The following is a 57,671-nucleotide window of genomic DNA, read 5'->3' on the forward strand; positions in this document are numbered from 1 at the left end:
CAGATTTGCCATCTATCGCAGCGACATAGGTGGAGTCGTCCGACAGTTTTAACGTATGGCCTTTGGCGGTATGTTCATAGTGATAATGCCATCCCAAATCTTCCCAGCGTCGATGCAAAAAATTAGCCGGGGATTCGTTGAACATTATTCTTTCGGTGACGCTCGGGTCATCATGGTGTACCGCACAATCCCAGGTCGCGAGTGCGCCGTAATCGGCAAACACTTTCGCTGTCAATTCTTGCAGGGACAGTTGATGAAACACTTGGCTGTCCTTCCCCGCTTTGAGGTAGGCTAACCATGGCACGAGATGGGCTTCATAAAATGCAACCGCTCCATCTGTACGTTTCAATCTGAAGCTGTCGATGAACCCAGTGAAGTACCTGGGTGTGCCGTCACTGCGAATCAGCTCTACGCAGAGCTGCTTGCCCATCATGAGTTTTAAGGGGATGTGTGCGTCGTTGCTCAGTAATTCGACGGTGTAAGAAAAGTCCCGGCTTAGCGCCTCGCTGGCATCCAGGCGATTGATTAACAACTCGGCCTTCGGACCGTCCTTATTGATGAACGAGACACGCAAAATCCTATTGTGCTGACGGTCCTGGATCAAGCTCTGTAGTGTTTTTGCGGCGTCACTCATGCGATCTTTCAATAAGATATAAAAAATTACCCTGCGGAATTATATATACAGCTTTGTCTATTTGATACATTACACCGAAATCTGCATAACGAATTGCAAATTATTGTGTCATAGCATGATTGTCTAATCATTAATAATAACATTATTTAGACCGGCGCGGCGCAGTCATCCCCACTCCACGCCTGGCCGCTAAATGGGGCGCTTTCGACTCAAATTTTTAAAATAGATGCACATAGGGGGAACCCACCGTAGAAGGGCTAAAACATGTCGACGAATCGCGACGCAAAATGACGCACCTGGAGGGGGGAAACGGTTATGTCAGCTAAACTCGGAGAATTCCCAAACTATTAGCCATTGACTCCGATGATTTTCTACCAAGAATACGTTCCTAGCCAAGCTTTAAAGGCCTACGTTACCTGTTTGTGGACTTGTCACGTCAGCACGCTAACTGCTCCGTATTCACATCAGGTGTTGCCTGACAATGGCATCGATATTTTATGGCAAGACCAAAAGGACGCAAGCTTTGCCGTTGGTATGATGACCGCACCGATCAACGTCCCTTCGGTGGGCCTCGTGAAAACCTACGCTGTGCGATTCAAACCTGGTGCAGCGGGCTATTTTTTTGATTTACCCTTAGACGAATTGACGAATCAACGTGCAAACCTGCGCGAACTGTGGGGTCATGACTCCACCGAGCACATTGCAGATAATCTGTGGACACATCAGTTGTCGGACAGGGAGCGCCTAGATAGGCTGGAGCAGCACTTACTTCTCCGCTTACACACGAAACAAAAGAGGTCTACCTGGGACATTGTGGAAAGTGCAATCGCAGCCATCGAAAATTCAAATGGCTTACTCAAAGTGGAATCTCTAGCGCTTTCCCTCTGTGTATCACGTCAACATCTAGCGGCACAATTTCGCGCCCGTGTTGGCATCTCTCCCAAAGTATTTGCCAGAGTTTGCCGTTTCCGCAGTGCCGCACAGCAGATTAAGTCGGCTCGTCAGAAGCAGATTGACTGGTCGCAATTGGCGCTAGATCTTGGTTATTTCGACCAGTCCCATCTCATCCATGAATTCCAGGAATTTTCGGGCAGTTCGCCGGATGCCTTCGCTACCCGGTTTCATAGATAACATAGCTTCCATTTTTACAATCCGATTGCTGTGCATGATGGCATCATGAGAACTTCATCTATCTACAAGGAGAATAATCGTGATTCACGGACTTCGCACCGTCAAGTATCCAGTACCTGATCTTATGAGTGCCAAGGCATGGTTTAGCCAAGTGTTCGGATGCGCCCCGTATTTTGACGAGCCATTTTACGTTGGCTTCTCAATTGGCGGCTTTGAACTAGGGTTGGTTCCAGATGGCGAACCTGGAACTAACGGTTGCTCGGCGTATTGGGGGGTAGACAATCTCGACGATGAAGTAGTGCGCATCGTTGCTCTCGGCGCGACCATCCACGAACCGATCCAAGACGTTGGCGAGGCGATCCGTGTTGTGGAACTGAAGGATCCGTTCGGCAATCTGCTCGGTCTAATCGAAAATCCGCACTTTGATTCGAGCGTTGTGAGGTAGATATCAATTCCGACAGGTTGGGACGTCGCCTTTTGTCATAGCCAGATATTAACGTGGGCGAAATCTGGGTGAAAGTGCAGACCTATTGAGACTTTCCCAGACCGCACAGTTTTTGCAATTTCTATTATCTGCGCGGTCTGGTGCGGTCTGGGCTGGTGTGTATTGGTTGAGGCGGCGGGAATCGAACCGGCTACTACTGGAATCGAACCAGTGATGAGAAACTGAAAGTCGCCACCCTGTTTCAAACTCGCAACGGCTTTATTGTCCATCTGGCTTTAATAGCGACATTTTTTCATCTTTGTGAAGAACTTCCCATATTTTACGAACAAGATTCATAACCCATTGATTTTAATAGACTTCAATTTCCGGCCTCGGGCACCAATATCTAAAAGGCTCTCAGTTCTGAGAGCCTTTTTTTCATTATTTCCGCAAAATCGCTTTCATCGCTAGTACATACTCAACTGCCCTGCCGCGCCCCTATCCGCATGGGCCTCAGTCAGTTATTTCAAGCTGTTTTCGCAATGCTTCGTTGTTCAAAATATCCGCCAGATGGAGCTCTCGTCTTTTCGCGTGATACAAATGCTTATAGCAACGCCCCGTCGGAGAATGCGCCGGATTGTGGACGACGCGAACCTCCGAAATGGCGCTCCCATCCTCCAGCCACTCGATCATTCCATGCGCGTATTCCTCTATTGGTTTTTTACATTCGTCGCACAACAACGGCTGTCTCAGAAATTTCATAGTGCCTCCGCCTTATTGTGTATCACGCAGATTCGCGATTGTTATTTAACAATATATCAATCCCGCAATCAAACGTCCATCCGTATCTTTTCTTGAATTGCCGGGAGTAAAGCACGGCCATGCATTTACGGTTGACGCATATCCTGAGTACCGGCTTTCCTGACAAGGCCTCTCATCACATACACTCAAAATGCGAAGCCGGAGCAGCGTTGAGATTGGGCCGGAAGACCTTTTCAATGTCTCCCGACAAACCATCTTCTCAAGCAATTTTTCAACCAAATGATCTCAGATCAGAAGGAGTGTCCAAATGCCTAACAAACCAACCATCATTCTCGTACACGGTTTTTGGGGTGGCGCGGCGCATTGGAGCAAGGTCATCTCTCTATTGGATAAGAAGGGCTACAAATCCATTTACGCGGTGGAAAATCCGCTGACTTCACTGGCGGACGATGCCGAGCGCACCCGCAAGATGATTGCGCAGCAAAAGGGACCGGTGCTGCTGGTGGGGCACTCTTATGGCGGCGCAGTGATCACGGAAGCGGGTAATCAGCCTAACGTGGTCGGCCTGGTCTACATCGCCGCTTTTGCGCCTGACGCCGGGGAAAGTCCGGGCGATGTCGCCGGCGCCAATCCTTCGCCGGGCGCCGCCAACCTGACGGTGGATAGCGACGGCTATCTCTGGATCAAGCAGGACAAGTTCCACGAAAGCTTCTGCCAGGACCTGACTGCGGAAGAAGGCCTGGTGATGGCGATTACGCAGAAAGCGCCAATCGTCGGCACTTTCGGCGACAAGATTACGGTGCCGGCGTGGAAAAGCAAGCCATCCTGGTACCAGATCTCAAGCAATGACCACATGATTGCGCCGATCAGCCAGAAGATCATGTCCGACAAACTCGGCGCCAAGAAGATCATCACGCTGGCGTCCGGCCACGCATCTCTGGCGTCGATGCCGGAAGAAATTGCAAGCTTTATCGATGAAGCGGCACAAGCCGCGACGGCTTGAGGGAGCCACTGACAACCCTGCCATCCGCACGGTAATACATTTACACTTATGTCCCGCGGCGAAGTCGTCCAGGCAATTTCGCCGCGTGGCAACGCCGTACTACTTCAGCGATTTGAGCAACGCTTCGAATTGCACCCGGATAGACTGATCGTGTGCGCTAACGACCGGTATCCGGCGATCGATTTCCAGCAATTCATACACCGCCATCTGCGCCGCCCTCACCGAATATTCGACAGTAAACACCACATCATCGGCAATTTCGACGAGCTGGCTGACAAAAGCCAGGTTCTTCGATTCCTTAGGGACCGGCAACGGCCGGTCGCTGTGTTTGCGCGGCATGAACATGCTGGTGATGTAGGGCATTCTGCAGGGTATGCAGATCGCCGCTTCGACCGTCCCCAGGTCGAACCTGAGATGGCCGCACAACTCACGCAAGATATCTTCGCCATTGCATTCGCTCATCGGTTTGCTGACGTAATTGCCGATCCGATCGGGAAACAACGCATAGCCCCAGAACACTTGCACATCGGCCGGCTGGTGCTGGAAATGCGGCTGGTGCGGCAGCACCACGGACATCAGCCAGTTTGAATCCTTGAAGGTCACGAGCCCGCCGGTGCCGGGCTGGTTGCCGCTGAATCGAATCATTTGATCGAAGAAGGCGGAGTCTTTCAGCGTCACGGTAAACGACTCCCACCAGGACTGTGCAATACAGCTGTTGAACGCCGCCGGATTGCCGAATTCCGGCCGCCCGGCGGCCAGTTTTTCCCATAACGCCCAGCCGCCGCTGTCTGTCTTGCTCAGCTGCTGCGGTGCGCTCGTCATCGAACCCAGGCTGGAAGCGTCGGTCATCGAACCGTTCTGGAAGAAGACCAGATCATCATCCCCTACCCGGATGACTTCCTGTACTCCTTGCCGCCGGCAATGGATGGCTGTCACTGCGAATTTACCGGCCACCAGAGCGTGATCGAAATCTGTCACCGTGCAGTCCATGATGAAATTCACACCCTGCTCTTCAAGCCATCTGTGCAATGGCCGCACCAACGAATCGTATTGGTTATAGGCCGTGCGCTTGACGCCCGCCAAGGTGTCGATACGCGAAAATTCGAGCATGAAACGATGCAAGTAACGCTTGAATTCAACCGCGCTGTGCCAGGGCTGGAATGCAAAGGTGGTGGACCACATGGTCCAGAATTCCGTTTCAAAGAATGACGGCGACAACCAGTCGGTGATGCTGCCGGTGCCCAGCGTATCCTCTTCGGCATTGCTTAACTTGAGCAATTCGATCCGGTCTTGCATCGAGAAGCCCATCGAACTCACGGGAACCTTGGCGCGCCAGCGGTCAACCAGACGCGCCAGCGAGTGTGCGCGGTATTTCTCATTGAACTCGACGGTTTCGTCAAACACCGTTTTGTCCTTCGCATCCAAAGACGGGATGGACTTGAACAAATCCCAGGTGCATTCATAGTTATCGGTGGTGAACATGCGGCCGCCTCGCAACGAATAGCCGGCGGCTGGATCGCCGCCGCCGTCCAGGCTGCCGCCCAGCACAGAAGCTGCTTCCAGCACGCAGATATCCTTGCCCGGTATGCTGCCGTCTCGGATCATGAAGGCCGCCGCCGCGAGGGAGCCGATGCCGCCTCCCACCAGATAAGCTTTTATTGGATTACGCATGGTCGGTTGCGGGCGCTTTTTGCATGCATGCGCCCTCTTTCAGAGTCATTGTGTGGAAGAAAAACGATGCCATATCGCTTTGACTACACCTCGATAATCACTTTCAAGGACTTGGTTTCGGCGGCGTGGGCAAAGGTGTCATAAGCGTCAAGTATCTTATCCAGCTTGAAACGATGCGTGATGAGCCGCGTCGGATCGATTTTCTTCGACTGCACCGTTTTCAGCAGCATCGGCGTCGTGACCGTGTCCACCAGACGCGTGGTGATGGCGATGTTCTGCGACCAAAGCCGTTCGAGATGCAAATCGACTTTCTGTCCGTGCACTCCGATATTGGCGATGACGCCTCCTGCTGCAACCAGATCCTGGCACAGCAGAAAGGTAGCCGGTACGCCGACTGCTTCGATCGCCGTATCGACGCCGCGGCCACCGGTCAGCTGTTTGACGGCGTCGGCAGCCTTACCGTCGGCGCTGTTGATGGTATGCGTGGCGCCGAATTGGCGCGCTACCTGCAAACGGTTATCGTCAAGATCGATCATGATGATCTGCGCCGGCGAATACAGCTGGGCGGTCAGCAGCACCGCCAGCCCGATCGGTCCGGAACCGACAATCGCCACTGTCGAGCCCGGCTCGACTTTGCCGTTGAGTACGCCGCATTCGAAACCGGTGAGCAGAATGTCGCTCAGCATCACCAGCGCTTCCTCGTCGGCACCGGCCGGAATCGGGTAAAGGCTGGTGTCGGCATGCGGCGTCCGGACATACTCGGCCTGCGTACCATCGATCTCGTTGCCAAGGATCCAGCCACCGCTGGTGCAATGCGAAAACATGCCGCGCCGGCAGTACTCGCACTTGCCGCAGGATGAAATGCAGGAGATCAGCACACGGTCGCCTGGCTTGAAGGCGGTCACGCCCGCGCCTACCGAATCGACGATGCCGACGCCCTCATGGCCAAGAATGCGGCCGGGTGCGCAAGTGGCGACGTCGCCCTTGAGAATATGCAGATCAGTGCCGCAGATAGTGGTCTTCACCATTTTTACGATGGCGTCGCCTGCTTCCTTGATCTCTGGTTTCGGCCGGTCTTCGAGCGACTTCAGACCTGGTCCGCCATAAACAAATGCTTTCATCATTACTCCCGATTAAACGGGCTCGTGGCCGCCGCCAATCCGGCGCAGCCTAAGCCCGGATCAAGCCGTCGCCCACAAGGTGCGGGTAGCCATTACGGCGCGCGCTTGCGCCAATTCTTCGGCGCTGCCATGCACCATGAGAAGATATTTATCTGCTTTCAAGGCAGTTTCATACTTGATGACATCTTCCTTGCTGGCGCCAATCTGGCTCAACGCGGCCCCCAAGGCCGAAAAGCCGCCGACCACTACCGCTCCCTCAAGGGTGGCAATCAACTCGCTGACGACAGGTCCCGCCATGGCCATCAATCCCACGCCAGGCAAGAAAAATACCGCCGGGGCAAGCAGCAGACCCCAGATACCGCCCCAGAAGGCGCCGACGCCACCCCAGGTCTTGATGCGGTCGGCCACCGTATAGAAGCCTATCGGATGCTCTTCAGTGTGATATCCCTTGCCGATCAAGGACAGTTTTTTGACATCGAAATCGGCTCTGCGCAGCCACTGAATTGCCTGCTCCGCTTCAGAGTGGGTGTCAAAGACGTAAAACGGCGAATTTTCTATTTCCATGATGTTTCCAAGATAAATACAGGGATAGCTGAGATAGCTAAAACGCGTCCGGCGACGGCAGACGTGGCACTTGCAGCGAGGCGCTCAGGCAATCTTGATGTGGTCCACCACATTCCGCACACCAGGCGTGCCCCAGGCCGAATGGCGCGCCAGATCGCGCTCCGCAAAGCTATGGACGGTGCCGGTCAAGGTCACATTGGCTCCCTGGATTTCAACCGAGATTTTTTGCGCATCGATATGGGCGCGCCGCTTCAAGGCAGCTTCAATTTCCGATTTGACCGCGCTCAGCGATACTTTCGGCTTGATCACGATCTGGTTGCTGACGCCGGTAACGCCCATCAAATGACAGACCGCGCCGGTGGCTGCCTGCTTTTGGTATTCCCAGTCGACTTCGCCGGAGAGCGTGATCCAGCCTTTTTCCGCAACCACCTTGACCGCGTCTTCCGGCAAATAAGTCATCCATTGCAAGACATTCTCTGCCGAATGCGCGATATCGGAATCGTTGCGCTTGCTGGATCCAGGCAACGTCACATCGATTTCTATTGCCAGCGCTTTCAACCCGGAGACACGCTGGGCGGCACGCTCTGCATCCCACTTCTCTGCGTAGCTGCCGACATGGCCGGCCAGCGTTACAACGCCATCCTTGACTTCGACGCCAATCTGCGCGGCGTTGACCGAAGGCTCCCATTTCAGTTCGGCCAAGACATCCTGCTGCATTTGCATATCGGTTTTCATGTTCGGCTTTCAATCTGGTTAACGAAGATTGAGCATGCTCGCCGCCTGCATGGATTTCAGTTCGGTACGACACTTAGGGGAAATTTGAACAAACATCGGCTTTGCACGGACGAAAAAAAACGCGGCTGGCAACCGCGTTTCATGTTTCGACTTTCCGTTCTCAGGAAAACCACATACGCTGGAACAGGCCGTCCTTGTTGACGATCAAATGCTTCAGTGCAGCCAGGAAATGCAGTGAAATCAACACCACCAGCACCCACGCGCATACCGAGTGAATGCTGAAAAAAATCTCTGACAAATCATGATTTTGCGCCAACAACCTGGGCAACGGCAGTCCGAAAAAGACCAAGTCGTGCTTACTTGACAACGCGCCCGCAATGCCTACCATCAGCATGACTGCCATGGCGGCATACAGCAGCCAATGCAGCGCTTCCGACGCCTTTTTTTGCCATTCCGGAACTTGCTGCGGCAGAGCGGGCGGGCGGTGGGTAAAGCGCCAGACCAGTCGCAGCAGGACCAGCGCCACGATAAGCAGGCCGATCGATTTGTGCAGCTGGAACAGCCAACCGCTGTCAGGCTCGTCCTCGATCGACATCATGTACCAGCCGAGGCCAATCATGCCGATGATAAGAATGGCTACCATCCAATGCAGGAAAATTGCCGGAGATGTATAGCGCGGGCTCTTTTCCAGAGAATTCGAAGAAGCCAGGTTCATACTTTGCTTTCTATAGATTGTCGATTAACCTGCGACCCCGAACATCGTACCGATGCCAGCTGTCACAGCCATGGCCAGGGCACTCCAAAAGGTCACCCGCAATACGCTGGGCATTACCTTGGCGCTACCTGCCTTGGCGGCAAGCGTACCCAGGATTGCCAGCGACAGCAAGGCCGAAGCTGCCACCAGAGGAATCACGTTGTGCTGAGTCGACAACGCTACCGCAACCAGCGGTATGCCGGCTCCGGCAGCAAAACTGCAGGCAGACGACATGGCAGCCTGCAGCGGCTTGGCAGCACTGTGTTTTGAAATACCTAACTCATCCCGTGCGTGGGCGCCAATAGCGTCATGCGCCATCAGTTGCTGTGCAACCTGCATGGCGAGCGGTGCATCAAGGCCGCGCCGCATATAGATCGCCATCAGTTCACGCGTCTCGCCGGCGTAATCGGCGCTGAGCTCGGTCCGCTCTTCCGCCAACGATGCCGCCTCGGTATCCGCCTGAGAATAGACCGAGACATACTCCCCGGTCGCCATCGACATAGCTCCGGCAGTAAGCCCGGCAATGGCGGAAATCAAGACACTTCCATGCGTCGCATGCGACGCCGCAACGCCGATCACCAGGCTGGCTGTCGACACTATGCCGTCGTTCGCTCCCAACACTGCAGGCCGAAGCCAGCCCACATTGGCAATCCGGTGAGAAATTTTATTAGCTGTCGGCATGGCTTGGAAATGTCGTGTTTGCGAAAAATTCTTGTCATCTATGGATGCGTGGCGCATTCCTGCCTAGCGATACGGCAAGCGTACAACGCATTTGGCGATCAAGCGCATGGAGACGCTTGACCGCGGTTATTCTACTATTCTTCTACTATTTTCCAACCGGGTACCGCCCGGTTTTCAGGTTTGAACCTTACTTAGCAGCGACAGTGATCGCCGAGGTATCCACGCTCTTCACGCCTTTGACCTTTTCAGCAATATCCTTCACGTGATCGACTGCATCCTGGGTTGCCAACGCGCCGCCCAGAACCACCACGCCATGCTTGGTTTTCACGCTAACGTCAAAACCCTTGGTCACGCTGTTCGCCAGGATCTCGGACTTCACCTTGGTGGTGATCCAGCTATCGGAAACCACGCGCTTGGTCTTGGCGACGTCCTTGTCGACCTTGCTCGGCGCCATGCCGTTAGTCGACACAGTCAAGCTATTGTCGACGCTCTTGACGCCGTCCACCGCCTTGGCGGTCATTTCTGCCGCCGATTTGGCGCTGGCGCTGCCGGCAGTGCCGGTCAGCGTCACCACGCCATTAGTGGTCGTCACGCTGATGTCTGATTTTTCCAGGCCGTTGGTAGTCATCAGTTTTGCTTTCACCGTTGTGGTGATACCCGTATCTGTCACCGTAGCGGCGACGCCATCGCTGTGCGCTTGCGGCGCAGCAGCGTCGCTTGAGGCGGCCATCACCGCGCCGCTGGCGAGACTGGCGCCAAATGCAGCAACGATCAAGGCATTGCGAAGGGATTTTTTATAAAAAAATGGTGTATTCATAGAGTTTCTCCTGGTTGTCGTTAGCACGTAGCACGTAACACGACTGGCGTTACAAAAATATGCATCGGCGAGACCTGGCTGGCGAGAGAACGTTTCTGCCGTCCCCTGCTGTGCATGGCATATCGCTGAAGTCCGTAACCACAGTTTCCCGCAGGCTGTATCAGCTGTCAGTGCGTTATCACACATAGCGAACCATTTGCCGGCTCAGGTCGCCAACCTGGCGGGCAACAACCGCTGGCATTCGCGCTTGACCACGGCATAGCATTCGCAGCTGCGGTGCTCCAAGCCATGGCGGTCCAGCACCGAGATATGGCCGCGGGCATAACTGATCAATCCAGCCTGCCGCAGATTACGGGCGGCTTCGGTAACGCCCTCGCGGCGCACGCCCAGCATGTTGGCGATCAACTCCTGCGTGATCACCAGATCGTTGCCTTGCAGGCGATCGGCGGTTAACAGCAGCCATCGGCAGAGTTGCTGGTCCAGCGTGTGATGGCGGTTGCAGACCGCGGTTTGCGCCATCTGCGTGATCAGCGCCTGGGTATAACGCAACAGCAAATGCAATAACGGGCCGGCACGGTTGAACTCCTCCTTCATGATGTTGGCGCGCAGCCGATAACCAAGTCCGGCGCTTTGCACCACGGCCCGGCTCGGCGTCGACTCGCCGCCCATGAACAACGAAACGCCGACGATGCCTTCGTTGCCGACGCCGGCAATTTCAGCCGAAGCGCCGTTTTCCAGCAGGTACAGTAGCGAGACGATAGCCGTTGTCGGAAAATAGACATAATTCAAGGCGCTGCCCGATTCGTACAGCACTTGGCCGAGTGGCATTTCTACTGCTTCGAGGTGCGGCAGCCAGCGCTGCCAGACCTCTTCCGGCAAAGCTGCCAGTAAATGGTTTCTTCTGGGACTGTCGTGTTCCTGATGATGCGAAGCCGTTGCCGGATAATGTGCATCAAGGCACAGTTTGGCCAAACCGGCGTGTACAGCGGCACCGACGTCATGGAGGGTGCTGATAGTTCGAGTATCCATCATTATTCCGGGCGCGGCAGCTTGCCGCTTTGCGTGGTTGATTGCTGCGCCGACAGGTCCGTCGCCCCATTTTTCATATCATCGTGCGGCCACTTCCAGTTCCGGATTTCCGGCATATCTTCACCATATTGTTCAATATACTGTCTGTGCGCGAACAGCCTGTCGCGAATGAACTGCTTGGCGTAAGTAGCTTGCACCGCCAATTGCGGCAAACGGTCGACGACGTCGCCGAACAGATGGAAACGGTCCAGCTCATTGAGTACGACCATGTCGAATGGCGTGGTGGTCGTGCCCTCTTCCTTGTAACCGTGCACATGCAGGTTATTGTGATTTGTGCGGCGATAGGTCAGACGGTGAATCAAGGCCGGATAACCGTGATAGGCAAAAATGACCGGCTTGTCGACGGTGAACAGTTCATCGAAATCACGGTCATTCAAGCCATGCGGATGCTCGCTTTGCGGCTGCAGACGCATCAGGTCGACGACATTGATCACACGTACTTTCAAGGTTGGAAAATGCTGGCGCAGCAATGCCACGGCAGCCAGGGTTTCGAGCGTTGGTACGTCGCCGGCACATGCCATGACGACATCCGGCCGGCCACCTTTATCGTTGCTGGCCCATTCCCAGATGCCGATGCCGGCGGCGCAATGCTGGAGCGCCGCCGGCATGTCCAGCCATTGCATTTCCGGCTGTTTGCCGGCAACAATCACGTTGATGTAATTGCGGCTGCGCAGGCAATGGTCGGTTACCGACAGCAGCGTGTTGGCGTCGGGCGGCAGATAGACCCGGATGATCTCCGCTTTCTTGTTGATGACATGATCGATAAAACCGGGGTCCTGATGGCTCGCGCCATTGTGATCCTGCCGCCAGACGTGCGACGACAACAGATAATTCAGGGATGCGATCGGACGCCGCCAAGGAATATGATTCGCCGCCTTGAGCCACTTGGCATGCTGGTTGAACATCGAATCGACGATATGGATGAATGCTTCGTAGCAGGAAAAAAAACCGTGGCGACCAGTTAGCAGATAACCTTCCAGCCAGCCTTCGCACTGATGCTCGCTCAGCATCTCCATGACCCGGCCGTCGGCCGCCACGTGATCGTCAATCGCGATGATCTCCGCGGTAGAACAACGGTCGCTCACCTCGAACACATCGCCCCAGCGGTTCGAGGCCGTTTCATCGGGACTGAAGACACGGAAAATGTACGGATTGAGTTTCACGATGTCGCGGATGAATTCGCCCTGCACCCGGGTCGCCTCCGCCGTCATCGCGCCGGGCTGCGGCACCTCGACAGCGTATTCGCGGAAGTCGGGCAAGCGCAAGTCGCGCAACATCGTCCCGCCGTTGGCGTGCGGATTCGCGCCCATGCGGCGGTTGCCGGAGGGCGCCAGTTCCGCCAGTTCCGCAATCAGCTTGCCGTTCTTGTCGAACAGCTCTTCCGGATGATAACTTTTCATCCATTGTTCCAGCAGCGCCACGTGGCCGGCGCGGCGCATGTCGCCGATCGGCACCTGATGCGCACGGAAAGTACCTTCCACCGGCTTGCCGTCAACGGTCTTCGGACCGGTCCAGCCTTTAGGCGAACGCAGGATGATCATCGGCCAGCTCGGTCGCTGCTTGAAGCCGTTGGCGCGCGCGTCGCGCTGGATCTCTAGAATCCGGGCGATCGCGGTATCGAGTGTGGCAGCCATCAACTGGTGCATCTCGGCCGGATCCTCCCCTTCGACAAAATACGGCGTGTAGCCGTAGCCACGGAATAGCGATTCAAGCTCATCGTGGGGAATACGCGCCAGCACGGTTGGTCCGGCAATCTTGTAGCCATTCAAGTGCAGGATCGGCAGCACTGCGCCGTCGTATACCGGATTGAGAAATTTATTCGAATGCCAGCTGGTCGCCAGCGCGCCGGTTTCCGCCTCACCATCGCCCACCACGCAGGCAACCAGCAAATCGGGGTTATCAAACGCTGCGCCGAAAGCGTGGGACAGCGAATAGCCCAGCTCGCCGCCTTCATGAATCGAGCCCGGCGTCTGCGGCGCCACATGGCTGGGAATACCGCCCGGGAAAGAAAACTGCTTGAACAAGCGCTTCATGCCGCTTTCGTCTTGCGAAATATCAGGATACAGCTCGCTATAGCTGCCTTCCAGGTAGGTATTGGCTACCATGCCCGGACCGCCGTGGCCGGGGCCGGCGATATAGACGACGTTCAGGTCTTGCTGCTTGATGACGCGGTTCAGATGGACATAGATGAAATTCAGTCCCGGCGTGGTGCCCCAATGGCCCAACAGGCGTGGCTTGATATGCCCGAGCTGGAGCGGCAGTTTCAACAGCGGATTATCGTATAGATAAATCTGCCCGACCGAGAGATAGTTTGCCGCCTGCCAGTAGGCGTTCATCTTGCGCAACAGATCCGAGCTTAGCGGCTGCTCAGACAGCAGTGGTTCAGTCATTATCACAGGAACATCCTTTCAGGTATGCTGGCCTAAAACACGATATGCGTCCCGGGCGATCATCGATTCTTCGTCGGTCGGTATCACCCTTACCGAGACAGTGCTGGCCGGCGCTGAAATCAGTGCGGCATTTTCCAGGTTCTTGACTTCATCAATCTCGACGCCGATGAAGCCGAGACCGGCGCATATGCGGGAACGGATTTCTGCCGCGTTTTCGCCGATGCCACCGGCGAAGACCAGCGTATCAAGCCCTTCCAGGGCCCCCGCCAGCGCGCAAATCCATTTCCTGGCTTGATAGCAAAACAGCGCCACCGCTTCGGCAGCGCGCACGTCTTCCTCTTGATGCAGCAACAACTCGCGCATGTCTGAACTGGTTTCAGAGATACCCAGCAATCCGGCTTCGTGATTCACCATGTGGTGAAATTGGGAGGCAGTCATCTGTTCGGTGCGGGCCAGATACCATGCCATTCCGGGATCCAGGTCGCCGGACCGGCTGCCCATCGGCAGACCGCTGGCAGGCGTCAGCCCCATGCTGGTATCCACGCTGCTGCCTGCACGCACCGCCGTCACGCTGGCGCCATTGCCAAGGTGCGCAAGGAGCACCCGGCCTTGCGCCGCAGCGAGGCCTGCTTTTTGCTCCAGGGCTTTCATCAAATAAGCGCAAGACAGACCGTGAAAGCCGTAGCGGCGCGCGCCCTTGGCCTGGTAGCGGCTTGGAATCGGCAGCAACTGCGCCAGGCGTGGCATGTCGCGATGAAAAGCCGTGTCAAAACAGGCGATTTGCGGCAGATCCGGAAAACGGTGATGAAAAGCCTCCGCCAGCAAAATCTCTTCCGGCAGATGTTCGGGATCAAACTGGCTGAGCTGGCGCAAATCGGCGATCATTTCAGGCGTGATGCGCTGCGGCTGCCAGTATTTCGCTCCGCCATGCACGATCCGGTGCGCCACCGCGGCGAGGCTGCCGCCTTCAACCCGCTCAGTAATCCAGTCCATCAACAGCTTCACTGCGCTGGCGTGGTCGGGTACAACTACCTTGCGTGAAAAATTGTCGGCCTGGTGCCGGCCTTTGACGATGAAACTTCCCTGCGACAATCCCACCCCTTCAATCCGCCCCTCGAACAGTCGCGCCGACGGTTGGTCCGGTCCGAACAAGGCGAACTTGATGCTGGACGAACCACCGTTGATTGTCAGGATGTTTGATCTCGCAGGCTTCATGCATGGTCCGTTTCCAGCGGCGGTAAAGATTGCCCGGCTGTAGCGCTACAGCCTGCCGTCGCCACTGCTAATTCAGTTGAGCGAACCAGCAGCACCGGGCCTGTTGAAATGCGCACGAAATGCTCGGCTACGCTGCCCAGCAGCAAGCGGCGCATTCCGCGACGCCCGTGAGTGCCGAGTATGGTCAGGTCGGCGCCCCAGGCATCGGATTCAGCCTTGATTGCCTCTGGAATGTCGCCCCCCAGCTGCCGCAAATCGATCAGGCTGGTTTGCACATCGAAGCCCTGCGCGCGCAAGCGGATCTTGGCTTCCGCCAGCAATTTCCGGCCTTCTGCCAGCAAAGCCTCCCGCACCAGTCCGACGTCGTAGTATTCACCATAGAAACCGGGGAAACTGTTGATCGGATCTTCCACCACGTACATCACTCTTACCGTCGCACCTGGCGCTGCCACATTGGCCACCTCGGTCAGTACTTTGTCGGAAGTCGGACTGCCGTCGATGGCGAGTAGAATTTTCTTGTACATGGCGCTTCTCGAAAAAAAGACCGCGTGGGCATTTGACAACTATCAGGCATGCAAGCGATCAAATGCAGTGAATCAGATGCCGTCTGCGGCTATTGGCAATCTGCAAATCAAGTATATGGACAGGCTGGCGACCGGCAAGCGCCAATCCCGACAAGGTTGATGTAGATCAAATCCTGCGTACATAAAAAAATCCAGGGCGGCATAGCGTTGATTGCCAATTGCATTCTGGGCGCAAACTGGCGCTCTGTTAGTTCGCTAACGAACAGACGTGCACTTTACGAAAAGTGATATTTCAACAACGGAATTCCAGGATTCCATCGATCTGAGAATCGATTGAGGCAATACCGTTCACAAGCCGGACAGTGCTTCCGCCATACTTCGATCCTGGTGGCCTAGCGCACAGACAGCTATATCGATTATTCGTATCGTGTCCCTGTCCGCATCCAGTCTTCGACAAGGAGAAACTATGACACCCGACCTGGTTCCACGACGCCGCTCAAACTCGATTGCGTCAATTACCGCAAACCACGCAGGAGCGGGAATGATGCAATCCGCCCTGGCGCGGCATTTTTTGAGGAAGCGTTTGCTCGCCACGGTGCTCAGCATCGCCATCGTCGCGCCGCTGGCGGCCGCACCCCTGCAATTGCCGCCGGTGACGGTTCCTGCCAGCCAGGAGCATCATGTCGGCAAGCTGATATTTTTTGAACTCATCACGCCGGACCTGGCCGCCGCCAAACGCTTTTATGCCAACTTGTTCGGCTGGACGTTTCGCGATATCCACGCCGATGGCATTGAGTATGCCGAGGCGTCGCTGAATGGCCGTCCCGTCGCCGGCATGGTGCACAAAGAGCTGGCGCCGGGTAAGCAGCGGCAACCGATATGGCTGGGCTTTATCGCCGTGCGCGATGTCGACGGTGTAGAAAAAACAGCGGTACAACATGGTGGCAAAATATTGTTCGAGCCGCATAGCATTCCCGATCGTGGCCGCGAGGCTGTGCTGAGCGATCCGCAGGGAGCTGTGTTCGCCATCCTGGCCTCCAGCAGCGGCGACCCTCCCGATGTCCTGGCGGCGCCAGGAGAATGGATCTGGAGTTCGCTCCACGCCACGGATGCCGACACCGATGCGGCCTTCTATCAGTCGCTTTTCGATTACGAAGTATTTGACGCCTCCAGCGAGGCCGGCACCCAGCATCTGATGCTGGCGACCGACGATTTTGCCCGCGCCAGCGCCAATACCTTGCCGCCGAAACTGCCAAATGCCAGCCCTCATTGGCTGAACTATGTACGGGTCGACGACGTCGCCAAATCGACCGAGAAACTGGTAGCGCTTGGCGGCAGTGTATTGGTGGCGCCGCGTATCGATCGTCATGGCGGCAAGGTGGCAGTCGTCGCCGATCCTTCAGGGGCGCCGTTCGGCATGCTGGAATGGACCGAAGCTGACAATAAAGAGGTGGGCAAATGAGTTCCCTGACCTTACGCTTGCCAGTGGCCGCCCTGCTGATTGCGATATCTTGCAGTTGCGCCGTCGGCGATGGCGGCTATGGCTACGGCGGTGGCTACAACAGCGGTGTCGGCATCGGCGTTGACTACTATGAACCCTACGGCGGCAACTACGGTGGCTGGGGCCCAGGCTACAACGTCGGACCGTTCCGCGGCGGCGACCACCGTAACGACGGCTTCGGCAGGCGTAACGGGCAGCCGCCCCAACATGCGTTCAGGTCGGCGCCGGCATCGCATTCGATGCCATCGATTCCGTCGCGCGGCGGCGGTGGCCATGGCGGCGGTCATTCACGCTAGCCGTGATGGCAACAAGGCTGGCAGTTGCCAGCCTTGTTGCTTCCCCTTCAACGTCACACCGCTCCCCGCATATCTCCGCTCATCTGAGCAGCATCACAATCACCATCCCCCAGATCGTCAACAAGGTATTGCCGACTGCATAGGTAACGGTATAGCCCAGTGCCGGCACCTGGCTTTTGCCGACATCGCACACCATCCCCAATGCCGCCGTGGTTGTCCGTGCACCGGCGCAACAACCGAGCACCAGCGCCGGATGAAAGCGGAATACGTACTTGCCGATGTAGATCCCGAGTATCAACGGCACGGTGGTAGCGAAAATACCCCACAAGAACAGACTGATGCCCAGCTGCTGCAAACCCGCCACAAAGCCGGGGCCGGCGGAAATACCAATCACCGCAATGAACACGTTCAGACCGAGTGAATTCATGAACCATACCGTGGCAGGCGGAATCCGGCCGAAGGTCGGATGCACCGAACGCAGCCAGCCGCAGACCAGCCCGGCGATCAAAGCACCGCCGGCAGTGGACAAGGTCAGCGGCACCGAGCCGATGGTGAAAGTCAGCGCGCCAAACAAGGCGCCCACCGTGATGCCTGCCGCAATGAAGGCGACATCGGCGACCGTACTGGGCCGGTCGGCGTAACCCATGGCCTTGGCGGCGGCAGTGGTGTCCTGGACCCGGCCGGTGATGGTGAGTATGTCGCCGCGGTGCACCTGGGTCTGCGCCAGCACCGGAATATCGGTAGCCGTAGCGCCGCGCGTGATCTTGCGCAGGAATACGCCATGCGCCGCAACTTCATGCGCCAGGACCGCCAGGGTCTTGCCATCCACCTCGCGGCTGGTGACATACACATCGACGCCCTCCACCGGCATCGACAACAGTTCAACATCGTCGACCTCTTCCGCCGCATGCTCGATAACGTTGACCAGCACATCGCGCCGCCCTGCCACCGCCAGGATATCGCCCGGCTGGATGACAGTGGTGGCGCGCGCTTCTTCGATCTTGCCGGAGCGCCGCAAGCGTTCGATGAATACCTGCGCAGGACCCAGCAAGGCCTCGCCTTCCGCCGCCGTAAGGCCCGCCAGCTTGCTGCCGGCCGCCACTTTGAACGCACGCGTCTCATACTGGTGCCAGGCGCTGCCCTCGCCGCCGGCCGCCGGCGTACCGCCCATAGCCAACTCGTAAGCCTTGCATTCGGCCGCCAGGTCGACCCGCAGCAGACGCGGCCCCAGTATCGACAAGATCAGACCGGAGCCTACCGTACCGAAGATATAGGTGACTGCATACGCCACCGGAATCGCATTCAGCAAGGCTTGGGTCTTGGCCGGCGCCAGGCCGATCTGATTGATGGCGTCGGTGGCCAAGCCGATTGAGGCCGACAGCGTTTGCGAACCGGCGAACAGCCCGGCGGCATAACCGACGTCATAGGCGGCCAGGCGCGCCGCCAAGTAGGCAGCGCCCAGCGATAGCAGACACATCACGACTGCAAACAAGGCTTGCGGAATACCGTCCTTGGCGATGCCGCGGACAAACTGCGGTCCGACCCCGTAACCCACGGCGAACAAGAAAATCAGGAAGAAGATTGATTTGACATCGGGAGAAATGTGAATCCCCAGCTGCCCGATCACTACCGCGGCGATCAGTGTCGCCGTCACCGCGCCCAAGCTAAAACCTTTAAAGGTCTTGCCGCCGACATAGTAGCCGACCGCAAGCGCCAGCAAGATGGCGATTTCCGGGTGCGCCTGCAAGGTCGCCGTGATCCAGTTCATCGCGTGCTCGCTTTCTTCATCGGCTCGCCGCTATGGGTAAAGGTAGTGCCTTCTTCCGCGCTCTGCGGCCTGGTCGGCGGATGTTTCTGCAGATAGTCGATCGAACGCCGGGTATCTTCCATCAACATGTCGGCCATGTCGCGGCTAAAGCCATGCCGGATCAAGACCCGCATCACCACCACTTCAGTGATATTAGGCGGCATGGTGTAAGCGGCAACCTGCCAGCCGCGCACCCGTAGCCGGTCCGACAGGTCGAACAGTGAATAACCGGGCTGCGCGCCCTCTTTGATCACCCAGGAGATCGCTGGAATGCCTTTGCGGCTATCACCGTCAAAGAACAGTTCAAACGGACCCAGCTTGGAAATTTCACGGCCGATGTACCGGGCTGTGTCATAACCGCTTTCGACGATGCGCTGATAGCCGGTGCGGCCGAGCCGCAGGAACAAGTAATACTGCGAGATGATCTGGCCTGCCGGGCGCGAAAAATTCAAGGCAAAGGTTGGCATGTCGCCACCCAGATAATTGACGTTGAAGATCAGCTCTTCCGGCAGGTCGCTACGGTCGCGCCATACCACCCAGCCCACTCCCAGCGGCGCCAGTCCGTACTTGTGACCGGACGCATTGATCGAACGTACCCGTGGAATACGGAAATCCCACATCAGGTCCGGCTCGGAAAACGGTGCGGTAAAGCCGCCCGAAGCCGCATCCACATGCATCGGGATATCCAGCAGCTTGTCGCCCGCCAGCCGATCAAGCGCGGCGGCAATCTCGGCCACCGGTTCGTAGTGGCAGGTAAAGGTAACGCCGAAGGTCGGCATGACGCCGATGGTATTTTCATCCACTCTTTTCATGACCTCTTCCGGCGTCATTCCCAGGCGTCCGCGCTCAAGCGGAATCTCGCGCAGTTCGACATCGAAATAGCGGGCGAATTTATGCCAGCAAACCTGCACCGGACCGGTCACGATGTTGGGGCGGTCGGTCGGCTTGCCGGCGGCGCGCATGCGTTCACGCCATTTCCACTTCAACGCCAGGCCGCCCAGCATGCAGGCTTCACTCGAACCGGTGGTCGAACAGCCAATGGTGTCAGCGGCCTTGGGCGAATGCCAGAGATCCGCCAGGATATGCACGCAGCGGCTCTCCAGTTCTGCGGTGGCGGGATATTCATCCTTGTCGATCATGTTCTTGTCGAGCGACAGGTCCATCAGTTGGTGGACTTCCGGGTCGAGCCAGGTCTGGCAGAAAGTCGCCAGGTTTTGGCGCGCGTTGCCGTCCAGGAAAAGCTCGTCGCGCACCAGCGCGTAAGCCACATCCGGCCGCAACTCGCCTTCCGCCATGCGGTATTTCGGGACCGAGATATTGGCGGCCCGGGTGCCGTAGATATCTGCGTCTAGCGAAGGACGTGCGTCCTCTTGTCGATGAAGTGCCATGCACTGCTCCTGGTGATGCTGTTTGTGTGATTACGTGCGTTGCCGCTTTGGGTGGCTAGCTTTGGTTGCTACTGTGACCATGCGATCATGTGCAAACTCACGTGGCAAAGAATGTGCGCAGTCACGCCAGCCGTCTGTGGGGTGTCCCACTTAGTGAATTTTTAGCGCAGAAGCCGGCTGCGGCGCTTTCAGCCAGCCGACATTTTTGCACTGCGCGCATGTGTCCTAGCGAACAGACCGCGCCACTGCATGCGCACATGCTGACCGGAGCGGATGACATCACAACGGATTTTTTGATAAAGGCGCATCATGGATTATCACGATCGCGACATCTATGGCATGTACAAGAAGCCCCCCGGACACGGCGCCGGTCCCGGGTTGATGGGCGCGCATACGATAATCGGCAATGACGTCTGCAATCAGCATGGCAACGATCTGGGCGACATCACGGAAATCATGCTGAACATGCAAAGCGGAAAAATCGCCTATGCGGTGCTGTCGTTCGGCGGCTATTTCGGCGTGGGAGAAAAACTGTTTGCGGTGCCGTGGGAAGCGTTGACGCTGGATACTGAAAACCGGCGCTTCGTGCTGAAAGTCGACATGCAGCGCCTCAAACTTGCTCCCGGTTTCGACCGCCATCATTGGCCGGACATGGCTGACCCGGCCTGGGCAGAAGAAATTCACGCTTTCTACAGTGGCAATCATTGACAACTCACCCTATCAAAAGGCAACCATGAAGACCGATACAGTATTGCAGCAGGACGTCCTTGCAGAACTTGACTGGGAACCGTCGGTCAACTCGGCCCGCATCGGCGTTGAAGTCGAAGACGGGATCGTCACGCTGGCCGGCCATGTCAGAAGCTACTCGGAAAAATGGAGCGCCGAACGCGCCGCCAAACGCGTCATCGGCGTGAAGGGCCTGGCTGTCGAAATCGACGTCAATCTGCCCGGAACCAGCCAGCGTAATGATGTCGACATTGCACGCTCGGCAGAAAACATCTTGCAATGGATGGCGTATATGCCGAAAGATTTTGTGAAAGTGCAGGTGGAAGGCGGCTGGATCACGCTCTCGGGCGACGTCGCCTGGGATTACCAGCGCGAGGCGGCAGAAATCGCCGTGCACCATCTGCTGGGCGTTACCGGAGTCAGCAATCAGATCACGCTCAGGCCAAGGGTCGACCTGAGCGCGGTCGAAGCCGATATCGAAACTGCATTGAAACGGCGCGCCAAGGCTGACGCGCCAGACATCACCGTAGAAATCAATGGCACGGATGTGATCCTGAGCGGCACCGTCCACAGCCTGGCGGAGCGCGATCTGGCCAAGCATTCCGCCTGGAGCACTCCCGGTGTGCGCAATGTGACGAACAACATCGTGATCGCCTAAGCTTGCCTAGCTGTCCGTTCAGCACTCTGACATGGTTATCTGCTGTCCGGATGGCTGGCTGGCGGACAATCATAGTTCCGATAAGCCGTAATTACGCAAACTGGACAAATCGACAACCCGAATCGATTGATAGGAAATGCTGATCAGCTGCAAATCGGCCAGGTGGCGCAGCGCCTGGTTCACGCGCTGGCGCGATATACCTGTGAGCAAACCGATTTCTTCCTGCGACAACTCGAGCACCGCCGAAGTACGCGGATACAGCATCGGATGGAACAGCTGTGCGATGGCTTGCGCCACCTGGGCATCGACGCCCAGCAGTCGCTCGTTCTGGATCATCGCGATAAACTGGCCCATGCGCTCATTCAGCTGACGAATCACGAAGGCGGTAAAGGGCAGGCTTTCAGCCAATAACACGTGAAAAATCTCCGCCGGCACCAGCATGACATCGGATTCTCTTACCGCAATCACGTCATACCTGCGCAATTCGCACTTGATGACGCTGCCTTCGCCGCACCAGCCACCTTCCGGCACCCCGGAAAACGTCGCGCCGCGGCCTTCGACGCTATACACCGCGAGCTTGATCAAGCCACTGTGGACGCCGATCCAATATTGCGACGGCTGCCCGCGATGCGCAATGAACGCGCCGGCGCCGAAACGCTGCAATACCGCACCGGACTGCACCAGCGACTGATGGGCAGGCGAAAGCGCGGCAAACCAGTCATGCATCGCCAATTGGCCGGCACTGATGCTCATCTGAATAATCTCCAATAGCTGTCATCGAAACGACAAACCGATCTTCTTGCAAGTGATAGGCTAGACCAAATACATCCCGATGCATACGGGAGCATGTTCATTTCCTCAGGAGACACGCATCATGACGGTTGACTACGATTACGGACTTGGCAAGAATGCCGCCAATTTTGCGCCACTAAGTCCGATTGACTATATCGCGCGCGCCGCCGAAGTATACGGCAATCGCCTGGCGATCGTGCATGGACCTCTGCGCCAGAACTGGCGCGACACCTATCAGCGCGCCTGCCGACTGGCCAGCGGCTTGCGCAAGCTAGGCGTAGAAAACGGCGATACCGTGGCGGTCATGTTGCCAAATACGCCTGCCATGGTGGAAGCGCATTTCGGCGTGCCAATGGCAGGTGCGGTGCTGAACGCCCTGAATATCCGGCTCGACCTGGCGTCGCTGGCGTTCATGCTGCGCCATGGCGAAGCCAAGGTACTACTGGCCGATAGCGAATTCGCCGATGCGGCGCGGCAGCTGGCGCGACAGATTCCCGGTCTGTATGTAGTGGCGGTCAACGACCTCCTCGGCCCGGACGATCCGGCATTCGGTAATACTGATTATGAAAGCCTGCTGGCCGGCGGCGACCCCGGCTTCCAGTGGCAACTCCCCGGCGACGAATGGAACGCGATCGCCCTCAACTACACGTCCGGCACCACCGGCGATCCCAAAGGCGTGGTGTATCACCATCGCGGCGCCGCACTGAACGCTATCTCGAACATCCTCGAATGGGACTTGCCCAAACACGCCGTCTATCTCTGGACTTTGCCGATGTTCCATTGCAACGGCTGGTGCTTTCCATGGACGATTGCAGCGCGCGCCGGCGTCAATGTCTGTCTGCGCAAGTTCGAGCCGAAATTGGTGTTCGACCTGATCCGGGAACACAGGATCACCCATTATTGCGCCGCGCCGATTGTCCACGCCGCACTGGCCAACGCCCCTGAAAGCTGGCGTCAAGGAATACAAGACAAGGTGCGCGGCATGGTTGCCGGCGCCCCGCCGCCACCGGCGGTGCTGACAAAAATGGAGGCCATGGGCTTCGACCTGGTGCACGTCTATGGACTGACTGAAGTGTACGGGCCGGCCTCGGTCTGCGCGGAACAGGAAGAATGGAGCGCGCTGGCGCCGGATGAGCGCGCCTACCGAAAATCGCATCAGGGAGTGCGCTATCACTTGCAAAACGCAATTGCGGTGCTGAATCCGGAAACCATGCAGCCGGTCGCGGCCGATGGCGAAGAGATCGGCGAAATCATGTTCCGCGGCAATATCTGCATGAAAGGCTACCTGAAAAATCCGCAGGCGACGCACGAGGCCTTTGCCGGCGGCTGGTTCCACACCGGTGACCTTGGGGTGATCGATGCCAACGGCTACATCAAGCTCAAGGATCGCAGCAAGGACATCATCATTTCCGGCGGCGAAAATATCTCCAGCGTCGAAGTCGAAGATGCGTTGTACCGGCATCCCGATGTGCTGGCCGCAGCCGTGGTGGCCAAACCGGATGAAAAATGGGGCGAAACGCCATGCGCCTTTGTCGAGCTGAAAGACGGCAGCACGCTCACCGAAGAAGCCTTGATCGCCTTCTGCAAAACGATCCTGGCCGGCTTCAAGACGCCTAAGGCAATCTATTTCGGACCACTGCCGAAAACCTCGACCGGCAAGATCCAGAAATTTGAATTGCGCAAGCGGATGCGTTCAAGCTCGGCGATTGATGAGAGCAACAGGCAAGATGGCTCTGCTGGCTGACGGTCAGCCAGCCGCTGCGGCTGGCGCGGACCCGCTCTTGAGCGCGCCCAGCGACAACAAGCGTTGTGCCATGCAAAAGATAAACAGCAGCACGCCGATAACGATCTTGGTCCACCACGAACTCAGCGTGCCGTCGAATGCAATCAAGGTCTGGATCAGACCGAGGATCAGCACGCCGGTCAGAGTCCCGGCGACGTAACCGTAGCCTCCCGTCAGCAAGGTGCCGCCGATTACCACTGCCGCAATCGCATCCAGCTCGGTGCCCTGCGCGTGCAAGCCGTAACCTGACAGCATGTAGAAAGAGAACAGGACCCCTGCCAGCGCGGCGCAAAAGCCGCTGAATGCATATACCATCACCTTGGTGCGGCCGACCGGCAAGCCCATCAGCAACGCCGATTGCTCATTGCCGCCGACGGCGTAGACAGCGCGCCCGAAGCGGGTGTAGTGCGCAAGATAGATCGCCAGCGCCAGCATCATCACAGCGATTACCACACTGGGCGAGACGAACGCGCCGAAGATCCCTATCCTCGCTTGCGACAGCGTCACATACAAAGGCTGGTCGATGGTGATGGAATTGATGCTGATCAGGTAGCACAGTCCGCGCGCCAGGAACATGCCGGCCAAAGTGACGATGAACGCCTGCAGCTTGAAAAAATGAATCAGCGCGCCCATCGCTGCGCCGAAGCCGCTGCCGATCAATAGCACACAGGCTATCACCAGCAACGGCGGCCAGTGCCAGGATTGCAGCAGATAAGCGGAGACCATGGTGGTCAGCGCCAGCACCGAACCAACCGAGAGATCGATGCCGCCGGACAGGATCACGAAGGTCATACCGATCGCAATCACTAGCAGGAAGGCGTTATCGATCAGCAGGTTGAGCACCACCTGCAAGGAGAAAAAGCCGGTATAAGCGATGGAGCCGAGGCCGAACATGATGACCAGCAAAGCGACGGTCACCAGCGATGTGAAATACGGAGAGGCCAGCAAGGAGCGCAATGTTTTCATGATTTTTTTCCACCCAGGGATCGGGCCTTGGATGCGCCTCCAGACAAGCGCGGCATCAAGTGACGGAATTCCTTCGATTGCGACAGGCAAACCGCAAACACCACCACCGCTTTCACCACCATATTGACTTCCGGCGGCACGCCCATCGAATAAATCGTATAGGTCAGCGCCTGGATGATCAGGGCGCCAATCACGCTGCCGACCAGACTGAACTTGCCGCCGCCTAAAGAGGTGCCGCCCAAGGTCACCGCCAGGATCGCGTCCAGCTCCATCAGCAGGCCGGCGTTATTGGCGTCCGCGCTTTTGATGTTGGAACTGATCATCAGCCCGGCAACGCCGGCGCAGGCGCTGCAAAACATGTACACGAAAAAAATCAGCGCTGCGGTGCGGATGCCGGCCAGCCGCGATGCCACCGGATTGATGCCGACCGCCTGGATGAACAGACCCAATGCGGTCTTGCGCATGAGAACCGCGACCACCACAAAGACCCCGATGGCGATAAACAGGGAAAATGGCAAGCCGAACAGATAGCCGCTGCCGAGGTAAAAGAATGGCTTGTAATACACGGTGATGATCTGGCCATCGGTCAGTAACTGCGCCAGCCCGCGGCCGCCGACCATCAGGATCAAGGTGGCGATAATCGGCTGCAAGCCGAGCGTAGCGACCAGGAAGCCGTTCCAGATACCGCACAAGGTGGCCGCGCCGAGCGCTGCCGCGATCGCCCACACCATCGGGATGCGGCTGACATATTCCGGCACACCGCCGTGCATCTGCATGGTGCCGCCAATCAGCAAGGCGGCAACGGTGCCGGAAATCGCCACCACCGCACCGACCGAGATATCGATGCCGCGCGTGGCGATCACCAGAGTCATGCCGAGCGCGGTCAAGATCAAGGGCGCGGCGCGGTTGACGATATCGATCAGGCTGCCGTAGAGATGTCCGGCTTTCCACTCCAACCGGAAAAAGCCGGGGATCATGAAAAAATCCACCGCCAGCAACAGCGCCAGGGCGGCCAATGGCCGAAACAACGGGTGCCGTAAAAGCATCAATAACTGTCCAAAGGGTGCATAGCCTGCCGGCCCGGCTTCTTTGATGGCTTCAGGGTTCAATGGAATACTCACTCGCACTCTCCTGCGATCACCTGCAGCACCGAACCGTCGTCCAGCTCGCCGCGCCGGTATTCGCCGCAGGCTTTACGATCGCGCAGCACCAGCATGCGGTCGCTGACCCTTAATACTTCCGGAATTTCAGAAGAAATGAACAGGATCGCCATGCCCTTGCGGCACAAGGCAATCACGTGATCCATGATTTCCTGCTTGGCGCGGACATCGATGCCCCGTGTCGGCTCGTCCAGGATCAGCATTGCCGGATCGGTGGCCAGCCAGCGCGCCAGCAAGGCTTTTTGCTGGTTGCCGCCGGATAGCGAACTGATCGGCGTTTCGATATCCGGGGTCTTGATCCCCAGCCATTTGATGTAATCGTTGGCCAGCGCCTGTTGCCGTTTGCGCGGGATCACGCGCAGCAAGCCGGCGCGCGCCTGCAATGCCAGGATGATATTTTCCCTTACCGACAGCTCCAATATCGCGCCCTCCTTTTTCCGGTCCTCAGAACAAAAGCCGATGCCGGCGGCGATCGCATCGCGCGGCGAATGGAATTTCTCGACTTTTCCTTTCACCGTGATCGTACCGCTGTCGGCCTTGTCGGCGCCAAACAGCAGCCGTGCGGCTTCGGTGCGGCCCGAGCCAAGCAGACCGCACAGGCCGAACACTTCGCCGCCGCGCAGATCCAGGTCCAGCGGCGCCAGCACGCCGCTACGCCCCAATCCGCGCGCTTGCAGCACGCTTGGATGACTATCCTGGTTGTCGGCGGCGCTTGACTCAGCATAGCCACTAACGACAGCCGAATCCACGTGGGGCTGCGCTTGTACGCCAACCATCTTGTTCACCAGATCAAATCGGCTGAGCTCCGATGCCAGATATTCGCCTTCGCGCACGCCATTGCGCAATACCGTGATGCGGTCGGAAATTTCGTAGGTCTGCTCCAGGAAATGCGTGACGAACAGGATCGCCATTCCCTGTCCGCGCAGTTTGCGCAAGACATCGAACAGCAGCTTGACTTCGACGTCGTCGAGACTGGAGGTGGGCTCATCGAGAATCAGCACCTTGGCGGAAATGCACAGCGCCCGCGAAATCGCTACCATTTGCTGGATCGCCAAGGGATACCTGGACAGCGGCGCAGCGACGTCGATCCTGATTTGCAGGTCGTCCAGCAAGCGTTGCGCTTGCAACTGCATGCTCTTCCAGTCGATCGATCCGTATTTTTTCGGATAGCGGCCGATAAAGATATTCTCCGCCACCGACAGATTGGGGCAAAGATTGACTTCCTGATACACCGTGCTGATACCGAGATTTTGCGCTTCCAGGGTCGATGCCGGCTGTACCTGCCGGCCATGTAAAAATATCTCGCCGTGGTCGGGTTGGTATACCCCGGTCAATACCTTGATGAGCGTCGACTTGCCTGCGCCATTCTGGCCCATCAGCGTGTGCACCTCGCCAGGGTAAAGCCGTAGAGCGACATCGCTGAGCGCCTTGACGCCGCCAAATGTTTTAGAAACGCCGCTGAGTTCCAAAGTCGGGGCGACGCCGTCTGACGCCCAGCCGGCAGCGTCTGTTACCGTTTTATTCATGCGCTTGCGATCCCAGGTTTCTCATGCAAGATGGCGGCATTTACCGACGCACCATCCAGACAAATACGGCGGCGCAAAAAAACTCGCGCCGCCGCCCGCATCCACTATCAGTATTTGCGGTTCGGGAATTCCTTGGCGGCGACTTCAGCCGGGAATACGCTTTCTTCCGTGGTGATGCGCTTAGGCACCGTCTCGCCGGCGACAACCTGCTTGGCCACTTTCATCAATTGCGGTCCGAGCAACGGGCTGCACTCAACCGTCACATTCATCTTGCCTGCCATCATTGCTTCAAATGCACCTTTGACGCCATCCACCGAAATCACCAGGATATCCTTGCCCGGTTTCAGGCCGGCTTCTTCGATTGCCTGGATCGCGCCGATCGCCATGTCGTCGTTATGCGCGTACAGCACATTGATTTTCTTGCCGTCGGTCTTGAGGAAGGCTTCCATTACTTCCTTGCCTTTGGCGCGGGTGAAATCGCCGGACTGCGAGCGGACGATCTTCAGGTTCGGATTGGCAGCGATGATTTCGGCGAAACCGGTCTTGCGATCGATCGCCGGCGCGGAACCGACGGTGCCTTGCAACTCGACGATATTGATATCGCCGGCCGGCATGGTCTTGGCGCGCTCTAGCAACCAGCGTCCGGCGCGGCGGCCTTCTTCAACAAAATCGGAACCGATGAATGTCACGTACAGCGACTTGTCCTTGGCGTCGACCGCACGGTCGGTCAGGATGACCGGGATTTTGGCGGCTTTCGCTTCGCCCAGCACCGTGTCCCAGCCCGATTCGACTACCGGCGAAAAGGCGATGACATCGACTTTTTGCGCAATGAACGAACGGATTGCCTTCACCTGGTTTTCTTGTTTTTGCTGAGCATCGGCGAATTTCAATGTCACGCCGGCCTGCTTTGCCGCATCCTTGATCGAGGCGGTGTTCGCGGTGCGCCATTCGCTTTCAGCGCCAACCTGTGAAAATCCCAGGACCAGGGGCTTGTCGGCATAAGCGCTGGCAGCAATTCCGAATCCCAATCCCAGGCTCAAACTCAAATTCAGGGCCGCGCTCAGTACCGTTCTGCGTGTCATTTTCATACTTGTCTCCGTTAATTTATCGGCATTTTTTGTGCGGCGCAGTTCGCTGTTCTGAAGCGCGCAGCCCGGCCATCCCTGCCTTATTTTTTTAATCATATAAAGGGTTTTTCAGGAGATGGCGCGCACCATACTAGGACGGAAACGAAAGGCTCGCCAATGATTTTTTTTGCCTGACAGATACTTTTTTGAGTATCGGTTTGCCGGAAATACGGGTTAATCGTTGAAGATAAAGCGTTTTTAGGTATAACGCGCAGCCAATCAAACACACTGCCGCCGCTTGCGAAGTGCGGGATAAAAAAAAGCCCGCTAACTTTCGTTGCGGGCTTGAATCCAAACCTTATGAGGTGTTGGAGGAGACAGACCCACTATATCGCACTGCAGCATATGCGTCTGCTTGATTGTAGTGATACCTGATATTCACCATACAAATATTAACGGTAACTATTTGCGCGCTGCATCAAGGATCATGCCGGCCAGTCGCTCGTAATTACCGTCAAAATGATGGCCGCCGGTAAGCTTCAGCAATTTCACCCGGCCCGCATCTAAAACCGGGCAGGAAGTGTCTGTCTCCTCACTGCCGTAGATACACATCGCGAGGCCGGCCGGCAGCCTGGCGACTTCCGGCGGAATCGGCAAGCCGTCGTTGCTGGAACTGACCCAGTTGGTCATATGAAATTGAAAATCGGCTTTTTTACCGAGCCCCATCATCGCCACCAGAGGCACCGACGACAGCGTCGCCTGAGACAAGCGGTTGACGACAAACGGCAAGACATCCGCGCCTTGTGAATAGCCGGCCAGTATCACCTTGGTTTTCTTCCAGCGCGCCATATAGAATTGCGCCAGACGCTCGACATCCTTGGCGGTCGACGCCGGCGTGCGGGCGCTCCAGAAATAGCGCAGGGAGTCGATGCCGACCACCGGCACGCCGTATTTGGAGAACGCCGCCGCGACGTCGCGATCGATGCCTGCCCAGCCGCCATCGCCGCTGATCAGGATGACCATGGTATCGGCATTGCGCGCCGGCCCAGGCTGTGCAATTGCGGCGACTTCAACAATCGGCAGATCGGATACAGCTGCCGGCGGCGCTTGCACCGTCAGCGGCTGCCTGGCGATAAGGCTGGCGTAGGCCGTGGTCAGCGCCGCGAGTTGATTTTTATCTGCGACGCTGGCGTTAATCAATCCGGCGCCGGCAACGCTAGCGACAAATGCCTGGGTAACGGCCGCGCTGCACAGTCCCCTATTCGGCGCCTGCGCATTCTGCAGCACGCGCCATGCGGCCGGCAACCTGGCGACCGGCAGCAAATCAACGCCGGCGCCTTTGGCGCGTGCCTTGAAGTGAACATTCTCACCTTTGCAGAGTGGCTTGCGTAACGCCAGGGTCGGGCAAAATCCCAGCGATACGGCACCGCCGAAGGTTTCCGCCGGCGCTTGCGCCAGCATGGCGTAAGCCAAGGTGGCGCCGGAACCTTCGCCGACCAGCAACGGCGGGAAATAGCCGGGCACCTTCTCATAGGCTTGCACGAAACGGCTCAAATTTTCCAGGTCGCCATCGGGAAATGCGCAATCGCCGCCATCGGCATCGAGGCTGGCAAATAACTGCGGAGTACTGATTCCCGCCACCAGGGCGCCCTGCGCCGCGAGCGCCTTGGCCTTATCGGCGGCGTTCTGGTTCCAGCCGGTGTCGCCGGATAACAGCAGGACGACGCCGTTGACTGCGCCGCTTGGCTTGTAGATCTCGATAGTCTTGAAACGGCCATGGCTCAATTGCTGATGAGATGCTTCGGCACGCGCGCCGTTAGCGCCCAATAGCGTGACGCTCAGCGTCAAGGCCGTCGCGCATCGCCGCAGTTTCCAGTTCATTTGCTGACAGCTCCCTTTAGGCCGCCGCTGATCAGCGCCGCTGTATCGGTAAATGTGAAAATCGGCGCCAGGCCGCCCTTGCTTACCAGGTAGCGCGCCTCCCACACCGGGTCGAACTTGTCCTTGAAATTGCGCAGGCCGCGGAAATTATAAAAACGGCCACCGTGCATGAACAAGATGCGGCCGAAACGCTGCCAGCGCGAACCCAGCTGATGATCTTTCATGCCCGACATCGGCGCCATGCCCAGGCCGAAACGCTGGAAGCCCTGCTCCTTGAAATGCAACATCAATTTGGAGAACAGGAAATCCATGGTGCCTGGCGGCGCGTCCGGCAGTTGCCGCATCAGGTCGATGGCGGCTTCGACCCGCAGCACATCCGGACACATGAGGCTGGCGAAGGCGATGATTTTCTGTTCGCGGCGGATCACGGCGACCGGCTGGCGCAAGATGTAGGCTTCGTCAAAGCCGCCAAGGGAAAAACCTTTTTCGCGCGTATCCTGATCGGCCAGCCAGGCATCCGAGACGATCTTCAGCGCGGCCATCAGAGGCGGCAGTTGTTCCGGCGCGAGCATCTCGAAGCTCAAGCCTTCCCGCTCGGCACGGTTGACGCCATGCCGCAGATTGGCGCGGCGCGGTCCTTGCAGGCTGAACTGATCCAGCGGCACATAAGCTTCTTCGCCCAGCTTATAGACGCGCAAACCGGCATCCAGATACAGCGGCAAGGACTGCGGCCGCACCTTATAGAATGCCGCCCTGCCGCCGTAGCCATCCGCCAGTTCGATAAAGCGCCAGATCAGCTCCGACCATTCCTGTTGCTCGCCGACCGGATCGGACAGCGCTACCCAGGAGCGATTATGCTTGGCGAACATGATGAAACTATTACCCGACGCCGAAAACAGCAGGCTTTTATCCCCCATCAACGCCAGGCAGGCATCGGCTGACGGCTGTTTGCGCAAGACCTCGGCGGCACGCTGTAACTCCTCTTCGCCGGGACGCTCGGCGACGCCGGTGGAACGGCGAAACAGCTGCCACAAGCCGAGACCCAGCGCGATGATCGCGACCACCATCAGGGTTCGCATCGAGCGCGGCGCGTAATCGTCAAAAGCGAATTGCCACCACATGCGGTCGGCAAAATCGATGTCGCGATAAGCAAACAGCAGGATCCAGCCGCAAGCGGCCAGCACGCAAGCCACTGCAATCAACCAGCCGGGTTCGAAGGTTTGCGAAAACAACGACGAGCGGCGGTCGAATTGTTTGCGCGAAATCACCAGCAGCGAAGCCAGCAGGAACAGCACGATAAACTCGTTGACTGCAATCCCCTTCGGCAGCGCCAATATGCCGGCAATGATGGTCAGCACCAGCGATGCCCACCAAGCCGCATCAAGCCGGTGCAACAGGCCGCGCGCCAGGAACAGCATTGCCAGCCCGGCAACGCTGCCGATCAGGTGCGAGGCTTCCACCACAAACAAGGGCACGTGCAGTCTCAGCAATTCTTCGGCATGGCGGGTGGCCGGCGTCACACCGGATACCAGCAGCATGGTGCCGGTAACCAGGGTCAGCGCGGTCAGCAACCACGGCGACAGGCGCACTGCCGCACGCGCCACAGGTGCGCCGGCGCCGGCGCGCATTTCTATCGCGGCCAGCAGAATCGTCGCCAGCAGCAACGGCAGCAGGAAATAGATGCTGCGGTATAGCAGCAGCGCCGCTGCGATATCGCTGGTCGGCGCATGGTTGGCGCAAGCCAGCAAGATCACCGCTTCGAACACACCGACGCCACCCGGGACATGGCTGATCACGCCAAGCGCCATGGCGATGGCATAAAAGGCGACGAAGGTCGGCAAATCGATGACACCGCTCGGCAGCAAGAACCATAATGTGGCTGCCGCCGCACTCAAATCGACGGCGGAAATCAGCAACTGGCGCAACGCCAGCCCCGTTTCCGGCAAGCGCAGGTTCCAGCGCCCGAACAACAGCACCTTGCGGCGCAGTTTGCAGAGGGTGATGAAACCCGCAACGCCCAACAGAAGCAAGGTCGCCAGGCCACGCAGCAGCCAGCTCGGAATATGCGCCAAAGCCTCGATCTGCGGCGCCCCCCAAAGCAGGCCCAGAGCGCCGAAGGTACTCATGCCGAGGCCGAATGCGCTCGCATTAAAGGCAATTGCCTGCGCCACCTGCGAGGCTTCAACGCCGCTCGCGGTATACAGCCGCATGCGCACCGTGCCGCCGGTCAAGACCCCGAGGCCGACCGTATTGCCCAGCGCATAAGCGATAAACGAGGTCAGGCCGATGGTGGTCCGGCTCACCTTGGCGCCAACGTAGCGCAAACTGGACACATCGTAGCCGGCCAGCGACAGATAACTGACCGCCGTCGCCAGCACCGCCAGCAACAAATTGTTCAGCGGGGTGTGTCTGACGGCATGGACGATGCTGCGATAGTGGACATCGGCCAGCAATGCATGCAGGGATTTGAAAACCAGCGCGCCGAGAATCAGCACGAGCAGCACGGTCGCCCAGGAACGCCAGCCGAAACCGGTTTTTTGCGCCGCGACGGAAATCGTGCTTGCGGTGGATTTATCCGTATTTGATGATGGGGAAGAATGACTTGCCATGGAACCTTAATTTATCCGCCGGCCCTTAGCCAAAGGTTAGCGAAAACGACTTGACCAGCTGGTAAGAGCCAGTTTACGAAGCATGGTTCGCCAAGGCAAGTAATAAAACAACAAAGAAAAGCTCTCCAGAAACAAAAAAACCGCCCCGGCACAAGGCTGGGAGCGGCTTTTTGTACATTCTGGAATCATCCAGAACATGTTCTTGGAGGAGGCGGTGGGAGTCGAACCCACGATACAGGTTTAAGCCCATATGCTTCCTTAGCAGGGAAGTGCCTTCGACCACTCGGCCACGCCTCCAGACTTAAACGGCTTTTAGTAACGCCGCGTTAAGGACACGAATAATAACTTTTCATAGGGCATCGGTCAATAACGCTATGCCAAATTAACAGTTTTTTTTGAAAAAATTTCTAAAAACCTCTAAATACCTAGGACATGACCTAATCTCAAACCACTCGGCACGGTTTTAAGAGGCTCGGGCGATTAAGCGCTCTCCAGACCAAATGCCTTGTGCAGGGCGCGTACGGCCAATTCCATGTATTTTTCGTCGATCAGGACCGAGATCTTGATTTCAGAGGTCGAGATCATCTGGATGTTGATGCCCTCTTCCGACAAGGTGCGGAACATTTGCGATGCGATGCCGACATGGCTGCGCATGCCGACGCCGACCACCGACACCTTGGACACCTTGGCGTCGCCGGTGATGCTGGCTGCGCCGATATTGGCCTTGACCTTCTCGTTGAGGACATCCATCGCTTTGGCGTATTCACCGCGCGGCACGGTAAACGTGAAGTCGGTTTTGCCGTCGACCGACTGGTTCTGGATGATCATGTCGACTTCGATGTTGGCGTCGGCGACAGCACCGAGAATCTTGTACGCAATACCGGGATGGTCAGGTACGCCAAACACGGTAATCTTGGTCTCGTCGCGATTAAACGCGATGCCGGTAATGGTGGCTTGTTCCATCTTGGTATCTTCCTCAAACGAAATCAGGGTGCCGGAAATTGCTTCTTCTTCCAATGGCATTAATGGGTCGGTCAGCGACGACAGCACGCGGGTCGGCATCTTGTAGTTGCCCGCGAATTCGACTGAACGAATCTGCAGCACTTTCGAGCCCAGCGATGCCATCTCCAGCATTTCTTCGAACGTCACCGTATTCAGGCGGCGCGCATCGGATACCACCCGCGGGTCGGTAGTGTAGACGCCGTCGACGTCGGTGTAGATCAGGCACTCGGCAGCCTTCAGCGCCGCGGCAACCGCCACCGCCGACGTATCCGAACCGCCGCGTCCCAGCGTGGTGATATTACCGGCTTCATCGACGCCCTGGAAACCGGTGATGATCACGACTTTGCCTGCATCCAGATCCTGTCGCACCTTGGTGTCGTCAATCGACCGGATACGCGCCTTGGAATGGGCCGAATCGGTCTTGATCGCGACTTGCCAGCCGGCGTAGGACACCGCCTGCTTGCCGATGGCTTGCAGCGCCATGGCCAGCAAAGCGACCGAAGCCTGTTCGCCGGTGGAGGCCAGCATGTCAAGTTCACGCGGATCGGGCTGGGCGCTAATTTCCTTTGCCAGGCCCAGGAGGCGGTTGGTTTCACCGGACATCGCGGAGGGCACCACGACGATTTGGTGGCCGGCGTCATGCCATTTGGCGACGCGCTTGGCGACATTCTTGATGCGCTCGGTCGAGCCCATCGAAGTGCCGCCGTATTTGTGAACGATTAATGCCATAGGGATTTTTTGGTGGGTGCTAGAAGCGGACGTAGTGCAAAAAATAAAAAATCAACCCTTTAATGTACCCGCAACTGCCCATTATGACAAGTGCATGACCGGCAAGAAACCCAGATAACGCCTATGCGCCGAATCAAATATATTGACTCAAGGGCAATATATCCGATTCCCAGCGCAAACCGATGTGCGGACCGGGCTCAGTTGCCAGTACATGACAGTCGAAGCCGATGCCGGAGGCAAACACGATTTGCTTGCCGCTCCGCACCAGGGGCAACTGTTCGCGCTCCCAGGGCGGCACGTCGAAGGCCTGGTAATGATATTTCAAGGCCTTGGTGGGCCGGTTGAACGCCAGCTTGAGCTTTTCGCCGCCGGCGCGATATTGAATTTGCAAGGCCTGTCCACGCAGCCAGTCGGCGGCTAGGCCCTGCTCCGCCGGCTCGAAATACATGACGCCGCCGAATTCAGGGAAAGCAATTGCAGTTTCACCGTTCCAGCGAAAATCCTGCGGCTCGATTTCAGAGCGGTCGACATCGTCGCGCGGCGTCAGGAATACACGGTTGCGATGACGCCGGATATGGCAGTCGGGATGGGTCACGCACAATTGGGCGTCGGCTTTCGCCTCCAGCAATTGCTGGCGCATTTCACTCAGCCAGGCGCTGGAAGGCATCCGCAGATGATGCAGGCCGAACCAGTAGCGCAGCAGATTATCGATGCGTTCCGGATTCAGCTGGCGCAGACGGCCCATATCCAGGCAGGCGCCATCGGCGCAAAGCGCCATGTCTTGCGCTGCCAGCCCGACCAGCAATTTTTGCGTGGTCTGCATGTGGCCGGCACTGCGCGAGAAGCGCTCCTGAAAACCTGGAAAATATTGCGCCAGCACTGGCATCACCTGTTGCCGCAAGGCGTTGCGGGCATAGCGCGGATCGTGATTCGATTCGTCTTCGACATACGCCAACTGTTGAGCAGCCGCATACTCTTCCATGGCGGCGCGCGATACCTTCAGCAGCGGGCGCACCATCAGCAAGGTGGCGTCGCCAAGCAAGGTCGGCGCAGTATTCCAGCTATCCATGCCGGACAAACCGGCCGCACCGGAGCCGCGCAACAATTGCAGCAATACGGTTTCAGCTTGGTCGTCCAGATGATGGGCGGTCAACAGCAGCGGGACTTGATGCTGGCGGCACAAAGCGCCCAGCGCCGCGTAACGGCTGATGCGGGCGGCTTCTTCCACGCCGCTTTTATCGCTGTTGCTTAACGCAATCCGCTGCGTATGGAATTCGATATCCAGCCGTGCGCAAGCCTCGGCGCAATGGGCTTGCCATTGATCCGCATTGGGACTGATGCCGTGATGGATATGCAAGGCCACCAGCTTGACGCCATGCGCAACAGCGTAACGTACGGCCGCATGCAGCAGGACGCTGGAATCCAGGCCACCGCTATAGGCGATCGCCAATCTTGCAGGAACTTGCGAACCACTGGCAGGCAACGTAACCGCTAGCGCCGCCAGGGTATTTTCTAAGTACGCGTAGATACTTGGTGCATGGAGATTATTCGACACGACAATTATTCAGCAGCCAGCACTTCCTTGAATTTACCGTAGCTCATCAGTTTTTCATGGCGGGCATTCAGCAAATCCTTGGTCTTGACGCCCTGGAACTGGCGCAAGGTATCAGCCAGCGCGCGCTTCAGCAACGACGCCATCTGTTTCGGATCGCGATGGGCGCCACCCAGCGGTTCGCTAACGATCTTATCGATCAGGCCCATCGCTTTCAGGCGATGCGCGGTCAAGCCCAGCGCATCGGCGGCATCAGATGCGCGCTCGGCGGTTTTCCACAAAATCGACGCACAGCCTTCCGGAGAAATCACCGAATAGGTCGCGTATTGCAGCATCAGGACCGCATCGCCGACCGCAATCGCCAGCGCGCCGCCGGAGCCGCCTTCGCCGATGATGGTGGCGATCAGCGGCACTTTCAGTTCCGCCATGGCGTACAGGTTGTGGCCGATAGCTTCCGACTGGCCGCGCTCTTCCGCATCGATGCCGGGGAATGCGCCCGGGGTATCGACAAAGGTGAAAATCGGCAGGCCGAATTTTTCCGCGACTTTCATCAGACGCAAAGCCTTGCGATAACCTTCCGGTTTCGGCATGCCGAAGTTGCGCAATGCGCGCTCCTTGGTGTCGCGCCCCTTCTGGTGGCCGATCACCATGCAAGCCTGGCCGTTGAAACGGGCAAGGCCGCCGACGATGGACTGGTCATCGGCATAGGTACGGTCGCCGTGCAGCTCATGAAAATCGGTGAACATTTCATTCACGTAGTCCATGGTGTATGGACGTTGCGGATGACGCGAAATCTGCGATACCTGCCAAGGCGTCAGTTTTGCGTAGATATCCTTGGTCAGTTGCTGGCTCTTTTTCGACAGGCGATCGATTTCCTCCGAAATATCGACGGCCGAATCATCCTGGACGAAACGCAGCTCTTCGATTTTGGCATCCAGCTCGGCGATCGGCTGTTCAAAGCCCAGAAATGTTGTTTTACTCATATTATTCCTTTATTAAAGCATCACTGCCGACTCACTACCAGCTAACTCGTGGATAAATTATAGCTTAGCCATAACTCGTCTTTTTATCAGTTGCCGGCTAGTCAACAATGCCATGATGTTCTGTAGTTACCGGATCCAGACTACGCCAAAGATACCATGTCGCCACGGTACGCCAAGGCTCCCAGTTTGCCGATACCTCACGCGCATCGCTGCGCGAAACCGGCTCGCCTGAAAAATAATTGACACTAATGCCTTTAAGTAACCCCGGGTCGTCCAAGGGCAAAATATTGGGCCGGAGCAAATTAAATATCAAAAACATCTCCGCTGTCCAGCGTCCGATGCCACGGATTTGCGTCAGATCGGCGATGACGTCTTCATCTTCCATCTCTTGCCACTGCTCGGCATCGACCCGTTTTGCCTTGAAATGATCGGCAAGATCCAGAATATAGTCTGCTTTACGTTTGGACAAACCGCAAGCCGCGAGCTGCTCCGGGCCGGCTTTCAATACCTGGGCCGGCGTGGTCTTGGGACAGACCAGCAGGAATTTCTGCCATACCGACTCTGCCGCCTTCACCGTAATCTGCTGGCCGACCACGGAACGCGCCAGCGTGGTAAACGCTTCGCCGCGCCCGACCAGGTGCAGATCGCCAAATTGCGGAATCAATTTACGCATGATACGGTCACGCTTCATCAACTCGGCTTTGGCGTCTTCCCAATACGAAGGCACAAAAAAACTGGAGTCGACAGCTATCGTTTTTTGCATAGGTTTACGCCCTTCGCCATTCGGTTTGACCGCCGGGCTTATCTTCCAGCAAGACGCCATCGGCCAGCAAATCCTTGCGGATCTGGTCTGCCGTAGAAAAATCCTTGGCTATTTTTGCTGCTTGACGAGCTTGAATTTTGAGTAGGATATCTTGCTCCGACAACGCTGCTTGCGCAACGCCATTTCCGTCAATTTCACTACCCGCGATTAAATTGCCGCGGCCTTTCAAAAAATCTTCCGGCGTGCGCTGCAACAAGCCGAGCGTGCCTGCCAGATGCTGCAACTGACGTGCGGCGGCGGCAGATTTGTTTTTATTCACTTCATTGGCCAGGTCGAACAAAGCGGAAATGGCCATTGGCGTGTTGAAATCATCATTCATGGCGGCAGCCAGCCGCTGCGCGTGGGCGTCATCCCAATCCAACGATGCAGCATCTGCCGGCACTTCTTTCAAAGCCGTGTACAGACGAGTCAAGCCTTGCTTGGCGTCGTCCAGATTGGTATCGGCATAATTCAGAGGACTGCGGTAATGTGCACGCAGGATGAAAAAGCGCACCACTTCGGCATCATATTTTTTCAGGACGTCGCGAATCGTGAAGAAATTTCCCAGCGACTTGGACATTTTTTCATTGTCGATGCGGACAAAGCCGTTGTGCATCCAGTAATTGACGAACTGATGGCCATGCGCGCCTTCCGACTGCGCGATCTCATTTTCATGATGTGGAAACTGCAAATCCTGGCCGCCGCCGTGAATATCAAACTGCTCGCCCAGCAATTGCTCCGCCATGGCAGAGCATTCTATGTGCCAGCCCGGCCGCCCTTGCCCCCAGCGTGAAGTCCACTTGACTTCCTCCGGCTCGCTGGCCTTGGCTGCTTTCCACAAAACGAAATCAAGCGGATCGCGCTTGCCGACGTTAATATCAACCCGTTCGCCTGCCCGCAGGTCGTCAAGCGACTTGCCGGATAACTTGCCATAGCCGGCAAAATCGCGCACCGAATAATTGACATCGCCATCGCTGCCTTGATAAGCCAGGCCCTTGTGCTCGAGCTTTTCGATCAGGGCCAGCATCTGCGGCACAAATGCGGTCGCGCGCGGTTCATGGTCCGGTTTTTGTACACCGAGCGCTGCCGCATCTTCATCCATCGCTTGGATAAAACGACCGGTAAGCTGGGAAATGGTCTCGCCGTTTTCCACCGCGCGTTTGATGATCTTGTCATCGATATCGGTGATGTTGCGCACATAAGTGACGTCAAAGCCCGATTGCCGCAGCCAGCGCTGCACCATGTCGAACACCACCATGACGCGGCCGTGACCAAGATGGCAATAGTCGTACACCGTCATGCCGCATACATACATGCGGACTTTGCCCGGTTCAATCGGAGAAAACGGCTGCTTCTCACGCGCCAGCGTGTTATATATTTTCAGGTCGCTCATGGGAAGATACGGCAAGGGGTACAAAAATAAAGTACAAAATTAAAGCACAGAAATATTGCACGCCGTTCCACGCATCCACGCACTTTCAGTACGCGACGCCAATACAACAAGGCTGTCAAAACTCTTTTGCAGTGTTTAGTTTGATAAAATGTTGCTTTTCGCCGCAGTATATCATTACTGAAAAGCGAAAATGCGCCACATGAAGCATGAAAACAGCAGCCCTTACATGAAGGATTTTTATGACCGCACCTCTTGGTTTGTCCCGTCGCAAGTTCACTTTGGCGTTTGTATCGGCGTTAACAGCTGCCTCTTTGGCGAGCAGTCCGGTGTTTGCCAGCGCCGCCGCCAAGCCGCATGTCCTGTTAAAAACAAACATGGGCGACATCGTCATTGAACTGAATCCGGAGAAAGCGCCGAAGACAGTCAAGAATTTTTTAAGCTATGTCAACAGCGGCCATTATAACGGCACCATCTTCCATCGCGTGATCGACAACTTCATGATCCAGGGCGGCGGCATGAGCAAGGACATGATTGAGAAGCCCGCGCCTAACAAGGTTGAGAACGAAGCCAAGAACGGCCTCAAGAACGTTCCCTACAGTGTCGCCATGGCGCGCACCGCGGATCCGCAATCGGCCGGCGCGCAGTTTTTCATCAATGTCAATAACAATGAATTCCTCAATTACCCAGGCCGCGACGGTTGGGGCTACGCGGTGTTCGGCCAGGTAATCAAGGGCATGAACGTGGTCGACAAGATCAAGAAGGTGAAAACCGCCTATCAGGATGTGCCTACCACGCCGGTGATCATCGAATCCGCGACTGTGACCAAATAATTTTCAGATCAACTCTCTATCAACCCTTTCAACCATTTATAGGAAATACCATGGCAGTCATCCTCACCACAAACCACGGCAAAATCAAGATCGAACTGGAGGCTGAAAAAGCGCCCAAGAGCGTCGAAAACTTCCTGGCCTATGTTAACGCCGGCCATTATAACGGCACGATTTTTCACCGCGTGATTCCGGGCTTCATGGTGCAAGGCGGCGGTTTCGAGCCAGGCATGAAGCAAAAGCCGACCAACGATCCGGTCGAAAATGAAGCCAAGAACGGCCTCAAGAACGCGCCTTACACCCTGGCCATGGCACGCACTTCGGCGCCGCATTCGGCTTCGGCGCAATTCTTCATCAACGTCAAGAACAACAGCTTCCTCGACTATCCAGGCCAGGACGGCTGGGGCTATTGTGTATTCGGCAAAGTGGTTGAAGGCATGGACATCGTCGACGCCATCGAAAAAGTCAAAACTACACGTACCGGCATGTTTGCCGACGTGCCGGAAACCGACGTCATCATCGAAAAAGCCGAAGTAGTCGCTTAATAGTTCAAGACCACAGGTCCCCAGCAATCTTATGACAGCTTCAGACTCCAGCCAGCCAGCCGCTACCGTTGCGCTGTTTATCTCCGACCTGCATTTGCAGGCGGCGCATCCGCGCACCACGCAAGCCTTCCTGGACTTCCTGCAAGTCCAGACAAAGCGAGTGCAGCAGCTGTATCTGCTGGGGGACCTGTTTGAGTACTGGGCCGGCGACGATGACCTGGAGACACCCTACAATCTTGAAATTGCCGAAGCGATCCGGCAAGTCGGTGCCGCCGGCGTCGCCGTTTTCTGGATCGCCGGCAACCGTGATTTCCTGGTCGGCGACGGTTTTGCGCAAGCAGCCGGCCTGACCATGTTGCCGGACCCTTCTGTGATTACAGTAGCCGGCCGGCGCCTGGCAATCGCGCATGGCGATGCCCAATGCACCGACGACCTGGCCTATATGGCGTTTCGGGAGCAAGTGCGGCAACCACAGTGGCAAGCGCAATTCCTGGCGTTGCCGCTGGCGCAGCGCAAGACGATCATCGCTGGCATACGCAAGGAAAGCCAGGAAGGACAACGTCAGAAATCGATGGAAATCATGGACGTCAATGCCGAGGCTGTAAATGCCTTGTTTGACGCCACCACTACCGATACGCTGATTCACGGCCATACGCATCGGCCGGCGCGCCATCAGACTTCGATCGATGGCGGCGTCAGGACCCGCTACGTTTTGCCGGACTGGGAATACGACGTCAAGGCGCAGCGAGGTGGCTGGATCGCGATTGATGCCGAAGGCGTAATCCGGCGCTTCGGACATGATAGCCAGGAGCTGCTTGACTAATATCTGACGATCAGTCGAACTGCCGCTTGAACTCGGCAAACTGCATTGATAAATCATCCATCTGCCGCCGCAGATTTACCACGTCATCTTCGAGCTGGGCGACGCGGTCCTGACTTCCGCTGCGCACCACCGAAGCGCTGCCCGACATCGCATCCGCCATAGCCTGCTGTTCCAGTATCTCTTCACCTGCCAGCAGATGGGCGTAGCGCGATTCTTTGGTCCCGGGCGATTTAGCCAGGCGCGCCACCAGCGGCGGATATTTATCGACCAGGAATTGCAAGGCGGTTTCGACTTCTCCCACCGAGGCGAAGTCATGCAGCCGGCCGCTGCGGCTGCGCAATTCGCCGACTGTCTGAATCCCACGCAGCATCAAGGTGGTCAGTGCCGCCAGCTTGTCTTGCTCCAGCACCCATTTGACGCGCATCCGATGCTCGTACTTGGAAACCCGGGCGCCGGCCTGCTTCACCTCGACCACCAGCTTGCGCTGCATCAGGCGCTGCAGGATATCCAGCACAGTCGACTCGCTGATCGACATCACCGGATCGCGGCTCGACAACTGATTGCAGCCGTTGGTCAATGTATTCAAGGACAAAGGATAATTATCCGGCGTCAGCGCTTCCTTTTCAGCCAGCACCGCCAGTACACGGATTTCAAACTGGTCAAGAAAATCGTCGGTTTTCTTGGCGGCATCCGCAACAGGCTCATCGCCTGCCGACATAGTATTCACATCCTGATTCATTCACATTTCTCCTGGCATGCGGTCCTACTCAACCAGCTTGTTGAGTTGGTCCGGATCAAATTTTTCCAACTCGGGCAAGCTCTCGCAAGCCACTCCGGATTTTTTCAGCAACGCGATGATGCGGTCGATCTGGTGTTCTTGGGCAGCGGCGTTGTCGATCAGGCCATGCAGCGCCTTGGACAAGGGGTCATCGCCATTCGGCGTGACGCCATAGGCGGCGAACATGCGTGCCGCCGCTTCATCCTTGCCGCTGCCTGCTTCTTTCAGGACGATGCGAGCCGGGTTGCCGACCGCGGTCGCGCCGGGCGGCACTTCCTTGACCACGACCGCGTTGGAGCCAACCTTGGCGCCCTCGCCTACGGTAAAGCCGCCCAGCACCTTGGCGCCTGCGCCGATGATGGCGCCGCGCGCCAACGTCGGATGGCGTTTGGCGCCTTTGTTGAGGGACGTACCACCCAGTGTCACGCCTTGGTAGATGGTGCAATCGTCGCCGACTTCGGCGGTTTCGCCGATCACCACGCCGAAGCCGTGATCGATGAAAACCCGGCGGCCGATGGTGGCGCCGGGATGGATTTCAATCCCGGTAAACATGCGCGCCACTTGTGAGATGAAACGTCCCGGCCATTTGAAGCCGTTGTGCCAGCAATGGTGCGCCCAGCGGTGCAGGATAATGGCGTGCAGCCCGGGATAACAAGTCAGCACTTCCCACTCGGTGCGGGCGGCGGGATCGCGCGCCATGATGTTGGCAATGTCTTCACGAATGCGGCTGAACATAGGGATATCGAATGAATGCGGAGGCGTAATGTTATTCCAAATTACGCCAGCCGTCTTTTATTGCAATTTTGGGAATGGCCAAGAAACCAGCGGCCGAGAGGCGCCTGGCGTCGGCACGCCACCAGATGGCGCACCAACACTCAGTACAGGTAATGCGGAAGTAAAATCAACAACCCTTGACCATGCGCTGGCGACGCGCTTCATACAGGCAAACGCCGGAAGCCACCGAGACGTTCAGGCTTTCTACCGAACCGAACATCGGCACGTTGACCAGTATATCGCAGGTTTCGCGCGTCAGACGGCGCATGCCTTCGCCTTCGGAGCCCATGACAATTGCAGCCGGCGTGGAAAAGTCGGCTTCGTACAAGCCCTTCTCGCCATCTTCGTCGGTACCGATCAGCCAGATTTCACGTTCTTTCAGCTCGCGCAAAGTGCGCGCCAGGTTGGTCACGGTGATATAAGGAACGGTTTCCGCTGCGCCGCTCGCCACTTTGGCGGCAGTGGCGTTCAGGCCAACCGCACGGTCTTTCGGGGCAATCACGGCATGCGCGCCCGCGCCATCGGCTACCCGCAAGCAAGCGCCGAGGTTGTGCGGATCGGTGATGCCGTCGAGGATCAGCAGCAGCGGCGGTCCGACAATCGCGTCCAGCAACTCATCCAGGTTACGCGCCAGCGACAGTTCGCCGGCCTTGGCGACAACGCCCTGGTGACGACGGGTGCCGACGATATTCGACAAGCGCTGGTCATCCACAGGGATGACACGCACGCCGACGGCTTTCGCAGCCTGCATCAAATCCTGCATGCGGCGGTCGACGCGGCCGGCATCCACATAAATCTCTTCCACCGACGATGCTTCATGACGCAAACGTGCGGTGACGGCGTGAAAGCCGAAAATCATTTTACTTTTCATATTCTATCTATCTGTTTGAAGCTAATTATCTGAATCTGATCAACGCTTGCGCTTACTCGATTTCGTGAAGGCTTTCGGCGCCCGCGCTTTTTCTGCAGGACCGGCAGCCTTGGCTTTTTTGGCTTTGCCGACAGGCGTGGTTTTCGCCGCGGTCGTGATTCTGGCGGTTTTCTGCGGCACGCCCTTGCCACCTGCCTTAGGCTTGGCGCCACGGCCTTGCTCATTATCCGCGCGCCGCGCCTCATTCTTGAGCACGGTCTTGATGCCGGGCTCATTGACCAGGCGCAGATCGATCTTGCGCGCGTCCAGATCGACCCGGCTGACTTGCACCGTGACCCGGTCGGTAAGCTGATAACGGATACCGGTGCGCTCGCCACGTAATTCGTGACGCGCTTCGTCGTACTGGAAATAATCGGCGCCAAGTTCGGTCACATGCACCAGACCCTCGATATACAAGGCATCCAGCTGGACAAAAATACCGAAAGTGGCGACGCCGGAGATGACGCCGGTGAATTCCTCGCCCAGCTTGTCGCGGATGAAGTAACACTTGAGCCATGCTTCGACATCGCGCGAGGCCTCATCGGCGCGCCGCTCATTGGCGGAACAGTGCACACCGAGGGCCTCCCAGATCGCCAGGCTGCCTTCATTTTTCTTCTTGCCTGCCGCCTTGTCTTCCGCTTGCTTCTTGCGGCCGGCCGGCGATAGCATGGTGTTCAGCGCGCTGGTGTCCATGCCCTTCGGCTCGTAACGCTTGCCTTGCAGGATGGCCTTGATCGTGCGATGGGTCAGCAAATCGGGATAACGGCGGATCGGGCTGGTGAAATGCGCATATGATTCATACGACAAACCAAAGTGACCGATATTTTCCGGGCTGTAAACCGCTTGCTGCATCGAGCGCAGCATCATGGTTTGCAGCAGGATCGCATCCGGCCGCGCCTTGATCTTCGGCATCAGCTCGGCGTAATCCGACGCCGAGGGCGTATCGCCGCCAGCCAGATTCAAGCCGACCTGTTTCAGGAAAGTGCGCAGAATCGCCAGCTTTTCCTTGGTCGGATGCGCGTGGATGCGGAACAGGCCCGGATGTTTGTGACGCTCCATCAGATCGGCAGCGCAGACGTTGGCCGCCAGCATGCATTCCTCAATCACCTTGTGCGCATCGTTGCGGGTGCGCGGCAGGATTTTTTCGATCTTGCCGGCGGCGTTACAGACGATGTATGTCTCGGTGGTCTCGAAATCGATGGCGCCACGCGTGTGACGCGCTTGCAACAGCGCGTGGAACACTTCATACAGATGCAGCAAATGCGGCACCAGGCCGGGACGCTTGGCAGCTTCCGGCCCCTTGGTGTTGCCCAGGATCGCCGCAACTTCGGTATAGGTCAGGCGCGCGGCGGAATGGATCACCGCCGGATAAAACTGGTAAGCCTTGATTTCGCCCTTGGCGCTGATCACGGCATCGCACACCAGCGTCAAACGGTCGACATCCGGGTTCAGCGAGCAGAGACCGTTGGATAACTTCTCCGGCAGCATCGGAATCACGCGGCGCGGGAAGTATACGGAGGTGCTGCGCTCCAGCGCATCGACATCCAGCGCGTCATTTGGTTTGACGTAGTGACTGACATCGGCGATCGCCACGATCAGGCGATAACCGTTGGCGCGGCCAATCTTGACCGGTTCGCAATAGACGGCGTCATCGAAGTCGCGGGCGTCTTCGCCATCGATGGTGACCAGCGGCACGTCGCGCAAATCAACGCGGTCGGCCAGGTCGGCGGCACGTACTTCGCCCGGCAGCTTGGCCGCCAGTTTTTTTGCCGCTTCCGAAAATTCATGCGGCACGCCGTACTTCCGCACCGCAATTTCGATTTCCATGCCCGGATCGTCGATATCGCCGAGGATTTCGACAATCTTGCCCACCGGCTGGGTGAAGCGCGAGGGTTGTTCGGTCAATTGCACACTGACCACCTGCCCGGCTTTGGCTTTGCCCGGCGAGCCGGCCAGAATGATGTCCTGGCCGATACGCTTGTCTTCAGGGGCAATCACCCATACGCCGTTTTCGTTCAGCAAGCGGCCGATGACGTGGGTATTGGCGCGCGACACCACTTCGACAATCGTCCCTTCGGGACGGCCGCGGCGGTCGGTGCCAATGATGCGCGCCTGGACACGGTCGCCATGCAGCACTTTCTGCATTTCTTTCTCAGGCAGGAAAACGTCGTCGCCGCCCTCGTCGGAAATCAGGAAACCGAAACCGTCGCGATGACTGCTGACGCGGCCTTCGATAAACCCGGGTGAATTGGTCAACTTGTAGATGCCGGCGCGGTCAGGTTTGATCTGTCCGTCGCGCTCCATGGCATTCAAGCGGCGCGTCAAGCCTTCCATTTCATCAGGTTTGACGTTTAGTGCGGCTGCCAGAGCGGCGGCGTTTTGCGGCTCGGAAGAGGTCCGCAGAAGGCCGAGAATTTCCTCCCGGCTGGGAATTGTGTAGGAATATTGGCTCAAAAGGCTCTTCAACTGGTTGTTATTCATCAATGCTTAGTGTAACGGAGGATTGTGACATTCTCCTAACCACGCAGCTTATATCTTCCGTTTTTACGGCCCTGCTTTATCTTCTTTCATCTGGTAGTTGACTTATTCAGGCATTAGCTTATAATTTCGCTCTCTCAAGCCCACGTGGCGGAATTGGTAGACGCGCATGGTTCAGGTCCATGTGCCGCAAGGTGTGGGGGTTCGAGTCCCTCCGTGGGCACCATATACCATAGACCAGACCCTTTTCGGGGCCTGGTCTCCGCAAGATTCCTGACCTCCCGGCATTGCAGTACAGTAAGTCCGGGAGAGCTCAGCAACAATACACCCTCCTGCTTTACTTTCCGCCAGCTATTCAGTCTTCAGCCGACACGCTGCATATTATCAGTTTCCATTACGTCAGACGCAACAAACCCGGCCTGTAACGACGACCGGGTTGCTTCGCGCATTTAAACAATTTTTTACCGAACCGGATACTGCTCGCGCCTCAGGTCACTTGAATGGATTGATCAAGATTTTCTGCGGATTCACGATCGCTCGCGCCTGGATCTGGGCGTCGATGATCTGATAAAAAGCATTGCCGGTATCGGCGATATTCCAGGTGCTCAGGATGACGTGGTAACCGCTGCGGTCGACCGGGATGCTGCAACGGTGCTTTGCATGGGTATTGCTAACCGGCGCGAAGCCGCCTTCGATAACGCAAAACGGTTGCGGGTCGAACGATTCCCGGCTCAGTTTCCGACTCGGATTCCAGCCTTGCCGGGTGATGTAGTAACGCCAGTCTTGCGTCATGTGGCCAGCGGTGAAATACCAGTCGAAGTCGTTGGCGCCGGTCTTCAATGCCACCTTTTTCCAGCGCGTGGGCGTTTGCACATTCAACTCGGCAAACTGCGCCAGGCCACCAGCGGCAATCGTGCCGTCAGCCGGACCGGCATCGGGAAATCCTTTCGGTCCTTCCACGCTTTGCGGTTCATATTGAATCGCGCCGCAAGCGGCATTCGCCTGCGTCTTGCACATGAAGGCACGTGATTGCGGAGAGTCGATATAGCCGTGCGCCTGAGCCGTCAGCGGCGCCGCCAGCACCAGCAAGACCGCCAGGCCGGAAGATAGTCGTTTCATTGGTTCTCCTGGATAAGTTGGAATGACAGGATGGTTGCTGCGCCAGGCAAGCAAGCCGATTGTGCGACCCAGGCCGGTGGCGGCGTAACTGGCAAGGTTGACAGCTGCTTGCCAGTCTGGAGATCGGCGTTGACAGTCAAATAATTTTCGGATTCATCCTATAATGTGCAGCACTTCAAGCGCCGTCTTCAGCGCGCAAGGTGTAGAAGCCGCAAACCCGATAAGGACATTTATAGTGAAACTGACCAACCAATCCGTCGTTGCGCTGCTTTGGGGCTTGCTTTACCTGGTCATGGGCTACATCTCGCATCAGCTCAACGGGCCGATTGCAGCAACCGGCTATATCTGGCTGCCGGCCGGCGTGACGGTGGCGGCCTTCATGCTGACCCGGACTGCGCGCTGGCTGCCGCTGATCATCGGTTTCGTGCTGGCGCAACTACTGCTGGGCTGGAGTGAACATCGCCATTTATTACCACTCACCTTGTTTGCCCTCGATGAAATCGGCGTCGCCGCGATCGCCGTGGCGCTGGTGCGGATGACGCAATTGCCGATGGAAGGCTTGTATTTCGTGCGCGGCCTGCTGATTGCAGGCGTTGCTTGCAGCACCGTCAGCGCCGCCATCGGCGCGGCCTGGTTCCTGTTCGTGAAAGACGTGCCGTTCTGGCCGACTGCACGGGTCTGGGCCGCATCCGACCTGGTCGGCATCCTGATCGTCACGCCGGTGCTGGCGGGATGGTCGCGTTTCCATGCAATGCGCTCGGGTGGCATGGACCGCACCGATTTTTTGCTGGGACTGGCGGCGTTCCTTGCCCTCGGCGTTACCGCCTATCTGATTTTCGATGGTCACAGCCTGAGTAATTTCTCTGCCGGGGTCAATTTTGCATTGACCTACGTACCCTTGTTTTTCGTCGCAGTGGTGACCTTGCTATGGGGTGGCCGCGGCGGCTCGCTGGCGGTCGCCATGCTGGCTTTCTTTGCACTGTTGAACACAGTGCAAGGCGAAGGCCCGTTTGCCGCTTTTGCCGACACCTATTCCAGGCATTCCCTGCTGGAAGCCCAGCTCTACCTGGCCGTCGCCGCCCTGCTCAGCCTGCTGATCAGCGCCCTCAAGACCACCCGCGAGCAATTGCACGAAGATGCCGCGCAATGGAAAAGCGATGTCGAGCTGGCCCTGACCGTCAGCCGTCAACTGGTCTACAGCGTCGACCCGCACAGCAAAAAATTGTGCTGGAACGGCGATCTGCAAGGATTGCTGGGCGTGCCGGCAATGGCTTTCAGCGAGCTCGACCAGGTGTTGGCGCATGTCCACCCCGACGACCGCCTGCAATTGCGCAGCCGCTGGCTAGACGATGTCGATGACGACGCCCGGCCGGACTTGTGTTTCCGCTTGCTGCTGCCAGTCGGGCACGTGACGACCATGACCGATATGAGCGCGGTGCTGCTCGACGCCGACGAATCGGTGGCGATGGTGGCCGGCGCCTGGCGTTTGCATATCCGAGAAAATGAACGACAACCGGACTTGGGGCCTGGCGCCCTATGAGTGTTCGTACCGGCGCCCTGCTGATTCACGGCCTGGGCGGCACCCAATTCGATCTCGGCTCCATGCACAAGGTATTGCAACGTGCCGGAGTGGAAACCCACGCCGTTACCTTGCCAGGCCATGGCGGCCGGCCGGAGGACTTGGTCAATGTGCGCACCGAGGACTGGCTGGACGCGGTCACCGCCGCCTATCATGAACTGGCGCCGCAGTACGATACTTTCCATGTACTCGGCATGTGCCTGGGTTCCTTGCTGGCGCTGGCCTTGTGCGAGCGCGTGCAGCACGCCAAGGGCAAGCTGGTGACGCTGGCGCCGCCGGTATTTATCGATGGCTGGTCGACGCCTTGGTACCGCGCGTTACGGCATGTGGTGTACTGGATTCCCGGCATGCCGGGCCGGATGAAGGTGGAAGAAGACGAACCGTTCGGCATCAAGAACGCCACAGTGCGGGCGATCGTCAAGGCCAAATTCGCTCGCGGCGATAATTTTCACTACCGCTGGGTGCCACTGGCCTGTATTCGACAAGTCGACCGCTTGCGCCGCCAGGTACTGGCCGGCGCTCACAGGATTTCCTGCCCGACGCTGGTGGTGCATGCCCGCGAAGACGAACTGACCAGCCTGAAATCCGCCGAATTCCTGCAGGCGACCTTGCCGGACACCTCCGTGGTGATCCTTGAAAACAGCTATCACATGATTTGCGTCGACAACGATCGCGACCAGGTCAGCAACGGCGTGCTGGAATTCTTCGGCTATCCGCCGGCGCCGGCGCGGCGCATGCGCGGCGCGGACAAGGTTGAGCCAAGCCCCTAGAAAACCCGTCCCAGCTGCAGATACAGGTTCCACACGCCGCGCGGCGCAATCGCCGCACCAAAATACAGAGGGCCGAGGAAGCTGTTTCCACCTAAAAACATACTAGCGCTCTTCTTGAACGGACCGGAGGCAAACGCATCCTTGGTTTGCCAGACGTCGCCGACCTCCAGGCTGGTTCCCAGCACAGTACTGCGCAAGCCAGGCAAATCCAATCCGGGCATGTCGCGCAAATAGGTCAGACGCCCATACAATAGGTAGTTGCCGGAAAATTGGTCAGGCGCGTAGGCCGATAAATGCTGGAATCCGCCCAGCGTAAATCCCAGCCCGCCATTGGCGCCGGCGCCGTTCTGTTCGTTACCGTAAGTACCGGCCGCTTCCAATGCCAGATTGAGGGTGTTGCCGCCGCGGCTGACGGCCCACAGCGCCTTGGCCTGCGCATCGCTGTAACTGTTGCCGGCGCCGCCAAAAGCAACGTTACTGACTGCGGAAAGATAGTAGCCCTTGCGTGGAAACAGCGGATCGTCGAGCTGATCCATAGTAAGTTGCGTGCGCACCACCGGCTGCTTTACGCGGAAGCTGTCGAACTTCAGACCCGGTATGAGTTGGGTGAGTTCGTCCGGCAAGTTGTAGGTGGGTTTTGCCTCCAGCCACTGATAATAGACACCCGTGCGTAACTCTCCCAAGCGGCCGATCGGCATGCCAAGATCAACCCCCACCTTGGTAGTGTCCACCCTATAAGCCGTCACTGGCACGGTACCTGAGGTTACCGTACCTTCGTCCGAAAACAGGTCGATATGCCGGCGCCCGTACTCGGCGTAAGGCGCCAGATACAATCCTACCGTGTTCCATATCGGCTGCCGTAATTCGGTATGCAGGCTGGCTTGCTTGCTGCCCAGCACGAGATCATTGCGCCATTCCAGGCCACTGTCGGTAATCCAGGGCAGCCGATGCCCTACCTGCAAATTGAAATCGCCGCGGCCATTGAAACTGTTGGAAACACCCAGGCCAAAGAGTAGAAAGTTAGGTCCCCAGGATTTTTCATCCGCATCGATCTTCAGCACGTTGCGGCCATTTTCTGTCACCAGCTCTTGCGTCACGCTTTTGAAATCGCCGTTGGTCGACAAGCTCGCCATATCTCTATTGAGCGCGATCGGATTGTAGAAATCGCCTTCCTTGACATTCAGCGAGCGCCGCACGACCGCTGCAGGCACCCGCCCCTTGCTATTAATCTCGATGGCGTCGATGCGCGTATCCTGGGCCAGCACCGGCCCACCGCCGCGGGCGGCGAGATAAGCTTTCCATTGCTGCGGCGGCAAAGCCAGCGGCGCCAGTTTGGCGCGCTGCCGTTCAGCGGCATCGTAGCCAGCCTTGACGCCATCATTCCCGCGCGAAAAATCCGCGAAGCCCAGATCACCCATATCCGGCTCAATCAATACGTCGCCCTTCTTGAGCGAATCGATTTGCCGCTTGACGTTTTGGCGAATCAGAATGGTGACCATTTGCTGTGCCACTGCAGTGGGCGATTCCAGCGTAGTCGGATCTTGCAGGTCTGCGGCGATATTGACGGCAATGATAATGTCGGCGCCCATGGCGCGCGCCTGATCCACCGGCAAATTGCGCACCAGGCCGCCATCCACCAGAGTCCGCCCATCCAGCTTGAGCGGTGCAAACAGGCCTGGCACCGCCATGCTGGCGCGAATCGCGCGCGGCAAGGAGCCGTGGTCAAGGATCACTTCCTCGCCGCTGCCGAGATCGGTCGCTACCGCGCGGAACGGGGTCGGCAGCTTGTCAAACGAAATATCGGCGGGCAATTGCGGCATCCAGTTTTGCAACAGCGCCAGCAGGTTATTCCCTTGCACAAGGCCGGCCGGCAGCTTCAGCTTGCCATCGCCGTAACCGGCGGACAGACCGATAGGGTATTGATAATCGTCTTCACGCTGCGACTGCGGCAGCTCGGCCCGTTCGTTGCGGTCAAAAGCGATATCGCTGAGGTTGGCGCCGGACAGGATGTGGTCCAGCTCATCCACCGACAGCCCGCTGGCATACAGCCCGCCCACCACCGCGCCCATGCTGGTGGCGGCGACATAATCAATCGGGATATGCATTTGCTCCAAAGCCTGCAGCACGCCCAGATGGGCGTAGCCGCGCGCGCCGCCGCCGGACAGCACCAGGCCGATGCGAGGCCGGGCCGGGAGATTCTCACTTACGCTTTTAACACCATTTACCGCAACTTCAGGAGATGCCAAGGCAGTGTCTGCAAACGCCAGACTCAACATCAGGCAGCCGAGACAGACGCCGATGCTACGCAGCGGACGGAAATTCACCATATTTCGCTTCAAAAGGGACATAACTGGCAGGAAAACACCTGATATTAGGATTGTTAAACAATGATCAGCACGATTATATTTGAATAAGCTGATATGCCTGCCCTTGCAGCGCAGGTTTTATCCTGACGACGCTCTATTGAAGCCGGCACGCCCGCCCTAATATGGGTGAAAAGCATGGCAGCTGTTGCCGCTCAGCAAATTACGCTCTTCTCCCTTTTCACAGGTTTCCACATGCCATCCCGTTTTGCCATCCTGACTGTATTGCTCTTGCTGGGCGTGCTACACGCCCTGATCGGTTGGTTGTTGATGCCCGCCTTGACCGCAATGCCGCTACTGCAAGCCTTGCTCGGCATATGGCTGCTATTGTCGTTTGTACTGATACCCGCAGGGATGCTGGGCCGCGTCATCAAACAGCAACCTTTGTCTGACCTGCTGGCGTGGGCGGGCATGCTGGCCATGGGCATATTTTCGTCCCTGTTTGTCAGCACCCTGCTGCGTGAAATCTGCCTGCTGACGCTGCCGTGGTTCGGCCTGCACAGCGACCGGCTTGGACCCTGGAGCGCGCTGGCGGTACTGCTGGTCTCAGCGCTCTCTAGCGTGATCGGTTATTTCAATGCGCGCCGCCTGGCGGCGGTAGTCGATGTGGATATTCCCATCCGCGACCTGCCTGTCGGGCTGCAGGGATTCACCATCGCCCAGATCAGCGATATTCATGTCGGCCCGACCATCAAACGCGGCTATCTGGATGCGATCGTCAACAAGGTGAACACCCTCAAAGCCGACATGATTGCCATTACCGGCGACCTGGTCGATGGCAGCGTGCAAGAACTGGCCCCGCATACCGCGCCGCTGGCCAATTTGCAATCGCGCCACGGCGCCTACTTTGTCACCGGCAATCATGAGTATTATTCCAACGCACCGGAATGGGTGGCCGAAGTGCGCAGGCTCGGATTGACGGTTTTGATGAATGAGCACGTGGTTCTGAAGCATCAGGATGCATCTCTGCTGGTGGCCGGCGTTACCGACTTCAGCGCCCATCATTTCGATGAAGCCGAGCGCAGTGATCCGCAAGCGGCATTGGCGGGCAGTCCGCAGCATGTCGCCGTCAAGCTGCTGCTCGCGCATCAACCCCGCTCCGCCGCCGCAGCGGCCGATGCCGGCTTCGACCTGCAACTGTCCGGCCATACGCACGGCGGCCAATTCTTTCCCTGGAATTTGTTTGTGCCTTTACAGCAACCGTACACCGCCGGGCTGAATCGCCTGCGTGATCTATGGGTGTATACCAGCCGTGGCACCGGTTATTGGGGACCGCCGAAGCGCCTTTTTGCACCTTCCGAAATTACCCGCTTGCGCCTGGTCCTGGCTTAGAGACTGCAGGTATTAAAGCGACACCTTGCCACGCATGGCTTTATCTTTGCCGCGGCGGGTTTTGCTGTCGACTCGCTTTAGCTGGGAACTGCGACTGGGCGCCGTCGGCCTTCTCTTTTTCTGAATCACAGTCACACCCAACAACAGTTCCTGCAGGCGCAGCAAGGCCTCGGCCTTGTTTTTTTCCTGGCTGCGGGATTGCTGCGCCTTGAGGATCAAGACACCGTCCTTGGTAATCCGCTGGTCGTTCAAGGCCAGCAGCTTTTCCTTGTAGAACTCGGGGATCGACGAGGCCGGAATATCAAACCGCAAGTGGATTGCCGAAGATACCTTGTTGACATTCTGGCCGCCCGGCCCTTGCGCGCGGACGGCGCTTATCTCGATTTCGCTCAGCGAGATGGCGAGCGAATCGGTAATGCGCAGCAGTTTGTCGTCGTTAAGGGGAAACATGTGCATTATTATAGGGGCAATATCAGGCTACGCTGCGCAGATCCTCCAGCAAGATGCCGGCCGCCTTGACTTCCGCTTCGTGGCCCGGCTCACGCCACGTTTCCAGCAGGGCGTCAGCTTGCCATTGCTGCATTGATGGCAAACTCAACAGCCGGTTTGCATAAGCTTGCGCCACCGGACTCAGGATCAAACCATAGGTTTGCGCGCGGAAAGCCACGGGGGCAAAAAATGCGTCGACGGCGCCAAAGCTGTCTCCCGCCAGGAAAGGCCCGCCAAAGCGCTGCAGACCTTCACCCCACAACTCGTCCAGTCGTGCGATGTCGCGCGTGAGCGCCGCCGGTATCTGCCCCTGCTTGACCCGGATGCCGCAATTCATGGTGCAGTGTTCACGCAATGCGCCAAAACCGGAGTGCATCTCGGCGGCGGCGCAACGAGCCCAGGTCCGGGCCCGGGAATCCGCCGGCCAGACACCCGTATGCCGCTCGGCCAGATATTCGATTATTCCCAGCGAGTCCCAGACGGCTGTATCGCCATCTTTTAGCGCAGGGACTTTTCCGGTAGGCGAAAAACTGCGGAAGGCATCCCAGTTGGCGCCGATACCGCCATCGGAAAACGGCACAAGACGTTCGTTGAACGCCAGCCCCAGTTCACGCATCAGCACCCACGGGCGCAATGACCAGGACGAATAATTTTTATTGGCGATATACAGCTCATACATGGCGACGCTCCGAAAGTAGGATGGATTTGTGCAAGTCGTGGGACAAGTATTTTATATCCTACGGAATAAAAATATCGGTAATATCTCTATCGTTCCAGGCGAGACTAAGGCAGGATGATGGAAACGGCGCGAAGCCGCTGAGACGCAATCAAGAATATGTAAAGCGCCACACAACCATGCCAACCATCCGGATTTTCACTTTGCAGAATCTGCTGCGCTCTTCCATGCTGCTGCTGGCGTTTGGCAGCAACGGCAGCAGCGCCGCCGACCGCTACCTGATCGATAGCGAGCACACGTTTTCGTATTTCGAATACAACCACTGGGGATTGTCGATGCAGCGCAGCCGCTTCGACATCACCACCGGTTCGATCGAGCTTGACCGCGACAGCCAGAGCGGCAATATAGAAATTGACATTGATGCGACATCGATCAGCACCGGCAGCGATGGCTTCAACCAGATCATGCGCACCGGCGAGTTCTTCGACACAGCCAATTTTCCCAAGATCACTTTCAAATCCTCCAGCCTGCAATTTGACGGCCCGCAACTGACGCAAGTGGACGGCGACCTGACAATCAAGGGCATCAGCCATCCGGTTACTCTACAAATCAGCAATTTCAATTGCCGCTTCATGCTCATCTACGGCAAGCAGGCCTGCGGCGCCAACGGCTCCGCCAGCATCTTGCGCAGCGATTACAAGCTGGGGCGCTACGTACCGTTTGTCAGCGATGCGGTAACGCTGCATATCAGCGTCGAAGCCATCAAGGAATATTGAACCGTCGCCAAACCGCCGGTTTATATCAGGCAGCCCTTGCCCGAATGTCCCGACGCCACCGTCAAAGTCCACGTTGGCAAAGCAACCTCGAGACCTTTCCGGGGAAACAATCGATATCTGCGTCGTTATCCGGCAGCGGGTCACACCGGAACTCACTTCAACAGTTAATCAAAAGACAATTTTCATTTGCACATTATATTAATTTTTTAATAAAACCAATCGGATCCGTCTTTCCAAGAAATATCTTAAAGAAACACGCTTTCCCACGCGCTTGCCTAGATGGTTACACATATGATATTAATCAATTAACATCGAATTGAATGTGTTTCCAACTATTTCTGCGGCGAAAGAATGAGCAAAATCAAACACCCAGGCCGCCCTAGCCCGTTGCAACTCGATCTGGCGAACCGCTTGATTCAGCAAATTACTACCGGTGAATTATCGGTCGGAACGCATCTGACCGAAGAGGGATTGGCAAGTCAGTTCGATGTTTCGCGAACGCCGGTGAAGGCTGCATTACGTCTGGTGGCGCAGCAAGAGTTGTTGGACTATCACGTCAACAGTGGCTACTTCGTCAGCGCCAACACAACGCCCAAGCCCACTTCGGATAATGTTGTGGCCGGAATAAGTGGCGATGCCCTGTACCGGCAACTGATTACCGACCGCGCGCATGATCTATTGCCTGACACCATGACCGAAACGGATTTTCTGGAGCATTATTCGGTCTCGCGCAGCCTGCTAAGAGGAACCCTCGTGCGCATGGCGGCGGAAGGGTTGATCGAGAAGCGGCGGGGCCAGGGCTGGAATTTCCCGCCGATTGTCAACACTCCCGAACAGATCCAGGAAAGCTATCAGTTCCGTACCATGGTGGAATGCGGCGGGCTGCTGGAAAGCAGTTTCAGGATCGATGCCGGCCAGCTCCAGAACAGCCGGCTGGCGCATGAAAAATTACTGCAGCAAACGGAAGCCGACTATCCGGTCAGTGCCTTCTTTTCCCTCAACGCGGCGTTCCACGAAATGCTTGCCCGCTTCTCCAACAATCGTTTCGTGTTACAGGCGATGCAGCAGCAAAATCAGTTAAGGCGCACGGATGAACATATCGCGCTTTACCGCGACCCGCGCCGAATTGATTCATGCAAGGAACATTTGCAAATCATCGAGGCACTGGAAAACGACAACCGGGAATGGGCATCTGCCCTAATGCGCCATCATTTAGCGATCTCCCGCAATATTAAATAACGGTGCATTTATATTTCTAAAAATCCAACGGAGTTGCCATCATGCATGCCCCAATAT

General features: G+C 57.3%; 50 protein-coding genes, 2 tRNA genes and 1 pseudogene. 17 read left to right on the forward strand and 36 right to left on the reverse strand.

From position 1 onward, the window contains the following. Positions 1-634 (reverse strand): contractile injection system protein, VgrG/Pvc8 family (locus ABI171_RS01595; RefSeq protein WP_348090868.1); only part of this gene is annotated, 634 nt, incomplete at its 3' end. 363 nt (positions 635-997) lie between these two features. Between ABI171_RS01595 and ABI171_RS01600 the strand changes: the two genes are divergently transcribed. Together ABI171_RS01600 and ABI171_RS01605 are read left to right on the forward strand one after the other, a co-directional pair. Continuing rightward, complete coding sequence (locus tag ABI171_RS01600; protein WP_348090869.1) at positions 998-1,765, forward strand: DUF6597 domain-containing transcriptional factor; 768 nt, start codon at positions 998-1,000, stop codon at positions 1,763-1,765. A 79-nt stretch (positions 1,766-1,844) separates the two neighbouring features. Further along, positions 1,845-2,210, forward strand: coding sequence for a VOC family protein (locus ABI171_RS01605; RefSeq protein WP_348090870.1), 366 nt, complete (start codon positions 1,845-1,847; stop codon positions 2,208-2,210). 492 nt (positions 2,211-2,702) lie between these two features. Here ABI171_RS01605 and ABI171_RS01610 read toward each other — a convergent pair whose 3' ends face one another. After that, positions 2,703-2,951, reverse strand: coding sequence for a hypothetical protein (locus ABI171_RS01610; RefSeq protein WP_348090871.1), 249 nt, complete (start codon positions 2,949-2,951; stop codon positions 2,703-2,705). 307 nt (positions 2,952-3,258) lie between these two features. On the opposite strand from ABI171_RS01610, the gene ABI171_RS01615 reads away from it, so the two are divergent. After that, on the forward strand, positions 3,259-3,954 hold the full coding sequence (locus ABI171_RS01615) for an alpha/beta hydrolase (RefSeq protein WP_348090872.1): 696 nt from the start codon (positions 3,259-3,261) through the stop codon (positions 3,952-3,954). A 99-nt stretch (positions 3,955-4,053) separates the two neighbouring features. Here ABI171_RS01615 and ABI171_RS01620 read toward each other — a convergent pair. The 11 genes and pseudogenes from ABI171_RS01620 to ABI171_RS01670 form a co-directional block, all read right to left on the reverse strand. After that, a pseudogene (locus ABI171_RS01620) lies at positions 4,054-5,634 on the reverse strand (oleate hydratase); the annotation flags it as partial. 74 nt (positions 5,635-5,708) lie between these two features. Beyond that, entirely contained in the window at positions 5,709-6,746 is a 1,038-nt protein-coding gene (locus ABI171_RS01625; RefSeq protein ID WP_348090873.1) for a zinc-dependent alcohol dehydrogenase family protein, read from the reverse strand. A 60-nt stretch (positions 6,747-6,806) separates the two neighbouring features. After that, positions 6,807-7,310 (reverse strand): DUF1269 domain-containing protein, encoded by a 504-nt coding sequence (locus ABI171_RS01630; protein ID WP_348090874.1) that lies wholly within the window; start codon positions 7,308-7,310, stop codon positions 6,807-6,809. A gap of 84 nt (positions 7,311-7,394) precedes the next feature. After that, positions 7,395-8,045, reverse strand: coding sequence for a BON domain-containing protein (locus ABI171_RS01635; protein ID WP_348090875.1), 651 nt, complete (start codon positions 8,043-8,045; stop codon positions 7,395-7,397). Positions 8,046-8,205: 160 nt separating this feature from the next. Then, positions 8,206-8,760, reverse strand: coding sequence for a cytochrome b (locus ABI171_RS01640; protein ID WP_348090876.1), 555 nt, complete (start codon positions 8,758-8,760; stop codon positions 8,206-8,208). A gap of 24 nt (positions 8,761-8,784) precedes the next feature. After that, the gene (locus tag ABI171_RS01645) at positions 8,785-9,480 is read right to left on the reverse strand and encodes a VIT family protein (protein ID WP_348090877.1); all 696 of its coding nucleotides are present in this window, start codon (positions 9,478-9,480) and stop codon (positions 8,785-8,787) included. 187 nt (positions 9,481-9,667) lie between these two features. Beyond that, complete coding sequence (locus tag ABI171_RS01650) at positions 9,668-10,297, reverse strand: BON domain-containing protein (protein WP_348090878.1); 630 nt, start codon at positions 10,295-10,297, stop codon at positions 9,668-9,670. A 204-nt stretch (positions 10,298-10,501) separates the two neighbouring features. Continuing rightward, the gene (locus ABI171_RS01655) at positions 10,502-11,176 is read right to left on the reverse strand and encodes a Crp/Fnr family transcriptional regulator (RefSeq protein WP_348090949.1); all 675 of its coding nucleotides are present in this window, start codon (positions 11,174-11,176) and stop codon (positions 10,502-10,504) included. 152 nt (positions 11,177-11,328) lie between these two features. Then, positions 11,329-13,776, reverse strand: coding sequence for a phosphoketolase family protein (locus tag ABI171_RS01660; RefSeq protein WP_348090879.1), 2,448 nt, complete (start codon positions 13,774-13,776; stop codon positions 11,329-11,331). Between the two features lie 18 nt (positions 13,777-13,794). Next, on the reverse strand, positions 13,795-14,991 hold the full coding sequence (locus ABI171_RS01665; RefSeq protein WP_348090880.1) for an acetate/propionate family kinase: 1,197 nt from the start codon (positions 14,989-14,991) through the stop codon (positions 13,795-13,797). After that, the gene (locus ABI171_RS01670) at positions 14,988-15,515 is read right to left on the reverse strand and encodes a universal stress protein (RefSeq protein ID WP_348090881.1); all 528 of its coding nucleotides are present in this window, start codon (positions 15,513-15,515) and stop codon (positions 14,988-14,990) included. Before ABI171_RS01670 ends, ABI171_RS01665 begins: the two co-directional genes overlap by 4 nt. A 541-nt stretch (positions 15,516-16,056) precedes the next feature. Between ABI171_RS01670 and ABI171_RS01675 the strand changes: the two genes are divergently transcribed. Continuing rightward, a complete protein-coding gene (locus tag ABI171_RS01675) occupies positions 16,057-16,977 on the forward strand; it encodes a VOC family protein (protein WP_348090882.1) in 921 nt (306 codons plus the stop codon). Then, positions 16,974-17,312, forward strand: a complete 339-nt coding sequence (locus ABI171_RS01680) for a hypothetical protein (protein ID WP_348090883.1) — start codon at positions 16,974-16,976, stop codon at positions 17,310-17,312. The genes ABI171_RS01675 and ABI171_RS01680 overlap by 4 nt, the downstream gene beginning before the upstream one ends. Before the next feature lie 79 nt (positions 17,313-17,391). On the opposite strand, the gene aspT is transcribed toward ABI171_RS01680, so the two are convergent. Together aspT and ABI171_RS01690 are read right to left on the reverse strand one after the other, a co-directional pair. Continuing rightward, the gene (gene aspT / locus ABI171_RS01685) at positions 17,392-19,080 is read right to left on the reverse strand and encodes an aspartate-alanine antiporter (RefSeq protein WP_348090884.1); all 1,689 of its coding nucleotides are present in this window, start codon (positions 19,078-19,080) and stop codon (positions 17,392-17,394) included. Further along, positions 19,077-20,507, reverse strand: coding sequence for a glutamate decarboxylase (locus ABI171_RS01690; RefSeq protein ID WP_348090885.1), 1,431 nt, complete (start codon positions 20,505-20,507; stop codon positions 19,077-19,079). The genes aspT and ABI171_RS01690 overlap by 4 nt, the downstream gene beginning before the upstream one ends. Before the next feature lie 309 nt (positions 20,508-20,816). Between ABI171_RS01690 and ABI171_RS01695 the strand changes: the two genes are divergently transcribed. Beyond that, on the forward strand, positions 20,817-21,215 hold the full coding sequence (locus ABI171_RS01695) for a PRC-barrel domain-containing protein (RefSeq protein WP_348090886.1): 399 nt from the start codon (positions 20,817-20,819) through the stop codon (positions 21,213-21,215). A 25-nt stretch (positions 21,216-21,240) separates the two neighbouring features. Then, positions 21,241-21,891, forward strand: coding sequence for a BON domain-containing protein (locus tag ABI171_RS01700; RefSeq protein ID WP_348090887.1), 651 nt, complete (start codon positions 21,241-21,243; stop codon positions 21,889-21,891). A 69-nt stretch (positions 21,892-21,960) separates the two neighbouring features. Here ABI171_RS01700 and ABI171_RS01705 read toward each other — a convergent pair whose 3' ends face one another. Further along, positions 21,961-22,644, reverse strand: coding sequence for a Crp/Fnr family transcriptional regulator (locus ABI171_RS01705; RefSeq protein ID WP_348090888.1), 684 nt, complete (start codon positions 22,642-22,644; stop codon positions 21,961-21,963). Positions 22,645-22,765: 121 nt separating this feature from the next. Between ABI171_RS01705 and ABI171_RS01710 the strand changes: the two genes are divergently transcribed. Next, the gene (locus tag ABI171_RS01710; protein WP_348090889.1) at positions 22,766-24,427 is read left to right on the forward strand and encodes an acyl-CoA synthetase; all 1,662 of its coding nucleotides are present in this window, start codon (positions 22,766-22,768) and stop codon (positions 24,425-24,427) included. 3 nt (positions 24,428-24,430) lie between these two features. Here ABI171_RS01710 and yjfF read toward each other — a convergent pair whose 3' ends face one another. The 12 genes from yjfF to cysS form a co-directional block, all read right to left on the reverse strand. Further along, entirely contained in the window at positions 24,431-25,432 is a 1,002-nt protein-coding gene (gene yjfF, locus ABI171_RS01715; protein ID WP_348090890.1) for a galactofuranose ABC transporter, permease protein YjfF, read from the reverse strand. Then, positions 25,429-26,478: an ABC transporter permease gene (locus ABI171_RS01720; RefSeq protein ID WP_348090950.1), complete on the reverse strand. Its 1,050-nt coding sequence runs from the start codon at positions 26,476-26,478 to the stop codon at positions 25,429-25,431. Before ABI171_RS01720 ends, yjfF begins: the two co-directional genes overlap by 4 nt. Positions 26,479-26,549: 71 nt before the next feature. Then, on the reverse strand, positions 26,550-28,118 hold the full coding sequence (locus tag ABI171_RS01725) for a sugar ABC transporter ATP-binding protein (protein WP_348090891.1): 1,569 nt from the start codon (positions 28,116-28,118) through the stop codon (positions 26,550-26,552). 107 nt (positions 28,119-28,225) lie between these two features. Continuing rightward, positions 28,226-29,206, reverse strand: coding sequence for an ABC transporter substrate-binding protein (locus tag ABI171_RS01730; protein ID WP_348090892.1), 981 nt, complete (start codon positions 29,204-29,206; stop codon positions 28,226-28,228). Between the two features lie 441 nt (positions 29,207-29,647). Continuing rightward, positions 29,648-31,066 carry an AcvB/VirJ family lysyl-phosphatidylglycerol hydrolase gene (locus tag ABI171_RS01735; protein ID WP_348090893.1) on the reverse strand — a complete coding sequence of 473 codons (1,419 nt, stop codon included), beginning with the start codon at positions 31,064-31,066 and terminating at the stop codon, positions 29,648-29,650. Then, entirely contained in the window at positions 31,063-33,675 is a 2,613-nt protein-coding gene (mprF, locus tag ABI171_RS01740; RefSeq protein ID WP_348090894.1) for a bifunctional lysylphosphatidylglycerol flippase/synthetase MprF, read from the reverse strand. Before mprF ends, ABI171_RS01735 begins: the two co-directional genes overlap by 4 nt. 203 nt (positions 33,676-33,878) lie before the next feature. Then, positions 33,879-33,972 (reverse strand) — tRNA-Ser (locus ABI171_RS01745). A 183-nt stretch (positions 33,973-34,155) separates the two neighbouring features. Continuing rightward, positions 34,156-35,406 carry an aspartate kinase gene (locus ABI171_RS01750; protein WP_348090895.1) on the reverse strand — a complete coding sequence of 417 codons (1,251 nt, stop codon included), beginning with the start codon at positions 35,404-35,406 and terminating at the stop codon, positions 34,156-34,158. Positions 35,407-35,539: 133 nt separating this feature from the next. Continuing rightward, positions 35,540-36,910, reverse strand: a complete 1,371-nt coding sequence (gene tilS / locus ABI171_RS01755; protein WP_348090951.1) for a tRNA lysidine(34) synthetase TilS — start codon at positions 36,908-36,910, stop codon at positions 35,540-35,542. Between the two features lie 56 nt (positions 36,911-36,966). Then, complete coding sequence (locus ABI171_RS01760) at positions 36,967-37,941, reverse strand: acetyl-CoA carboxylase carboxyltransferase subunit alpha (RefSeq protein ID WP_348090896.1); 975 nt, start codon at positions 37,939-37,941, stop codon at positions 36,967-36,969. Positions 37,942-38,038: 97 nt separating this feature from the next. Further along, complete coding sequence (locus ABI171_RS01765) at positions 38,039-38,704, reverse strand: DNA-3-methyladenine glycosylase (protein WP_348090897.1); 666 nt, start codon at positions 38,702-38,704, stop codon at positions 38,039-38,041. Between the two features lie 4 nt (positions 38,705-38,708). Beyond that, positions 38,709-40,136: a cysteine--tRNA ligase gene (gene cysS, locus ABI171_RS01770; protein ID WP_348090898.1), complete on the reverse strand. Its 1,428-nt coding sequence runs from the start codon at positions 40,134-40,136 to the stop codon at positions 38,709-38,711. Between the two features lie 239 nt (positions 40,137-40,375). Here cysS and ABI171_RS01775 point away from each other — a divergent pair, with 239 nt between their 5' ends. Genes ABI171_RS01775 through ABI171_RS01785 form a run of 3 tightly spaced genes read left to right on the forward strand, consistent with a single transcriptional unit; the run spans position 40,376 to position 42,331 of the window. Further along, complete coding sequence (locus ABI171_RS01775) at positions 40,376-40,966, forward strand: peptidylprolyl isomerase (protein WP_348090899.1); 591 nt, start codon at positions 40,376-40,378, stop codon at positions 40,964-40,966. A gap of 50 nt (positions 40,967-41,016) precedes the next feature. Further along, positions 41,017-41,508, forward strand: coding sequence for a peptidylprolyl isomerase (locus ABI171_RS01780; RefSeq protein WP_348090900.1), 492 nt, complete (start codon positions 41,017-41,019; stop codon positions 41,506-41,508). Between the two features lie 31 nt (positions 41,509-41,539). After that, on the forward strand, positions 41,540-42,331 hold the full coding sequence (locus tag ABI171_RS01785; protein WP_348090901.1) for a UDP-2,3-diacylglucosamine diphosphatase: 792 nt from the start codon (positions 41,540-41,542) through the stop codon (positions 42,329-42,331). A gap of 10 nt (positions 42,332-42,341) precedes the next feature. Here the strand turns inward: ABI171_RS01785 and ABI171_RS01790 are convergent, their stop codons facing one another. The 4 genes from ABI171_RS01790 to rnr all read right to left on the reverse strand — a co-directional run bounded on the left by ABI171_RS01790 (position 42,342) and on the right by rnr (position 47,247). Then, on the reverse strand, positions 42,342-43,049 hold the full coding sequence (locus ABI171_RS01790; protein WP_348090952.1) for a YceH family protein: 708 nt from the start codon (positions 43,047-43,049) through the stop codon (positions 42,342-42,344). 45 nt (positions 43,050-43,094) lie between these two features. Further along, entirely contained in the window at positions 43,095-43,844 is a 750-nt protein-coding gene (cysE, locus tag ABI171_RS01795; protein ID WP_348090902.1) for a serine O-acetyltransferase, read from the reverse strand. 166 nt (positions 43,845-44,010) lie between these two features. Then, positions 44,011-44,754 (reverse strand): 23S rRNA (guanosine(2251)-2'-O)-methyltransferase RlmB, encoded by a 744-nt coding sequence (gene rlmB / locus ABI171_RS01800; RefSeq protein ID WP_348090903.1) that lies wholly within the window; start codon positions 44,752-44,754, stop codon positions 44,011-44,013. Positions 44,755-44,793: 39 nt separating this feature from the next. Next, complete coding sequence (gene rnr, locus ABI171_RS01805) at positions 44,794-47,247, reverse strand: ribonuclease R (RefSeq protein ID WP_348090904.1); 2,454 nt, start codon at positions 47,245-47,247, stop codon at positions 44,794-44,796. A 165-nt stretch (positions 47,248-47,412) separates the two neighbouring features. Between rnr and ABI171_RS01810 the strand changes: the two genes are divergently transcribed. Beyond that, positions 47,413-47,497 (forward strand) — tRNA-Leu (locus tag ABI171_RS01810). Positions 47,498-47,763: 266 nt separating this feature from the next. Here the strand turns inward: ABI171_RS01810 and ABI171_RS01815 are convergent. After that, entirely contained in the window at positions 47,764-48,390 is a 627-nt protein-coding gene (locus ABI171_RS01815; RefSeq protein ID WP_348090905.1) for a lytic polysaccharide monooxygenase, read from the reverse strand. 235 nt (positions 48,391-48,625) lie between these two features. On the opposite strand from ABI171_RS01815, the gene ABI171_RS01820 reads away from it, so the two are divergent. Both ABI171_RS01820 and ABI171_RS01825 read left to right on the forward strand, forming a co-directional pair. Next, the gene (locus ABI171_RS01820) at positions 48,626-49,930 is read left to right on the forward strand and encodes an MASE1 domain-containing protein (protein WP_348090906.1); all 1,305 of its coding nucleotides are present in this window, start codon (positions 48,626-48,628) and stop codon (positions 49,928-49,930) included. Continuing rightward, the gene (locus ABI171_RS01825) at positions 49,927-50,739 is read left to right on the forward strand and encodes an alpha/beta fold hydrolase (RefSeq protein ID WP_348090907.1); all 813 of its coding nucleotides are present in this window, start codon (positions 49,927-49,929) and stop codon (positions 50,737-50,739) included. Before ABI171_RS01820 ends, ABI171_RS01825 begins: the two co-directional genes overlap by 4 nt. On the opposite strand, the gene ABI171_RS01830 is transcribed toward ABI171_RS01825, so the two are convergent. Next, a complete protein-coding gene (locus ABI171_RS01830) occupies positions 50,736-53,066 on the reverse strand; it encodes a patatin-like phospholipase family protein (RefSeq protein ID WP_348090908.1) in 2,331 nt (776 codons plus the stop codon). The two genes, ABI171_RS01825 and ABI171_RS01830, sit on opposite strands and share 4 nt — an antisense overlap. A gap of 231 nt (positions 53,067-53,297) precedes the next feature. On the opposite strand from ABI171_RS01830, the gene ABI171_RS01835 reads away from it, so the two are divergent. After that, entirely contained in the window at positions 53,298-54,434 is a 1,137-nt protein-coding gene (locus tag ABI171_RS01835) for a metallophosphoesterase (RefSeq protein ID WP_348090909.1), read from the forward strand. Positions 54,435-54,446: 12 nt separating this feature from the next. Here ABI171_RS01835 and arfB read toward each other — a convergent pair whose 3' ends face one another. After that, positions 54,447-54,860 (reverse strand): alternative ribosome rescue aminoacyl-tRNA hydrolase ArfB, encoded by a 414-nt coding sequence (gene arfB, locus ABI171_RS01840; RefSeq protein WP_348090953.1) that lies wholly within the window; start codon positions 54,858-54,860, stop codon positions 54,447-54,449. A 46-nt stretch (positions 54,861-54,906) separates the two neighbouring features. Continuing rightward, positions 54,907-55,602 carry a glutathione S-transferase family protein gene (locus ABI171_RS01845; RefSeq protein WP_348090910.1) on the reverse strand — a complete coding sequence of 232 codons (696 nt, stop codon included), beginning with the start codon at positions 55,600-55,602 and terminating at the stop codon, positions 54,907-54,909. 176 nt (positions 55,603-55,778) lie between these two features. Here ABI171_RS01845 and ABI171_RS01850 point away from each other — a divergent pair, with 176 nt between their 5' ends. Together ABI171_RS01850 and ABI171_RS01855 are read left to right on the forward strand one after the other, a co-directional pair. Continuing rightward, positions 55,779-56,375, forward strand: coding sequence for a YceI family protein (locus ABI171_RS01850; RefSeq protein WP_348090911.1), 597 nt, complete (start codon positions 55,779-55,781; stop codon positions 56,373-56,375). Between the two features lie 351 nt (positions 56,376-56,726). Continuing rightward, the gene (locus tag ABI171_RS01855) at positions 56,727-57,614 is read left to right on the forward strand and encodes a GntR family transcriptional regulator (protein ID WP_348090912.1); all 888 of its coding nucleotides are present in this window, start codon (positions 56,727-56,729) and stop codon (positions 57,612-57,614) included. Positions 57,615-57,671 lie beyond the last annotated feature (57 nt).

Origin of the sequence: Collimonas sp. (assembly GCF_039923675.1) — a bacterium.
Classification (GTDB): Bacteria; Pseudomonadota; Gammaproteobacteria; order Burkholderiales; family Burkholderiaceae_D; genus Collimonas.

What these genes read in the sequence shown, in the direction of transcription:
- ABI171_RS01600 (WP_348090869.1), top strand. Translation starts at nt 998, where the DNA reads ATGATTTTCTACCAAGAATACGTTCCTAGCCAAGCTTTAAAGGCCTAC.
- ABI171_RS01610 (WP_348090871.1), bottom strand. Translation starts at nt 2,951, where the DNA reads ATGAAATTTCTGAGACAGCCGTTGTTGTGCGACGAATGTAAAAAACCA.
- ABI171_RS01615 (WP_348090872.1), top strand. Translation starts at nt 3,259, where the DNA reads ATGCCTAACAAACCAACCATCATTCTCGTACACGGTTTTTGGGGTGGC.
- ABI171_RS01625 (WP_348090873.1), bottom strand. Translation starts at nt 6,746, where the DNA reads ATGAAAGCATTTGTTTATGGCGGACCAGGTCTGAAGTCGCTCGAAGAC.
- ABI171_RS01630 (WP_348090874.1), bottom strand. Translation starts at nt 7,310, where the DNA reads ATGGAAATAGAAAATTCGCCGTTTTACGTCTTTGACACCCACTCTGAA.
- ABI171_RS01635 (WP_348090875.1), bottom strand. Translation starts at nt 8,045, where the DNA reads ATGAAAACCGATATGCAAATGCAGCAGGATGTCTTGGCCGAACTGAAA.
- ABI171_RS01640 (WP_348090876.1), bottom strand. Translation starts at nt 8,760, where the DNA reads ATGAACCTGGCTTCTTCGAATTCTCTGGAAAAGAGCCCGCGCTATACA.
- ABI171_RS01645 (WP_348090877.1), bottom strand. Translation starts at nt 9,480, where the DNA reads ATGCCGACAGCTAATAAAATTTCTCACCGGATTGCCAATGTGGGCTGG.
- ABI171_RS01650 (WP_348090878.1), bottom strand. Translation starts at nt 10,297, where the DNA reads ATGAATACACCATTTTTTTATAAAAAATCCCTTCGCAATGCCTTGATC.
- ABI171_RS01660 (WP_348090879.1), bottom strand. Translation starts at nt 13,776, where the DNA reads ATGACTGAACCACTGCTGTCTGAGCAGCCGCTAAGCTCGGATCTGTTG.
- ABI171_RS01665 (WP_348090880.1), bottom strand. Translation starts at nt 14,991, where the DNA reads ATGAAGCCTGCGAGATCAAACATCCTGACAATCAACGGTGGTTCGTCC.
- ABI171_RS01670 (WP_348090881.1), bottom strand. Translation starts at nt 15,515, where the DNA reads ATGTACAAGAAAATTCTACTCGCCATCGACGGCAGTCCGACTTCCGAC.
- ABI171_RS01675 (WP_348090882.1), top strand. Translation starts at nt 16,057, where the DNA reads ATGATGCAATCCGCCCTGGCGCGGCATTTTTTGAGGAAGCGTTTGCTC.
- ABI171_RS01680 (WP_348090883.1), top strand. Translation starts at nt 16,974, where the DNA reads ATGAGTTCCCTGACCTTACGCTTGCCAGTGGCCGCCCTGCTGATTGCG.
- aspT (WP_348090884.1), bottom strand. Translation starts at nt 19,080, where the DNA reads ATGAACTGGATCACGGCGACCTTGCAGGCGCACCCGGAAATCGCCATC.
- ABI171_RS01690 (WP_348090885.1), bottom strand. Translation starts at nt 20,507, where the DNA reads ATGGCACTTCATCGACAAGAGGACGCACGTCCTTCGCTAGACGCAGAT.
- ABI171_RS01695 (WP_348090886.1), top strand. Translation starts at nt 20,817, where the DNA reads ATGGATTATCACGATCGCGACATCTATGGCATGTACAAGAAGCCCCCC.
- ABI171_RS01700 (WP_348090887.1), top strand. Translation starts at nt 21,241, where the DNA reads ATGAAGACCGATACAGTATTGCAGCAGGACGTCCTTGCAGAACTTGAC.
- ABI171_RS01705 (WP_348090888.1), bottom strand. Translation starts at nt 22,644, where the DNA reads ATGAGCATCAGTGCCGGCCAATTGGCGATGCATGACTGGTTTGCCGCG.
- ABI171_RS01710 (WP_348090889.1), top strand. Translation starts at nt 22,766, where the DNA reads ATGACGGTTGACTACGATTACGGACTTGGCAAGAATGCCGCCAATTTT.
- yjfF (WP_348090890.1), bottom strand. Translation starts at nt 25,432, where the DNA reads ATGAAAACATTGCGCTCCTTGCTGGCCTCTCCGTATTTCACATCGCTG.
- ABI171_RS01720 (WP_348090950.1), bottom strand. Translation starts at nt 26,478, where the DNA reads ATGCTTTTACGGCACCCGTTGTTTCGGCCATTGGCCGCCCTGGCGCTG.
- ABI171_RS01725 (WP_348090891.1), bottom strand. Translation starts at nt 28,118, where the DNA reads ATGAATAAAACGGTAACAGACGCTGCCGGCTGGGCGTCAGACGGCGTC.
- ABI171_RS01730 (WP_348090892.1), bottom strand. Translation starts at nt 29,206, where the DNA reads ATGAAAATGACACGCAGAACGGTACTGAGCGCGGCCCTGAATTTGAGT.
- ABI171_RS01735 (WP_348090893.1), bottom strand. Translation starts at nt 31,066, where the DNA reads ATGAACTGGAAACTGCGGCGATGCGCGACGGCCTTGACGCTGAGCGTC.
- mprF (WP_348090894.1), bottom strand. Translation starts at nt 33,675, where the DNA reads ATGGCAAGTCATTCTTCCCCATCATCAAATACGGATAAATCCACCGCA.
- ABI171_RS01750 (WP_348090895.1), bottom strand. Translation starts at nt 35,406, where the DNA reads ATGGCATTAATCGTTCACAAATACGGCGGCACTTCGATGGGCTCGACC.
- ABI171_RS01760 (WP_348090896.1), bottom strand. Translation starts at nt 37,941, where the DNA reads ATGAGTAAAACAACATTTCTGGGCTTTGAACAGCCGATCGCCGAGCTG.
- ABI171_RS01765 (WP_348090897.1), bottom strand. Translation starts at nt 38,704, where the DNA reads ATGCAAAAAACGATAGCTGTCGACTCCAGTTTTTTTGTGCCTTCGTAT.
- cysS (WP_348090898.1), bottom strand. Translation starts at nt 40,136, where the DNA reads ATGAGCGACCTGAAAATATATAACACGCTGGCGCGTGAGAAGCAGCCG.
- ABI171_RS01775 (WP_348090899.1), top strand. Translation starts at nt 40,376, where the DNA reads ATGACCGCACCTCTTGGTTTGTCCCGTCGCAAGTTCACTTTGGCGTTT.
- ABI171_RS01780 (WP_348090900.1), top strand. Translation starts at nt 41,017, where the DNA reads ATGGCAGTCATCCTCACCACAAACCACGGCAAAATCAAGATCGAACTG.
- ABI171_RS01785 (WP_348090901.1), top strand. Translation starts at nt 41,540, where the DNA reads ATGACAGCTTCAGACTCCAGCCAGCCAGCCGCTACCGTTGCGCTGTTT.
- ABI171_RS01790 (WP_348090952.1), bottom strand. Translation starts at nt 43,049, where the DNA reads ATGTCGGCAGGCGATGAGCCTGTTGCGGATGCCGCCAAGAAAACCGAC.
- cysE (WP_348090902.1), bottom strand. Translation starts at nt 43,844, where the DNA reads ATGTTCAGCCGCATTCGTGAAGACATTGCCAACATCATGGCGCGCGAT.
- rlmB (WP_348090903.1), bottom strand. Translation starts at nt 44,754, where the DNA reads ATGAAAAGTAAAATGATTTTCGGCTTTCACGCCGTCACCGCACGTTTG.
- ABI171_RS01815 (WP_348090905.1), bottom strand. Translation starts at nt 48,390, where the DNA reads ATGAAACGACTATCTTCCGGCCTGGCGGTCTTGCTGGTGCTGGCGGCG.
- ABI171_RS01825 (WP_348090907.1), top strand. Translation starts at nt 49,927, where the DNA reads ATGAGTGTTCGTACCGGCGCCCTGCTGATTCACGGCCTGGGCGGCACC.
- ABI171_RS01830 (WP_348090908.1), bottom strand. Translation starts at nt 53,066, where the DNA reads ATGGTGAATTTCCGTCCGCTGCGTAGCATCGGCGTCTGTCTCGGCTGC.
- ABI171_RS01835 (WP_348090909.1), top strand. Translation starts at nt 53,298, where the DNA reads ATGCCATCCCGTTTTGCCATCCTGACTGTATTGCTCTTGCTGGGCGTG.
- ABI171_RS01845 (WP_348090910.1), bottom strand. Translation starts at nt 55,602, where the DNA reads ATGTATGAGCTGTATATCGCCAATAAAAATTATTCGTCCTGGTCATTG.
- ABI171_RS01850 (WP_348090911.1), top strand. Translation starts at nt 55,779, where the DNA reads ATGCCAACCATCCGGATTTTCACTTTGCAGAATCTGCTGCGCTCTTCC.
- ABI171_RS01855 (WP_348090912.1), top strand. Translation starts at nt 56,727, where the DNA reads ATGAGCAAAATCAAACACCCAGGCCGCCCTAGCCCGTTGCAACTCGAT.